This window comes from Streptococcus shenyangsis (assembly GCF_006385785.1).
In the GTDB taxonomy this organism is placed as follows: domain Bacteria; phylum Bacillota; class Bacilli; order Lactobacillales; family Streptococcaceae; genus Streptococcus; species Streptococcus shenyangsis.
Window position 1 is genome coordinate 1 of sequence record NZ_VFSH01000001.1, and the last position, 57,671, is coordinate 57,671.

A 57,671-nucleotide genomic window follows, 5' to 3' on the forward strand; every position below is an offset into this window, starting at 1 on the left:
TTGGCTTGAACACCTTTATTGTATCGCGTTTGGAGTTTTTTGGGTATAACCTTCGACGCGCACCCGCATAGCGGGTGGTTTTTTTGTCTCGCACCTAACGGAGCGAGACGGACTAATAGTCACATAAGAAAAATCCACCTCAAAGGATGGATTGATGAGTTAACGTACTTCTGCATTGACTTTTTCTTCGAGAGACGCTTGGATTTTTTCCATGTAGCGTGCGACTTCCTCGTCCGTTAAGCTATCTTCCGGATTTTGGAAAGTCAAGCTATAAGCCATTGACTTCATACCAAGTCCCAATTTTTCGCCTGAGAAGACGTCAAAGAGTTTGATATCTGTCAAGCGTTTCACACCGGCAGCTTGGATAGCGTCCACAACTTCTTGATGAGTCACTTCTGCCTTGAGGAGAAGGGCAACGTCACGGCTGACTGCTGGGAATTTAGTAATTTCTACAAATGGATTAGCAGGTTGAAGGGCAGCCTCGATGACTGAAAGGTTGAGCTCAGTCACATAAGTTTCTGGAATATCGTAGGCCTTAGCAGTGACTGGATGCACTTGCCCAAGGAAACCAAGAACTTGGTCACCGAGTGAAATCACTGCTGTACGACCTGGATGAAGGCTAGCGATTTCAGATGTTGCTGTATAGGTCACTTCTAGTCCCAAGCGAGTAAATAATGCTTCTAGGATTCCCTTAGCATAGAAGAAATCAACTGGAACTGCTGCTGTTTGGAAATCTTTTTCAGCAACCAAGCCTGTCAAGGCAAAGGCAAAACTGTTGATCTCATTTGGAAGTTCTTCTTTTGGATTACCTGTTTGTTCAAAGACTTTTCCAATCTCGTAAAGGGCCAAGTTTTTGTTCTTACGAGCCACGTTGTAAGCAACTGTATCTAGGATACCAGAAATCATATTTTGACGGAGGACAGAACGGTCCACTGTCATTGGCCACATGAGTTCAGTAAGGTTAGTTGGTTGAGCCGTAAACTCAACTGCTTTTTCAGGAGTTGTTAGAGCATAGGTGATGATTTCTGTCAAACCTGCTCCTTCAGCAATAGTACGAACTTGACGGCGGAGTTTTTGTGTCGCAGTCAATTCACCAGCTGTCCCATCGTCTTTTGGAAGGCTGGTTGGCAAGCGGTCATAACCATAGATACGAGCGATTTCTTCAAAGAGGTCTGCTTCAATAGTGATATCCCAACGACGACGTGGGACGCTGACTGTAAAGCTATCTGCATTTCCAGAAAGGCCAAATCCAAGACGACGGAAGACGTCTTCTACATCCGCGTAAGAAAGTTCAGTTCCGAGGACACGGTTAACATCAGCAAGAGTTGAAGAAACTTCCACATCAGAGGTATCAAGCTCACCCGCTGAAACGATACCTTTACGCACAGTCGCACCTGCAAGTTCTGCAATCATGCTAGCCGCCGCATCAAGGGCTTCGTTAACAGTTGCCACATTGATCCCTTTTTCAAAGCGAGAAGATGACTCAGAACGAAGGTTGAGGCGACCGCTAGTCTTGCGGATTGATTTTCCATTGAAGACTGCAGCTTCAAGGACGACACGACTAGACTTTTCAGAGATTTCTGTTGCTTGACCACCCATAACACCTGCAAGAGCTACTGGCTTGTCTGCGACAGTGATGACTAGGTCATTAACGTCCAAATCACGTTCTTCACCATCTAAAGTCACTAATTTTTCACCAGCACGCGCTTCACGCACACGAATGTCATTCCCTTCAAAAGTGTCCAAGTCAAAGGCATGCATTGGTTGACCAAAGTAGAGCAGAATGTAGTTTGTCACGTCCACTACGTTATTGATTGGACGGATTCCTTCATTCATAAGAAGGTTTTGCAACCATTGTGGACTTGGTGCGATAGTCACATTGTCCAAGATACGAGCGGCATAGTAAGGTGCCTTGTCTGTCTCAATGCCTACAGAAAGAGCATCTGCTGCAGCTTGGTCAGTTTCTGAAAGAGTAAATTCTTTAAAGTTGACTGCCTTATCATAGATAGCTGCTACTTCGTGAGCCACCCCACGCATAGAAAGGGCATCCGCACGGTTGGGTGTAATAGAAAGTTCGATGATTTCATCATCCAAGTCTAGATATGAGAAGACTTCCTCACCTGGTACTGCATTTTCTGGCAAGATTTGAATGCCATCTGCGAATTCCTTTGGTACAACTGAGTCAGAAATTCCCAATTCACCAAGTGAACAGATCATCCCAAGTGACTCCAAACCACGGATTTTCCCTTTTTTAATCTTGTAGTTGTCCGCAATGCGAGCTCCCGGAAGAGCCACCATAACCTTGATACCAGCACGCACATTCGGTGCACCACAGACGATTTGACGGGTTTCTTCTTCGCCAACGTTAACCTGACAAACATGGAGGTGAGTTTCTGGCACATCTTCACAAGACAAGACCTCACCGACGACAATTTTTGAGAGACCGGCAGCTGGTGATTCCACACCTTCTACCTCGATCCCTGTAGTTGACATTTTTTCAGCTAACTCTTGTGATGGCACATCAATGTCCACCAATTCTTTTAACCATTTATAAGATACAAGCATAATTTAGTTCTCCAGAATGACAGTTGCCACTCTAGTTCTTTTCCTTTCCTATCATTTCAATAGAAGAATCATCTTCTTACCTTAATTTCTTTTTCAGTAACCAATCTGTATCTACTTTTTGACCAACCATAAAATGATGTTGGCTAAATTTTTCAAAACCATATCGATTATAAAACACTTGAGCTTTTGTATTATGCTCCCAAACACCTAACCAAGCCCAGAAAAAACTATTTTTTGTAGCAAGTTCAAGAGCAAATTCAAACAGTTGCTTACCAAGTCCAAATCCTTGGAATTTTTGTAGCACATAGAGACGTTGAATTTCAAAAGCATCTTCTAATTCTCTCTCAGTCTGAGCACTTCCCCAGTTGACTTTGAGAAAACCAGCTATCTCCTTCTCATGCATAATGAAATAGGTTTCGGATTCTGGATTTCCCAACTCAGTTGACAAAGTTTTCAGACTATAAGCCTCTTCAAAGTATTCCTGTAACTGCTCTTCCGTATTATCATGCGCAAATGTTTCACGAAAGGTTTGTTTGGCTATTTTAGCCAACACCTCAACATCTGCCATTTCTACTTTTCTAATCATTATTTAAACTGTTCTGAGAAGCGGATATCTCCTTGGTAGAATCCACGAATATCGTTAATTCCGTAACGGAGCATAGCTACACGCTCTTGTCCAAGACCAAAGGCAAATCCAGAGTAAACAGTCGCATCGATACCACTCATTTCAAGGACACGTGGGTGAACCATACCGGCCCCCATAATTTCGATCCAACCAGTTTTCTTACATACGTTACAGCCTTCTCCACCACACTTGAAGCAAGAAACATCCACCTCAACAGATGGCTCTGTGAATGGGAAGTAAGAGGGGCGCAGACGAATCTGACGCTCTTCACCAAACATTTTTTGCACAATCAACTGAAGGGTTCCTTGAAGATCAGCCATAGAGATATTTTTCCCAACAACCAAGCCTTCGATTTGGTGGAACTGGTGACTGTGGGTCGCATCGTCTGTATCACGACGGAACACGCGTCCTGGTGAGATCATTTTCAAAGGACCTTTAGAAAAATCATGGGCATCCATAGCACGCGCCTGAACTGGAGACGTGTGGGTACGGAGCAAGATTTCTTCAGTGATATAGAAAGTATCTTGCATATCACGGGCTGGGTGGTCTTTAGGAAGGTTCATACGCTCAAAGTTGTAGTAGTCTTGCTCCACTTCAAAACCATCCACGACTTGGTAACCCATACCAATGAAAATATCTTCGATTTCCTCACTGGTTTGTGTCAAAACGTGACGGTGACCAGTCGCAACTGGACGACCTGGAAGTGTCACATCGATACTCTCGCTAGCTAATTGTGCAGCAACTTTCTTTTCTTCCAAGAGCTTAGCAGTTTCTTCAAAGGCTGCTGTCAAGACATCACGAGCTTCATTGACGTGTTTCCCGATAATTGGACGCATTTCAGCAGAGACATCTTTCATCCCTTTGAGGATTTCCGTAAGCGACCCTTTTTTCCCAAGGACTGCGACACGCAATTCTTGCATCTCTTTTTCATTTTCAGCAGTAATCTGCTTCAAGCTAGCCAGCGTTTCTTCTCGAAGCGCTTTTAATTGTTCTTCAATAGTTGACATAATTCCTCCATCAGTCTCTCATAAGATAAAAAGAAAACCACATGCCAAAAACTCCACTCGGAGCGTTGACACGCGGTACCATCCGTTTTCATCTGACAAGTCAGACCTTCATTTCTAAATCCATGCGCAAGTGAATTCACCCAGCTTTCATATAGAGAGCTTGCAGTCACGGCTCTCCTCCCTGATATACTTCCCTTGAGTTACTAGTCTTGCGGATTCCTATTCAATTACTACATAGTTTATCAGATTTTTAGTTAAAAAACAAGTTAGACTAGATTAATTTCAATATAAAACTCATTCCTTTTTCTGTTGCTCCATTTTCCACAAATCCAAGCGACTTGAAACACCTCCTAGAAGCATGATTGTAGGTGTAGATTTCCTTGACTCTCAATTCTTTCCATCCTTTTACTCGAGCCAATTCAATCAAAGTACTTAGAACCTTTTTCCCAAGTCCTCGATGTTGGTAAGCGGGATTCCCAATCACAATGGGGAGATTATCCTGAGATAGTGTAACATCCCCAATTGGAAACCATTCTCCCTTCTCCTTGACTTCAATCCAAAAAAGCTCTCCATGCTGATCCAAATAAGAATACATAGCTTCCAGGGTCGCTGGACTATAAGGTCTCTTCACACCATCTACGAGGTAAACCAGGTTCACATCCTGATACCAAGCAAAAGCTTCCTCACAATGATTGACCTGATAATAAGGAACAAGACGCAGTGTATTATCTATTTGTAGGGTCTGTTTCATCTGCTTTCCTTTTCAATAAGAGAGTTGCTGCTTGATTAAAACCCTCACACCAGTTATACCATTTTGCTTTATACTCATCTTGAGGTAAGATATGATTTTTTAAATCCAGAACAGAGTAAATTTTTCTTTCTTCGCAGACTTGCGCATAGAGATGATATAGTTCATCACCACCATCTCTATCCCACTCAGCAGAAATCGTATCTTGACCCGCCAATAAAGCCTGATAAGCCCTGTGATGCCCATCTGTAATCAACAAGTAATCTCCAAAGGCAAGAATACTGATTGGAGCAACATTGATTATTTCTGCTGACTTATAAAGTGTCTGGATGCCTTCTAGTTTCTTTTCTGATAAGTATAGTTGAGTAGGATGAAGAGCTTTTATATTGACTTTCATTTCTTTCTCCTCAAGGGAATTTGATGCTCACTTCTGCTTACCTTTAAATCGCCATTGGAAGCGGAGCTTATCATAGAAGGGAAACTCGATAAACAGGACTCCCAAGCCCACACAGAGACTGGCAAGAACATCTGATGGATAGTGAACTCCCAGATAGACCCTTGATACCAGTACACTGACTAGGTAGAGGCCAAGGACGATTTGCACGATTTTTCTCCAAACTGGATTTTTAATCCGTTGACTGAGAATGATAATCAAAGTACCTACCATCAGCGTCACTGCCAAAGAATGCCCACTTGGAAAGGAAAATCCCTTCTCCTCCACCAGATGTAAAATAGCTGGTCGTGGGCGCTGGTAGATATTTTTAAAGGTCACGATTAAAAGACCTGCCAAAGCCAGATTTCCCAGCATAAAGAAACTTTCTATCTTCCACCGCTTACGATAAAAGATAAAGGCTGCGATGACAACCCAAGTGATAATCACTGGGATATCAATCAGATGTGTGATGGCTAGGAAAAGAATAGTCAAGTAATTTGGCAAGTCTCCTCGAACTGCCGTCTGAATCGGTTGGTCAAAACCTACCAGCGTGTCAGGATAAAATTTGACCATATAGCCAAGAATAACGAAAAGTAAAAGGGCAAAACTGCCCTTCATTAAAAATGTTTGTTTATCTTTCATAATGTTTTAAGGTTGGTTTCAAAAGGACGTACAACAACCAGAATGAAACGGAAAAGATTACACCCTCAATCAAGTTAAAAGGTAATACCATGGTCATTAGGTAGTTGGAAAGTCCCAAAATTTTTCCAATATCAAAGTTAGCAAACTTAGCGTACAAAGGAACAGCGTAAACATAGTTGAGAACCAACATAGCCACGGTTAAACCAATAGTTCCAGCTAGAGAGCCTAGTAGGAAACGAAGGGTTGTCCGTTCCTTTTTCCAAATCAAAGCAAATACGATGACAAAAACTCCCAAAGCTATGATATTCATTGGCAAACCAATGTAAGTATTCACTCCCTGGCTGTTAAGAAGCAATTTCAAGAGTGAGCGAAGCAAGAGAACTCCTAGAGCAGCAGGCAAATCCATGACCACCAGAGCCACAAGGACTGGCAAGATACTAAATTCGATCTTGAGGAAGGACGCCGCTGGTAAAAGCGGAAAGTCAAAGTACATCAGCACAAATGAAATGGCTGATAAAATCGCAATGGTCGAAAGTCGACGTGTGTTTGTCATAACAGGTTCCTCCAATTTTCTATAAAATCAGAAGAAGTTAGAAAGGATTCCTCTATCTATTCTCACTTTTTATATCCCAAAAGTTCCCTCTCACTCTATTAAAGAAAACAAAAGCAAGCGATTACAATCTAGCTATAAATCTATCAGAACAGACAAAGCTATTCTTTCGTCTTCTCCCATCCAGACTATACTGTCGGTTGTGGAATCTCACCACATCAGCTTGCGCTCGCGGACTTATTTGGCTAAGATATTTTAGATTTATCTAGGCGTCGCAGTCGAAGATAATACTTAAAGTATATCGAGACAAGACAACGACGAGAAAGCTAAAATAACTAGTCAAATTTACCGCCGGTCGGGAATCACACCCTGCCCTGAAGACTCTTTTATCATAACAAAAAACGCTTGCAAGCGCAAGCATTTTGTTCATTTTCATTTTTTATTTCAATTTATCTGCTTCATAGGTATGAACAAGCTCAAGACCTGCAAAGTTCTGCTGGCGGAGAGCCTCATAGACAATCATGCAAACGGTATTAGACACATTGAGACTGCGAACATGTTCATCATTCATGGGAATACGGAGAGCTTTCTCAGGATGTTCGCGCATAAAGTCCTCAGGCAAGCCCTTGTCTTCACGTCCAAAGAGAAAATAATGGTCTTCGTTAGTCGATAAATCCACATCAGAATACACTTTCTCAGCAAATTTTGAGATCAGATAGAGTTTGCCCTTCATCTGAGACATAAAATCTTCCAAACTCTCGTAAAAATAAATCTCTAGCTTATCCCAATAATCCAATCCAGCTCGCTTCATCTTGCGGTCATCGATAGGAAAACCCATTGGCTTGATGATGTGGAGGGGAGAATTGGTCGCAGCGCAAGTACGCGCGATATTACCTGTATTTTGTGGAATTTGTGGTTCAAATAATACAATGTGATTTGTCATGACTTGCTTCCTTTCACCATTGCAAAAAAATAGCCACACTGCCCGGAGTCAAGCTCAGCAAACAGCGTGGTTAAGGCATCGTTAACTTACCTCACAACAGGTTTGAAGTAAATCAGCGAAACTACTTTCTTAGTATAACACTTTCAGAATCATTGTCAATAGAAACGACTTGATTTTTTCAATTTTTTCAAGCTATTTCCAAGGGTTTCTAGGAGAAAATTCTTAAATATCTGCAAAAATTGCTTACTCTTTTATACCCATCTGTGGACTGGGAATAATGATATTATGACCTCGTTATCTCAAATACTGCTGTATGAACCCACTCATTATGAATTTGTAAGTCATTTTCTATAACCCTACTAAAGGTGAAGCCATTTTTTAAAAGCACCCTCTGAGAGGCTAGATTACCTGTTGCCGTTCCTGCAATGATTCTATTGAAACCATAAGTCGTGAAGGCTTTTTCTAAAACGAGTTTAACCGCTTCGCTGGCATAACCTAAATTGCTAACATTTTCCCCAATCCTATACCCAAGTTCTGCTGTTTTTCGATTATTCTCTAAAACACTTAAATTAATTCTTCCGACCATAACGCCTTGCGAATCTCTGATAAGATGCATGTAGACATCATGATTCTCTTGTTCCCTTAACAATTCTCTCGTAATTTCTTTAAAACCTTCTAAATCAAAATAGTTAGCTGGTCTAGGAGGTAAATTCCGCTCAAAATACTCTCGATTCTCTTTTTCAAAAAAATAGACGTCTAAACTATTTTCTTTAGACAACAGCTCTAAACTTATCATTGTAAATCATCTCCCGTCATTATCTACATTCAAATTTTCTCATGTTTACACAAAATGAAATTAACACGATTTAAATTAAGCACTTTTACTATTTTATATCGTCTCTACATTATGACACTGAACTTAGTTGAAAATGATTATATTTGAATAACTTTGATTTTGTAGTGTAAATTCTACTATAAAATATACAAGCTAATTCATGTTTTGTCAAAAAGTTTCAAGTATATAATTATTAACTTTATTTCTCATACAATCTATTAATAAAAAGTTATAGAATAATTTCTCTTTACTTATCTAATGAAAACTTTGACAATACTATTTCCAAGGGTTGTAAAATCGTCCCTGATTCTGCAAGATAAGTAGTAAACTAGCTACTAAAAACAAGGCTGCCAAAAGCAAGGTAAGATAGTCTCCTTTTTTCAAGGCCTGATAACTATACCAAGTGCGTTTTTTCTCTTTCCCAAAGCGTCGAAGCTCCATGGCGGTCGCGATGGTATCAATGCGTTCGAGCGAGCTAAAAATCAAGGGCGTAATAATGCGCAGATTGCCTTTGATTCGTTGCATAAGAGAAGCTTTCTTGGATAATTCCATCCCACGCGCTTCCTGAGACATCTTGATAGTAAAGAATTCTTCCTGCAAATCTGGAATATAGCGCAAAGTCAGGCTGACTGAATAGGCAATCTTGTAAGGCACACCAATTTGATTTAAACTGGAAGCAAACTGACTAGGGTGGGTTGTCATCAAAAAGATAATAGCCAGAGGAATGGTGCAAAGGTACTTAATAGCCAAATTTAGCAGATAAAAGAGCTCCTGGCTGGTTAGAGTGTAGGCACCGATTCCCTGCCAAATCACACTCCTCTCTCCGTAAAGTCCAACCCCATACTCGGGAGAAAAGAGATAGACCATCAAAACGTTTAAAACGGCAAATACCGTCGCAAAAACGGCTACAAAGGAAACATCTTTAAAACGGATTTCTGACAAATAGAGGAGAAAGACCGAAAAGATGGCAATCAGAACAAGCAGTCTGGTATCATAGCTAATCATGGCCGCCAATGACACGAGAATGAAAAAGAGGAGTTTCCCAGCTCCTGACAAGCGATGAATCATAGTATCTCTATGCTGGTAACCGATTAATTTTGCTTGCATCCTTCTCTCCTTTCTTTGTAAAATGCCGTTAAAGCAAGTGGATCCACGTCGAGTTTCTTAGCCAAGTTGAAGATAGAAGTCTCTTTTAGATTGGCTTTTACTAACAGCTCGGGATTACTCAATAGACTGGCTGGATCAGTATCAGCAATCAATTCTCCATCCGCCATGACAAGAGCACGATCAGAATAATCCAGCATCAATTGCATATCATGGGTAATCATGACAATGGTATGACCTTTTTGATGCAGTTCTTCGAGAAATTCCATAATCTCAGTATAATTCTTCTGGTCTTGACCTGCTGTCGGTTCATCTAAGAGGATAATTTCAGCTCCTAAAACCAAAATCGAGGCAATAGTGACACGTTTTTTCTGTCCAAACGAAAGGGCAGAAATGGGCCAATTACGGAATTCATAAAGACCACAGATTTTCAAGGTTTCATAGACTCTCGTTTCAATTTCCTTCTCATCCACACCTCGCAAACGTAGTCCCAGAGCCACCTCATCAAAAATCATATTGGTTGAAATCATTTGATTGGGATTTTGCAGCACATAGCCTACTCGTTCCGCCCGCTCTGCAACCGAATCTCCTTTGATATCCTGTCCTTCCCACAGATAGCGGCCTTCAGTCTGGATAAAGCTACTCAAGGCCTTGGCTAGAGTTGACTTCCCTGCTCCATTTTTTCCGACAATGGCAATTTTTTCACCCTTTTTAATATCTAAATGAAGAGATTTTAAAATCGGTCTATCATTATAAGAAAAAGACACATCATCTAGTCTAAAAAGTGACTGCAAATCTGGTGTCTCTTTTACCAATTCAGTCTGCAACTGAACCTGACCTTTTGAGATAGACATGTTAGCCAGATTCGCTAATTGTTCTTCCTTAACTAAATCCACACCCAATTGACGGAGAGTGGTTAGATAAAGGGGTTCGCGAATTCCATTTTGGGTCAATAAATCAGTCGCCAGTAGCTGGTCAGGGCCACCATTAAAGAGGATACGACCATCGTTTATCAAGACAATCCGATCCACAGGTCTATGCAGAACATCCTCCAAACGATGCTCGATAATAAGAGTCGTCGTCCCCTCCTCCTTATGAATCTGATCAATCAATTCGATAATATCCTGACCTGACTTGGGATCTAGATTGGCGAGTGGCTCATCAAACAAGAGAATCGGACTCTCATCAATCAAGACACCAGCTAGACTAACCCGCTGCTTTTGACCACCAGACAAATCCTGAGGACGCTGAGACAGTAAAGGAAGAAGGTCCAGCTTTTCAGCCCATTTATGAACACGACTTTTCATCTCATCTAGAGCTGTCACATCATTTTCCAGAGCAAAAGCCAAATCCTCTGCCACGGACAAGCCGATAAACTGCCCATCTGTATCCTGCAAAACCGTGCTAACAAGATGAGATTTATCGTAGATGCTCATATTAAAGGCTGCTTGCCCCTTGATCAAAAATTCTCCAGACGGCTGCCCCTTGTAAATATTTGGAATAATCCCATTCAAACACTGACCCAAGGTAGACTTACCTGACCCAGATGGCCCAACAATTAAGACTTTCTCTCCCTTATAAATAGTCAAGTCTATTCCTTGCAAGGTCGGTTCTTGTTGCGTTTCATACTGGAAAGAGAAATCCTTCCACTCAATTATAGCTTCTTTCATCTTACTCTCTTCATTCGCTTCTTAGACTTCTATTTTATCATAAATCGAACTCTTCTTGCAGTCTCTTCTCTTAAAATCTTAGCGTCAAAAAGAGTCCTAGCATAGCTTGCTTTCCTAACTAATCTATAAACATCGAAAAAGACTGGTTATCCAGCCTTTTCCCTTATGTTAATCCTTTTTCAAACTTCCTGAACGAGTTTGCGTACGTGAATAAGCTAGCAAGAGAAGGGTACCTGCGATAGCTATAGTTACAGCATTAGCAATTCCTGCAACAATCCCTTGGGCAAATACTTTTTCTGCCGCTTCTTGATAAATCACAACGTCTCCAAGTGGTGCCAAGACACCCCAAACAAGAGCATTTGCAACAATTTGAATGAGGTTAAAGAAGACAATATCCTTCAACCCAAAAACACCTTGTGTTACTCGAATGTATTTTCTAAAGAGTCCTACAGTTAGACCAAAGAGACCACTAGCAATAATCCAAGTCCACCACAGACCATAGCCTGCAAGAGAGTCCTTCACTGCATGCCCAATTAAACCAACAAGTAATCCCACTAGAGGGCCAAAAATGATAGACAAGAGGCTCTGTACCGCATACTGGAGCTGGATGCTTGTATTTGGAACAGGTGTCGGAATGCTAATCATCCCGATGACAACAAAGAGCGCAGCTCCAACACCGATAGCAACAACTTGTTTAATTGATTGATTTTTCATCTATATTCTCCTATTTTATGATTCTATTTTCTTTATTTCAATGGTCCAAGATGAACCGACACCCACATTATAGGCCTTAGCAAAGGAACCTTGATTGATAGCCAGACCTAAACGATAGAGAGAGTTAATGTAAAGGATTGGTTGCCCAATTCTCACATCTGCAAATGATTTGCCATAGACAACCTGATTTTGATAGACCAGCATATCAGCGTGATAGATAGTCACTTCAAAACGGTCACCAAATTCTGGTTCCAGTTTGTAAAACTCTTCTCGTGTGATAGAGGTCCAAAGCGAGCCGAAACGCACATCCAGAATATCAATAGCTCCCTTCACCAGATGATCTTCAATGATGGTCTCTACGACTTGAAGCTCCACAATCTGATCCACACTGAGCTCTGGTCCCACTTCCTCAAATGTAATGTGACCACTGGCCAGTTTAGCTCCAGTATAAGCATAAACATCACGACCGTGGAAGGTATAAGAATGCTCTGTGTTTTGACGTCTATTGGCTACCTCAGAAATTTCACGAATGGCTACAATACCAACGTGTTTCTTAATAAAAGAAAGAGTCCCATTGTCTGGCGTGACAATGTATTGATTTTTTGCAGTCTTGGCAACCACACTCTTACGTTTCGAGCCGACACCTGGATCGACAACCGATACAAAAGTCGTTCCCTCAGGCCAGTAATCCACCGTCTGAAAGAGACGATAGCTCCCCTCAAAAATATTATAAGGCGTGATATCGTGCGTCAAATGATGAATTTTTAAGGTTGGAGACTCTTCTAAAGCCACTCCAATCATAGCCGATACCGCACCATCAACCAGACCAAAGTCTGATTGTAATACCAGTAAATTATTATTCATTTTATCTCCTTGTATATCCTTTATCATACCATATTTCATAGAAAGGTGCTAATAGCTATTTTAATTGATTAGGGTATAGTTTTACCTTATAGCAAATTTCCTACTAAAAGCTCTGGTTATTAGCTAGTAGGTGCATTTTTTCTTGAAAAAAGGTATGATAGTTACATCATGAAAAAGTAGGTTTTATTATGAAAATTATCCTTGTCGGAGGGGGAAAAGTTGGTTTTGCCCTCTGTCGCTCCTTGGTTGCAGAAAAGCATGATGTTTTGCTGATTGAGCAAGACGAAGCCGTCCTCAATCATATTGTCAATCGCTTTGATATCATAGGTATCCTTGGTAACGGGGCTGATTTTACCATCCTTGAGCAAGCCAGTGTCCAAGATTGTGATATCTTTATCGCCTTGACTGAGTACGATGAAGTAAACATGATTGCAGCCGTTCTAGCCAAGAAAATGGGGGCTAAAGAGACTATCGTTCGGGTGCGGAATCCTGAATACTCTAACTCTTATTTCAAAGAAAAGAATATTCTCGGTTTTTCTCTTATCGTTAACCCTGAGCTCTTGGCTGCCCGCTCTATCGCTAATATCATTGACTTCCCCAACGCCCTATCTGTCGAACGCTTTGCTGGTGGACGTGTTAGCCTCATGGAATTTATCGTCAAATCAACCAGTGGTCTTTGCCAAATGCCCATTTCTGATTTTCGGAAAAAATTTGGCAATGTCATTGTCTGTGCGATAGAGAGGGATCATCAAATTATCATCCCAAGTGGTGACATGACCATACAGGATAAAGATAGAATCTTTGTCACTGGTAACCGTGTTGATATGATGCTATTCCATAATTATTTCAAATCACGTGCCGTGAAGAGCCTCCTCATCGTTGGGGCTGGAAGAATTGCCTATTATCTACTAGGTATTCTCAAAGACAGTCGTATCGATACCAAAGTCATCGAGATTAACTCTGAAAGGGCACGTTTCTTTAGTGAGAAATTCCCAAATCTCTACATCGTTCAAGGAGATGGTACTGCAAAAGACATTCTGCTAGAAGAAAGTGCTCAAAACTATGATGCAGTAGCAACACTGACAGGAGTCGACGAAGAGAATATTATTACTTCTATGTTCCTGGATAGTGTGGGGGTGCAAAAAAATATTAGCAAGGTTAACAGAACTAGTCTCCTTGAAATTATTCATGCGCCTGATTTCTCAAGCATTATCACTCCGAAAATCATCGCTGTAGATACAATCATGCACTTTATTCGTGGCCGTGTGAATGCCCAGTATTCAGACCTTCAAGCCATGCACCATCTAGCAAATGGCCAAATCGAAACCCTACAATTCCATATCAAGGAAGCCAATAAAATGACTGCCAAACCTCTTTCTCAACTAAAACTGAAAAAAGGGGTTCTTATTGCAGCCATCATTCGAAAGGGCAAGACTATTTTCCCTACTGGGGAGGATACGCTTGAAGTCGGAGACAAGCTCCTAGTAACAACCCTGTTGCCAAACATCACCAAGATTTATGACTTGATTGCGAGGTAAGAAATGAATAAAAGTATGATTCGTTACCTCCTTTCAAAATTACTTTTGATTGAAGCTGTTCTTCTTTTGGTTCCTGTGTCTGTCGCTGTCTATTACCGTGAATCGAGCCAAGTCTTTACAGCCCTCTTTACAACGATTGGGATTCTCTTATTACTAGGCGGTTCAGGAATTTTACAAAAGCCAAAAAATCAACGGATTTATGCCAAGGAAGGAATCTTAATTGTGGCCCTCTGTTGGATCCTTTGGTCTTTCTTTGGTGGTCTCCCCTTTGTTTTTGCTGGGCAAATTCCCAGCCTTATAGATGCCTTTTTTGAGATCAGTTCTGGCTTTACAACTACTGGAGCAACTATTCTGAATGACGTTTCAGTTCTCAGCCGTTCCCTCCTCTTCTGGCGAAGTTTTACCCACTTGATTGGAGGGATGGGGGTGCTTGTTTTTGCGCTTGCTATTATGGATAATGCCAAGAATAGTCACCTAGAGGTGATGAAGGCTGAGGTTCCTGGCCCTGTTTTTGGTAAAGTAGTATCCAAACTCAAAAATACTGCCCAGATTCTCTATCTCCTTTATCTAGCTCTCTTCTCCCTCTTTGTCATCATCTATTATCTAGCTGGCATGCCCCTATTTGATAGTTTTGTCATTGCTATGGGGACAGCAGGTACAGGAGGCTTCACCGTCTATAACGACGGAATTGCCCACTATGGTAGCTCACTGATTACCTATCTAGTTAGTATCGGAGTTCTGGTTTTTGGGGTAAATTTCAATCTCTACTACTACCTCATGCTCCGTCGCGTCAAGGCCTTTTTTGGAGATGAAGAACTTCGAGCTTACTTGGTCATTGTTCTGGTTTCTACAGGCTTGATCAGCCTCAATACCCTCTATCTCTACCCAGGATTTTCTAAGAGTTTTGAAATGGCCTTCTTCCAGGTTTCCAATATCATTACGACTACTGGTTTTGGATACGGAGACATTACTAACTGGCCCCTCTTCTCCCAGTTTATCCTCCTCTTTCTCATGGGAATCGGTGGTTCTGCTGGTTCAACCGCAGGTGGACTCAAAGTCATTCGAGGCCTCATCCTTTCAAAAATTGCTAAAAATCAGATTTTGTCAATCCTATCGCCCCACCGTGTTTTGACCCTCCATGTTAATAAAACGGTGATTGACAAAGATACCCAGCATAAAATTCTCAAGTACTTTGTCATCTATGCTATGATTTTGTTATCACTTATCTTTATTGTCAGTCTAGACAGCAATGATTTCCTGGTCGTTACTAGCGCTGTCTTTAGCTGTTTCAATAATATCGGGCCTATTCTAGGAACCACTTCTAGCTTCGCAATCTTTAGTCCTATCTCAAAAATTCTCCTCTCCTTTGCAATGATTGCAGGCCGCTTAGAGATTTACCCAATCCTACTTCTCTTTATGAAGAGAACTTGGTCTAAAAGATAAAATACAACCACACCTTGTATCTAACAAAGTGTGGTGTTTTTATACTCTCCGAAAATCTCTTCAAACCATGTCAACTCTATCTGCAACCTCAAAACAGTGTTTTGAGCAACCTGCTGCTAGCTTCCTAGTTTGCTCTTTGATTTTCATTGAGGATTATTTTCAAATCCCCCCAACTCAACAAGTTTCTTTGAATTCCGATCAGATATTTCAGTGTCTGACTTTAAGGAATTGAAGAACCCCAAAAACAACCCTCAGTCGACTGACCGAGGGTTCCTTATTTCATTATTCAAGAACTTGATTAGCTCAATGCATCCAAGGCATCATCCATTGAAAGAACTTCGTGGAAGACACGTTGTGTCAATTCAGTTTTTTGTTCTGGAGTGAGGTATTTAGTGTTTACACAGTATCCAGAGATACGTACGATAACATCTTCACCAGACATAATCTTTTCGTAAACATCGTTCAAGTCCATAACGTTCAAGTTAACGTGTTGTCCACCGTTTTCGAAGTAACCATCAAGAATTGTTACCAAGTTATCAACTTGTTCATCACGAGTCTTACCAAGAGCGCGAGGTGAAACTTGTGTAGTCAATGAGATACCATCAGCTGCATAACTAAAGTCAAGGCTAGAAAGTGAGTTCAAGTTTTGCAACCATCCACCTTTAGCTTTATTAGATGGGTTAGCACCTGGTGAGAAGAATTCAAGTTTAGACAAGTTCACAGAACCATCTTCGTTGAGGTATACACCTTTGTGGACTGGTGAGTTACCAGTTTGTTTAGAGTAAGCAACGTTAGATGTGATTGTCAAAAGTGATACTGTAGCTTCAGCGTCTTTGTAAAGTTTGTGGCTACGTAGACGAGTTGTGTAAGCTTCAATCAACCATTCTGCCAATTCGTTTGAACGTGGGTCATCTTCACCCCAACGTGGGTATTCACCGATTGTTTCGTAATCGTAGATATAGCCATTTTCATCACGGATTGGTTTAACTGTAGCATATTTGATAGCTGACAATGTATCAACAGTGTTAGCAAATCCACAAATACCGAATCCCATGTTAGCACGTTGTTTAGTTGGCAAGAAGGCCATTTGAACAGCTTCGTAGTTGTACTTATCAGTCATGTAGTGGATGATGTTCAAAGCATCTACGTAAGTGTCAGTCAACCAGTCAAGAGATTTTTCAAAGTTAGCTTTAACTGATTCAAATTCAAGAACTTCGTCACGGATTGGTTCGATGTCAAATACTTTGTAGTCTTTGTGAACATCGTCGTAACCACCATTCAAACCAGTAAGAAGGGCTTTCAATACGTTTACACGCGCACCGAAGTACTGGATGTTGTGGCGTTGTTCTTCATTTTCTGGGTCAAGTGGAGACACACAGCATGAGATACAGCTCATTTCACCATATCCATCTTTAGCCATTGTTGTTACACCTTCGTATTGGATAGAAGAGTGTTTGTGGCTCATGTGCATACAGTAGCGACGGAAGTTGTATGGCAATTTGTCAGTCCAAAGAACTGTCAAGTTTGGTTCTGGAGAGTTACCAATGTTGTCAAGAGTGTTCAAGAAACGGTAGTCCATCTTAGTAACACGGTGACGACCGTCGTTACCCATACCAGCCATAGAAGTTGTGATGAAAGTTGGGTCACCTGAGTACAATTGGTCATAAGCTTTAGTACGAGCAAATTTAACTGTACGAAGTTTCATAACGAAATCATCAACGAATTCTTGGATTTCTGACTCAGTAAATGTACCACGAGCAAGGTCACGTTCTGCAAAGATGTCCAATACGATTGGCACACGTCCTAGAGATGTAGCAGCACCGTTGATAACACGGCAGACAGCCATGAAGGCAATATTAACCCATTGGATTGCTTCTTTAACGTTCATCGCTGGTTTGCGAACGTCAACTCCGTAAAGGTCACCCAAGCGAACAACTTGTTGCAATGCTTGGTATTGAAGGTTGATTTCTTCACGAAGACGGATTGTTTCTTCATCGATTTCTTCGATTGCATTCCAGTCGTTTACTTTTTCTTGCATCAAGTAGTCTGCACCGTAAAGAGCAAGACGTGCATAAACACCGATGATACGTCCGCGTGAGTATGCATCTGGAAGACCAGTTACAGTGTGAGCGTGACGAGCGCGACGAATGTTTGAAGTGTAGGCACGGAAGATACCGTCGTTAACTGTTGTTACGTATTTAGTAAAGATTTCGTGAACAGCTGGATCTGGTTCGTATCCATTTTCTTTCAAAGTAGTTTCAGCCATACGGATACCACCTTTTGGCATGAAGTTCAATTTGAAGAGTTCATCATTTTGGATACCAAAGATAACTTCGTTTTCTTTATCGATAAATCCTGCTGGGATGTCAGCGATAGATGTTGGACGAGTGTCCATTGGGAAACGAGTTTCTTCGTAGTGAGCCTTAGTTTCTTCTACAATTTTTTTGATGTGAAGTGAACGTTCTGTTGGTCCAGCAAGGAAGCTTTCGTCTCCATCGTAAGGTGTGTAGTTAGCTTGTACGAAGCGTGATACACTTGCTTTTTCTTTCCAATCTACTCCTTTGAAGCCTTCCCAAGCTTTGTCAAAAATATCTTGTGCTTCAACAACTGTCTTAACAACCATGTTAATGTCCTCTTTTTTCTTTCTAGTAACAACCATCTGTTACATTCATGAGACAAGTATACCATACAGTAATCGTTTTCAACAAGTGATAAATCCCTATTTTTACACTTTCTTTTCTAAAACAGTCTATATTTTTCTCTAAACTGTATTATATTTTTGAAAAAATTATACCCTTTTTTCTTTTTTTCAGAAAAAAGGGTATAATAAAAGAAAATAAGCAGTAAAAGGAGCTATGCATGTTGATTTTTCCTTTGTTAAATGATTTGTCAAGAAAAATCATCCATATTGACATGGATGCCTTTTTTGCTGCGGTAGAAATCAGGGATAATCCTAAACTCAGAGGAAAACCTGTCATTATCGGAAGTGACCCTCGGCAAACAGGTGGGCGGGGAGTCGTTTCTACCTGTAGCTATGAGGCGCGAGCTTTTGGTGTCCATTCTGCTATGAGTTCCAAGGAAGCCTATGAGCGTTGTCCCCAGGCCGTCTTCATCTCAGGGAATTATGAGAAATATAAGTCTGTGGGCCTCCAGATTCGAGCTATTTTTAAGCGCTATACAGATTTGATTGAACCCATGAGCATTGACGAAGCCTATTTGGATGTAACAGAAAATAAACTCGGGATTAAGTCAGCGGTCAAAATCGCTCGCCTCATTCAAGAGGATATCTGGCAAGAACTTCATCTAACTGCTTCTGCCGGTGTTTCCTACAACAAATTCTTAGCTAAAATGGCGAGCGATTATCAAAAACCACATGGTCTGACAGTGATTCTACCTGACCAGGCTGAGGATTTTCTCAAACAAATGGATATTTCCAAGTTTCATGGAGTAGGAAAAAAGACAGTAGAACGTCTGCATCAAATGGGGGTTTTTACTGGCGCTGACCTACTTGAAGTTCCTGAAGTGACTCTAATAGACCGTTTTGGCAGACTGGGCTATGACCTTTATCGAAAGGCTCGTGGCATTCACAACTCCCCCGTCAAATCCAATCGCATCCGTAAATCAATCGGCAAAGAGAAAACCTATGGAAAGATTCTCCGTGCCGAGGAAGACATCAAAAAAGAGCTGACTCTCCTATCAGAACGAGTCGCTCTCAATCTCAATCAACAAGAGAAAACTGGAAAAATTGTCATTCTGAAAATCCGCTACGAGGACTTTTCAACTCTTACTAAACGAAAAAGTCTTTCTCAAAAAACACAGGATGCTAGTCAGATAGGCCAAATAGCCCTGCAACTCTATGAAGAATTAAGCGAGAAAGAAAGAGGTGTCCGCCTATTGGGGATTACCGTGACTGGATTTTAATACTCTTCGAAAATCTCTTCAAACCACGTCAGCGTCACCTTACCGTACTCAAGTACAGCCTGCGGCTAGCTTCCTAGTTTGCTCTTTGATTTTCATTGAGTATAAAACCTTGAAGAGTTGCCCCTTCAAGGTTTTTCTTATACAAATAAACGAACAAAGCTATAAAGTAGCAAGACACCACCAAGCACGATACGGTATTTACCAAAAAGAGTAAAGTCGTGTTTTTTCACATAGCTTGTCAAGAAACGAATAGCGACCATGCTGACTGCAAAGGCTACTCCCATCGCAACCAAGAGCAAGAACAATTGCCCAAAGCTCAAGAGCTGTCCTGCTTTCACAAATTTGAAAATCTTTAAGGCACTAGCTCCAAACATAACAGGAATTCCAAGATAGAAGGTAAATTCTGTCACAACAGAACGACTGGTTCCATTCAATAAACCACCGACGATTGTGGCTCCAGAACGGCTAGTTCCTGGTAAAAGGGCAAGAACTTGGAAGAGTCCGATATAGAAAGCTGTCGTATAAGGAAGCTTGTCCAACTCTGTTACACTTGGCTCGATAGCACGCGCTTTATTGCGCTTTTCCAAATAGATAAAGGCAATCCCATAAATAATCAACATGAGAGCAACTGAAACCATATTATGGAAGTGGGTATCAAACCAATCATCAAACTTAAAGACGGCAAGTAAAGGCAAAGTTGCAACCAAGACCTTCAACCACAGTCTCCAAGTCTTACGAATTTCCTGCTTGTCCTTAGTCGGTTTGAAAGGATTGAGCTTGTTAAAGTAAATCACCATAACCGCTAAAATCGCTCCAAGCTGAATTACAACATTAAACATGGACATAAAGGCTTCATTTTGATTTTGGTATTGGATAAATTCCTCTGCTAAAATCAAGTGACCTGTACTGGAAATCGGCAACCATTCCGTAATTCCTTCGACAATACCAAAGAAGATAGATTTTAAAATTTCAATAAGATACATAGATTACTCCTTTTTTCTATCTTCCATTATAGCATACTTTTTCAGTCTATGGCAGTTCTCTTTAAAAGGCTCCGATACTGCCGCCACCTCCGCCTCCAGAGAAGCCACCTCCAGAACTTCCACTTCCAGAAGATACGGAGTAGGTGCTTGCTGTATTTGCGACACTGGCATAATGGCTCATTTGCGCGCTTGAATGATAAAACATACTGTGCCAGCCATAAGCTACATAGAGGTTGATATCTGGATTTTCCACTTGAATCTGATAAACCTTCATCAAATGACTGACCTTGTCCGCATAGCCAAATAAGGTCGCATAGACCAAGAGGCGATTCCAGACCACAATACTTTCCAATTCAGCCTGATCCAATCGTGCAATCTCACGCAACATATTTTCAAAACTGGTCCAGAGATAGTAGATTTCTGCTCCTGCTTCATTTAGGACACCATCACGATTATCTAGTCGAAGCTTCCAATAATAGAAAACAGCCAAAACCAAACCTAGAAAACCAAGTATTGGCAAGAGGAGGTAAAGATAGCCATAAACATCCAAACTGTACAAGAACAAACCAAATCCGATAAATAGGGGCAGGATAGTCAAGGACCCCATACCCACTTGCAAGGCTTTTTCCCCACTAGTTAAAGGACGATAGTAATCCGGAAGCCCCCAGAAGGTAACCCGATTTCTCACTCCTTCTTGCATCTGGTTCAATACTTCTTCAAAAGAAGATTTGAGCTGACGCCCCTTTGCTTGAATCCGTTTTTCATCAGAGACTTTTGCTCTACGATAAAGACTATCAGATACCTTGTAATCCGCAAACAAATTGGAAAGAGTTTCTTCTTTTTTGCCTGAAAAAGCCAGATTTAGACAGTCTTTCTCAAAACTGGACAAACCATCTTCTTTTACTAGCCTCAAACCAACTGCATCTCCTTCTGAAATAATAGAGACATTCCCACGATCTATCACATCTAGCAAGGTAGCTTGAATAAGTTGGTCAAAGGTGAATTTACCTGCTCCTTTTGTTAGAGGACTCACTTCCTCTAAAGAGGTCGAGTAGACAGCCTCTGATAAAACCATAGGCTCTAATTCCATTGGTGGTTCATAGAGACGATGATTTTTGGCATATTTGACTGAAGGAGTGGTCTTTCTTCTATAGATAAAATAAAAGCAGACACTCAATAACAAGGAAATGGAAAGTAGCAAAGGAAATACCCAAGTAACGAGTTGTTTACTCTGATCTTTTTCTCTAACAATCGAGTCTTCTATCTTATTAAACTCTTCTAAACGATTCCCTTTCAATCCCTGATCCCTAGCGCTAGCAAAATCGGTCCGAGGCCAGTAGGCATGCAATTCAACTCCACGCTTAGCCGGAAGATCGTCCAAACGAATAGTATAATCAAGGCTACTCTTTTCAACCGTTCCCTCTCTAAAGAGTTTCCCTGTGTGGAAAAAGAGTTTTTCAGCCCCCTTGTCTCCCCTTACATGAAATTCAAACTTTCCAATAGTCCCTGAACTATCTGTCAGAGGCTGCCAATTTAATTCAGCGATATCATCATAAAGGAAAAGCAAATTCTTTAAGTTCCAGATAAGGTCAACTTCAACTGTATCGCCATCTTGACCTGGATTATAAACTTTAACAGTATAACCATCTGCTCCTTCTGTCACTTCGCTCGTAACATCTGTCAGTTCAGCACCATTTTTCGAGACCTGAACCTTTGGATGGGAATCAATGTCAAATCCGCTAGGCATCTTGCCAGCACGTCCAAGTCCCACGATTTGGCCCTTAAAGTCCTCCTCAAACTGGTAAACTATCTTCTGTCTAAATTCTGCTGTATTGTCTGCATGAATATACAAATCCCCTTGATAAGAGTTTATCTTGAAATCAATGGCAAAAACAGAGAATGGCAGAAGGAAAAACAAGCCTAAAACAAATAAGAAAAAAGTTTTTTTCATCAACTAAGCCCCCTTTTTATCTTTGCTATCATTATATCATTTTTTCATAAGTAAGGGCTTACCTATATTGAAAAATAGAGTTTTTTTCGATAAAATAGGAGACAGTTATTTTTTAATAGATTAGAAATAGGAGAAATCATGAGAAAAATATACTTATCTATTTTCACAAGTCTCTTGCTGATGCTGGGATTTGTTAATGTTGCCCAAGCCGATGAATATTTACGCATCGGAATGGAAGCAGCATATGCTCCCTTTAACTGGACCCAGGACGATGATAGCAATGGAGCTGTCAAAATCGATGGAACTAACCAGTATGCCAATGGATACGATGTCCAAATTGCCAAGAAAATCGCTAAGGACTTAGGTAAAGAACCTTTGGTTGTTAAAACCAAGTGGGAAGGTCTAGTCCCTGCCCTTACTTCTGGTAAGATTGACATGATTATTGCAGGTATGAGTCCTACTGCAGAACGCAAACAAGAAATTGCCTTTTCAAGCAGTTACTACACTAGCGAACCAGTTCTACTAGTCAAAAAAGATTCTGCCTACGCAAATGCTAAATCTTTAGATGACTTTAATGGTGCGAAAATCACTTCTCAACAAGGTGTCTACCTCTACGACTTGATTGCACAAATCCCAGGTGCTAAAAAAGAAACAGCCATGGGAGACTTCGCTCAAATGCGCCAAGCTCTTGAGGCTGGTGTCATCGATGCCTATGTTTCTGAACGCCCAGAAGCTCTGACTGCTGAAGCTGCTAACTCTAAGTTCAAGATGGTCCAAGTGGAACCAGGTTTCAAAACTGGGGAAGAAGATACAGCTATCGCCATTGGACTTCGTAAAGATGACAATCGTATTAGCCAAATCAATGCCAGCATTGAAACCATTTCAAAAGATGACCAAGTTGCCTTGATGGATCGTATGATCAAGGAACAACCTGCCGAATCTACAACAACTGAAGAGACTAGCAGTAATTTCTTCAGCCAAGTCGCTAAAATTCTTTCTGAAAACTGGCAACAACTCTTGCGTGGTGCTGGTATCACTCTTTTAATCTCTATCGTCGGAACCATCACAGGTCTCATTATCGGTCTTGCCATTGGTGTCTTCCGTACTGCTCCTCTCTCTGAAAACAAAGCCATTTATGGCCTACAAAAACTAGTCAGCTGGATCCTCAATGTCTACATTGAAATTTTCCGTGGTACTCCAATGATCGTTCAATCAATGGTTATCTACTATGGAACTGCCCAAGCTTTCGGTATCAACCTTGACCGTACACTGGCCGCTATCTTCATCGTTTCAATTAACACTGGTGCCTACATGACTGAAATCGTCCGTGGTGGTATCCTAGCGGTTGACAAGGGACAATTTGAAGCCGCTACTGCTCTTGGTATGACTCATAACCAAACCATGCGTAAGATTGTCCTACCTCAGGTAGTCCGTAACATCCTACCCGCAACTGGTAATGAGTTTATCATCAATATCAAAGATACATCTGTATTGAACGTTATCTCTGTTGTCGAACTTTATTTCTCAGGAAATACCGTGGCAACACAAACCTATCAATACTTCCAGACATTTACAATCATCGCCGTGATTTACTTTGTCCTCACCTTCACCGTAACACGTATCCTACGCTTCATCGAGCGCCGAATGGACATGGATACCTATACTACAGGTGCTAACCAAATGCAAACGGAGGATTTGAAATAATGACCCAAGCAATCCTTGAAATTAAACACCTCAAAAAATCCTACGGACAAAACGAAGTGCTAAAAGACATTTCTCTCACTGTCCACAAGGGAGAGGTCATCTCTATCATCGGAAGCTCTGGAAGCGGAAAATCAACCTTCCTACGCTCCATTAACCTACTTGAAACACCAACTGATGGACAAATCCTTTATCATGGACAAAACGTCCTCGAAAAAGGCTATGACCTCACGCAATACCGTGAAAAGTTGGGAATGGTTTTCCAATCCTTTAACCTCTTTGAAAATCTCAACGTTCTTGAAAACACAATCGTCGCTCAGACAACAGTCCTTAAACGTGAACGCACAGAAGCTGAAAAGATTGCCAAAGAAAACCTTGAAAAAGTCGGCATGGGGGAACGCTACTGGCAAGCCAAGCCAAAACAACTCTCAGGTGGTCAAAAACAACGTGTGGCTATCGCTCGTGCCCTCTCCATGAATCCAGACGCTATTCTCTTTGATGAACCAACATCAGCTCTCGATCCAGAAATGGTTGGAGAAGTCCTTAAAATCATGCAGGAACTGGCCCAAGAAGGCTTGACTATGATTGTAGTGACTCACGAGATGGAATTCGCTCGCGATGTCTCTCACCGTGTTATCTTTATGGATAAGGGTGTTATTGCTGAAGAAGGTAAACCAGAAGACCTCTTCACCAATCCTAAAGAAGACCGAACAAAAGAATTCCTTCAACGTTATCTCAAATAAAAAGAAAAGGCTGCATCAACCGTGCAGTCTTTTTGCTGGCCAAAAAATGAAAAGGCAGACCCAATTCAAGAATCCGCCATTATCCAAAGATTAATCTTCAAATTTTTCATGATTTTTTTCATAGAAATCAATTAAACCTAGAGCTGTTTCAAATGAAATATTTTTTACTTTTGCACGACCCTGCGCTAGAGCAATGATAGACATTTCACGCGCATTCGTTTCTTTAGAGATACGGTAGCCTGTGATTTTCTTATCACGAACCCAGCCAACAACTGATTCTACTTTTTCAAAGTTTGACTTAGCCATGTCCTTCTCCTATTTTCTTCTTTACGATATATTATTCTATACGTTTTTATGTCTTTTGTCAATAAAAAAACATATATTCAATAAAATAAAAGATTTTTATTTTTCTTACTTCTTTTTTAAAGCCGATAATATATAGGTTTTTACTTGCTATAAACCATTAGCAAGCACCTAAAAAATAATTGAATTATTAAACTTTAAATTCGCAAAAATATTCACCGAGAAAAAATACCAGTTTCTCAATAAGATAAACAGGAGTCATATCTATATCTTCATTTTAATCTATAAGTTTGTCAAAGAGAATCTTCCTTTTCGGACTATCTCATATCTATTTTATCCTTTCTATTTCCTTTGTTTCCCTTCCTATTATAACTTTTTTAACCGGTACAATTGACTTATCTCATCAAATTTTGCATATTCTTATAACACACCGCTATTACAATCAGCATTTAGAATAGAACTTCCTAGTATTCCAAATGTTCTACTCGCCTCATATTACTGCTATCATATACTATATTCAATCAACTCACCAAATCTACTTTATAAGCATTGATTATTTTTTCTAATTCCTATTATATTTAATCAAACTTAAAATTAGATATATATAAAATATGGTATTCTAAAAAATAACCCTATATATAACAAGTCATTCTTCTTTATTATCATAAGCTGAAATAAAAAATAATAGGTGCTATAGTGAGTTGTAGTAGAAATAGCACGATAGATTTCCTAAATCCATAGGAATCGCCCCCTTTCTTCACCCTCATTATAACACCTATACATCGATTGTGCAAATAATATGATATTTTTTTATTAGTCCTCAGACAAGCATATTATAGAGCGTTTCATTACCATTTAAGTTAATATAAGCTGGATCAAAACCTTCCATTCTACGGATTAAACCTGCATAATCATGCTTATCTGCTAAGGCAATCCCAATCAATACAGGCCCTGTACCCTTGCTAGCTCGTTTGATATACTCAAAACGTGTGATATCATCATTCGGCCCCAAGATATCATTTACAAACTCACGCAAAGCTCCTGGACGCTGTGGAAAATTGACCACAAAGTAATGCTTGATGCCATCATAAATCAAGGCACGCTCTTCCATTTCTGGCATACGGTTGATATCATTATTTCCTCCAGAAATGATACAACAAATGGTTTTCCCCTTGATATATTCAGCTAAAACCTCTAAAGAGGCGATACTAGCCGCTCCAGCAGGTTCTGCGACAATCCCTTGCTTAGAGTAGAGGTCAATCAAGGTTTCAGAAATCAGACCCTCGTCAACACCTACCAAGGTTTGAACATGTTGACGAGTTGCCTCATAGGTCAACTGACCTACCTTTTGCACAGCAATCCCATCCGCAAATTTATCAATTTCTTTGAGTTTAACAGGCCCACCAGCTTCAAAGGCAGCCTTCATGGAACGTGCCCCATTAGCCTCTACTCCTATGACTTCAATCTCTGGATTTGTTTCTTTGATATAGGTAGAAACCCCAGCAATCAGACCGCCACCTCCAACAGGAACCAAGACAGCATCAAAATCAATCGATTCTTTTCGAGCTTCTTCTAAAATCTCATAAGCAACGGTCCCTTGACCAGCTTGAACATGTGCATCATCAAAAGGATCAATAAAGGTACGATTTTCAGAGACTGTAAATTCTTGAGCTGCTTTAGCTGAGGCATCAAAGGTATCTCCAACTAGTTTAATGGTTACGAAGTCCCCACCAAAAAAGCGAACTTGACCAATCTTTTGTTGCGGCGTAGTAATGGGCATAAAGATAGTAGCAGGAATTTTCATCTCATTACAAGTATAGGCAACTCCCTGCGCATGATTTCCTGCAGAAGCACAGACTACCCCACGTTCACGCTCTTCCTTGCTGAGCTGGGAAATGGCATAATAAGCACCACGGATCTTAAAAGAACGAACACGCTGGGCATTTTCTTTTTTCAAATAAATCTTAGCACCATACTTCTCCGATAAATAATGGTCGTAATCCAGTGGGGTATTCACAACCACACCGTTCAAGACTTTATGAGCCTTGATGATATCTTTTGAACTTAACATCATTTTCTCCTAGACTATTTCATACTATCACAATCCATCCTCTTAAAAGAGAGATGAATTGATTATAAAAGCGAGTTAGTCCCCCAACTCGCCTTCACCTTAATTTCTATAAATTAGTTATAGATTTTGAATGCATCATCGTCGTTTTTACCAACGAAAGGCATTGCCTTACGCAATTCTGCACCAACTTTTTCAATTTCAAGGTTAGCTGCTTGTTCACGGTAAGCAGTCAATTTTGGACGTCCAGCTTTGTAGTCATTTACGAAGTCATTTGCAAATTTACCATTTTGGATGTCTGCCAAGACAGCTTTCATGTTTTCTTTAACTTGTTCAGTAATCACACGTGGACCTGATACATAGTCACCGTACTCAGCAGTGTTTGAAATAGATTGACGCATTTTCTTGAATCCACCTTCGTAGATCAAGTCAACGATCAATTTCATTTCGTGAAGAACTTCAAAGTAAGCCAATTCTGGAGCATATCCTGCTTCTGTCAAGACTTCGAAACCTGCTTCGATAAGGGCAGTCAAACCACCACAAAGTACAGCCTGTTCACCAAACAAATCTTCTTCAGTTTCTTCTTTGTATGTTGTTTCAAGAAGACCTACACGGGCAGCTCCAACACCTTTACACCAGTCCATAGCAATGTTTTTCGCATTTCCTGTTGCATCTTGGTATACTGCGTAAAGAGCTGGAACACCAAATCCTTCTTCATAAGTACGACGTACCAAGTGTCCTGGTCCTTTAGGTGCACACATGAAAACATCTACATCCGCAGGAACTTTGATAAACTCAAAGTGGATATTGAAACCATGAGCAAATCCAACTGCGTTTCCAGCTTCCAAGTTTGGAGCGATTTCTGCTTCGTACAATTCTTGTTGGATTTCGTCTGGTGCCAAAATCATGATAACGTCAGCCAATTTAGTTGCTTCTGCTACTGTGTAAGTGTCAAATCCATCTTCTTTTGCTTTGTCAAAAGATTTACCTGGACGTACACCGATGATGACATCGCGACCTGAATCACGCAAGTTTTGAGCATGCGCATGTCCTTGCGAACCATAACCAATAACGGCGATTTTTTTACCGTCAAGTGCTGCTACTTTAACATCTTTTTCGTATTCCATTTGAACTGCCATAGTTTTTTCTCTCTTTTCTATTATTTATTACCTTTTAGGCTGGTTTAACAAATTTAAGTTTTTTTATACTCAATGAAAATCAAAGAGCAAACTAGGAAGCTAGCCGCAGGCTGTACTTGAGTACGGCAAGGGGCAGCTGACGTGGTTTGAATTTGATTTTCGAAGAGTATTAGTCGCGGGTAAATCCAGTTGCACCCGTTCGAGCAATATTACGAATACCATATGGTCGAATAACTCTCAATAGAGCTTCACTCTTTTCAGCATTTCCTGTCATCTGAATGGTAATCGAACTTGGTGCTACGTCTACAACTGTTGCACGGAAAGGTTGAATAATAGCTAGAATCTCAGCTCGCTTCTCAGCTGGCGCTGACATCTTAACCAAAATCACCTCGCGCTCCAAATGAGGCTTGTCTGTAATATCTCGAATGCGAATCACATCAATCTGACGATTGAGTTGCTTGATGATTTGCTCCACTTCATCATGTGAAGCTACATCAATAATAATGGTGATGCGTGATACATTCGGATCTTCTGTTGCTCCAACAGAGATGCTTTCAATATTAACCTGACGACGAGACAGAACGCCAGTAAAGCGATTGAGGACTCCTGAACGATTTTGTAGTTTTGCTGTTAACATTCTACGCATGGAACTTCACCCCCAACATCTCATGATTACTCTTACCAGCTGGTACCATTGGTAACACCTGTTCCTTACGAGAAATATCTACCTCGATTAGCATAGGTACATCCTCCGTAATGACTTCAAGGTCTTGATCCAAGGTCTCAGGATTGTCAAATTTATAGTTTTTAATACCGTAAGCTTGTGCCATCAATTGGAAATCAGGAAGGGTATCAAAGACTGACTCAGACGTTCTACCTTCATAGAAGGATTCCTGCCATTGGCGAACCATTCCAAGTGAGTGGTTGTTCAGCATAACCACCTTGATTGGCACCTTGTAAATGTTCAAAATAGCCAATTCCTGGTTAGTCATTTGGAAACCACCATCTCCAACAAACAAGACAACTTCCTTATCTGGGTTAGCAATTTTAGCTCCAATTGCTGCTGGAATTCCAAATCCCATTGTTCCCAAACCACCTGAAGTCACTAACTGACGTTCATTTTGGTAGGGATAATACTGGGCTGTCCACATTTGGTGTTGACCAACATCTGTTACCACAATGGCATCTCCATTCGTCAATTCACCAATTCGTTCAATAACAGCTTGCGGTTGAACCACACGTTCTTTCTTATCATAAGAACGAACGCGGTTCTTGTCTTTAGTAACTTTCTCAATCCATTTCTCAGTATTGTTATGAACTGTTGGTTCAGCAAGCAACATTTGCAAGGCTTTCTTAGCATCTCCAACCACAGGAATATCTGCACTGATAATCTTGCCAATCTCGGCTGGGTCAATATCAATATGAGCAACCTTAGCATTCTTAGCAAAAGTCTTAGGATTACCCGTCAAGCGGTCATCAAAACGGCAACCAATACTAATCATAAAGTCAGCTTCTGTCATGGCAATATTAGCTGCGAATGACCCGTGCATGCCTCCCATTCCAAGGAAGAGTGGGTGACTCGTTGCAATCGTTCCTTGTCCCAAAAGACTGGTTACCACTGGAATTTGATAACGTTCTGCAAATTCATTTAATTCTGCAGCTGCTTCAGCATAACTAATCCCACCACCAGCTAGCAAGACTGGCTTTTTAGCCTTGGATAATTGCTTCAAGATTTTCTTGATTTGCATATCATTTGGCTCAAGAGTCGGTTGATAGCTTGGTAGGTTCACTTCTGGTGAATAGATGAAGTCCGTTTCTAAAGCAGATACATCTTTAGGTAGGTCAATGACGACTGGCCCTGGTCGACCTGTAGTTGCGATATGAACAGCTTCCGTAATGATACGAGGAATATCAGCTGTCTCACGAACTTGGTAATTGTACTTAGTGATTGGCATGGTAATTCCCACAATGTCTGCCTCCTGAAAGGCATCCTTCCCAATCCCAGCTCGCGCCACCTGACCTGTAAAGACCAAAAGGGGAACGCTATCGCTCATGGCATCTGCAATCCCTGTAATGGCATTTGTTGCTCCCGGTCCGCTAGTGACGACGGCAACACCCAACTTTCCAGTTGATTTGGCATATCCTTCAGCTTCATGCAAACAACCTTGCTCATGGCGTCCTAGAATGTGGCGAATTCCTTTAAAATTATATATCGCATCATAAAAAGGCAAGACTGCACCACCAGGATAACCAAAGATGGTATCAATTCCTAAATCACGAAGTGTTTCCAAAACTAGGTCCGACCCCGTCTTAGGAGATTCTAAACTGATTTTCTCCATTGTTCCCCTTTCTTTCCTCTTAAAAATAACTTGTTACTATCATACCATTTTTTCAAGATTTTTCAAGAGAAAAGAAGAAATTTTCTGAATTTTCTATTTTAACGTTTATTTATGAATGTTATTTTTGTTTTTATTAAAAAAGATACCGATTTCATTTACTATCAAATAAAAAAGAACTGATTTCTCAGTCCTTCATTAATCTTATTCCACACTAAATAGGTATGGGTAAACTGGTTGTTGACCTTGGTGAATCTCAACTTCAACGTCTTCGAATTCTTCTGCGATTTCTTGAGCAATTTCATTGGCAAGTTCTTCGCTCCCGTCTTCACCGACATAGAAGGTTACGATTTCACTATCTTCATCCAACATATGTTTCAAGGTTTCTGTCAAGGTTTGGTGCATATCAGGGTTTGACACGAGGATTTTCCCATCCACCATACCAAGATTATCATTTTCATGGATTTCTAAACCATCAATGGTTGTATCACGAACGGCTGTTGTGACGCTTCCGCTAACGACATCGCTAAGAGCAGCAGTCATACGCTCTTGGTTTTCTTCGATAGACTTGCTTGGATCAAAGGCAAGAAGACTTGTCAAACCTTGAGGAAGAGTACGAGCCTCTACCACTACTGCTGGTTGCTCCAAAACTTCTGCTGCAGATTGAGCTGCCATGAAGATGTTCTTGTTGTTTGGCAAGAAGATGATGTTACGAGCGTTGACCTGTTCAACAGCCTTGATAAAGTCTTCTGTTGAAGGGTTCATAGTTTGACCGCCTTCGATAACATAATCCACACCTTGAGAACGGAAGATATCTGCTAGACCTTTACCAGCCACCACAGCAATCAAAGCATATTCTTTTTCTTCAGCAGGCTTGCTAACTTGAGCAGCTTCTTTCTCAACCTGTGCTTCGTGTTGGTTACGCATGTTGTCAACTTTTACCTTGACCAAGCTACCATATTTGAGACCTTCTTGCATAACAAGTCCTGGATCTTCTGTATGGACATGGACTTTGACAATTTCATCATCGTTAACAACGAGGAGAGAATCTCCAAGTTCATTCAAGTAGTTACGGAATTCGTCGTAGTCAAAATCTTTAGCATAGGTTGGACCTTGTTTAAGGGCTACCATGATTTCAGTACAGTAACCAAACGTAATGTCCTCAGTCGCTACGTGACCAGCTACAGACTTATGATGCTCCGCATTGATCATTTCACTCATGTTGGCAGGAGTCGCTACAAAGTCCTCAGATGCAATATATTCACCAGTAAGGGCTGAAAGGAACCCTTCGTAGATGAAGACCAGTCCTTGACCACCTGAGTCCACAACTCCAACTTCCTTCAAGACTGGAAGCATATCTGGCGTTTTAGCTAGAGCGGTTTTAGCACCTTCCAAGGCTGCACGCATTACTTCAACAGCATCATCTGTTTGCTCAGCCTTTTTCTTAGCACCGATAGCAGCTCCACGCGAAACTGTCAAAATCGTTCCTTCAACAGGTTTCATCACTGCCTTATAGGCAACTTCCACACCTGATTGGAAGGCAAGGGCCAAGTCTTGACCTGTTAACTCGTCTTTATCCTTGATGGCTTGTGAAAATCCACGGAAAAGCTGAGACGTAATAACTCCTGAGTTCCCACGCGCGCCCATCAAAAGACCTTTAGCAAGAATGCTCGCTACTTCTCCAACTGTAGAAGCTGGCTTGTCGGCAACTTCTTTGGCACCATTTTCAATGGTCATTCCCATATTTGTCCCAGTATCTCCATCTGGAACTGGAAAAACGTTTAATGAATTGACATATTCAGCTTGCTTATTCAAGCGAGTTGATGCAGCCTGCACCATTTCTTGAAATAAGCTAGTAGTAATTTTTGACACGGTTATTCTCCTACAACTTTGATATTTTGAATGTAGACATTTACAGTCTGAGCAGTAATTCCAAGTTGGTTTTCCAAACTAAAACGAACACGCTCTTGAATGTTTTTTGACACTTCGCTAATCTTTGTTCCGTAGCTCAACACGGTATATACATCAACTGCAATACTGCCATCTTCGGTCGCTTTTACGACGACACCTTTGGAATAATTTTCCTTACCTAGAAGGGCTTGGAAATTATCTTTGAGGGCATTTTTACTAGCCATACCGACCACACCAAAAATCTCAGTTGCTGCTCCACCTACGACGGTTGCAATCACTTCATCTGTTAGTTCGATTTGACCATCTTTTGTATTAATTTTTACAGTCATCCTTTTTACCTCAACTAGTTGATACTCTATTTTATCATATTTCAGCCCAAGTGTAAAAGCAGAATACTGTCTCAGCGGATATTTACTCTATTATTCAAATGATGTTATACCCGTAATAAAAGAAAAAAGACCCTAAGGTCTCCTTTACTTTTATTATTAAACGCGTTCAACTTTACCTGATTTCAAAGCACGAGCTGAAGCCCAAACTTTTTTAGGTTTACCATCGATAAGAACAGTAACTTTTTGAAGGTTTGGTTTTACGGCACGTTTTGTTTGGTTCATCGCGTGTGAACGGTTGTTTCCTGATACAGTCTTACGACCTGTAAAGTAACATACTTTAGCCATTGTGTTTTCCTCCTATTAGATCTAATATAGCGGATGTGCTAGCACCACATACCGTACTATGTTATCACACTTTTTCCATTTTTGCAAGGGAATTGGAAGATTTTTTTATTTAACGTAAACAATTCCCAATTTCCCAAAAGCCACATCTCCACGGATAATCAAGGTTTTGCTGGTTGGGGCTAGAGAAGTATCTGACTTGGCTACACCACAGAAAGTTTCCACCTTCAAATCAACTCTCCAATGTTGGGGAACATAGATAACTGCATTGCCAAAACCAACTTCCACTTTCAGGGTTGCGCTATCTCCTAAAATCTCTGCATTGTCATAATATATCTTGGCATTGCCAAAACCAACTTCAACTTGGTCTTCTACCAATTCTTGGTCTTGCTTGTAGAAAGTCCCTGTACCAAAAGCGACTTCCTTATCTGTAAGAATGGTCTTTTCACCATCATACCACCATTTTTTTCCATTCCAAGTTCTGTTAGAATGAGTGAGTGCGCTGACACCCATTACGATTAAAATACTAGCCCAAAATAAAGACTGATTTGGAATCGGTAAAATATCATAAAAGTGGTTAGCAATCATGAGGGCTACTAGAGCTGTAAAAGAGGCTGAGGTTAAGTGGCGACGCAACAAAGCTCCGACTGATTGGTAGGCAAAAAAAGCAATACCAATCAAGGGCCAAATGTCCCCTCCCAGAGAAGGGATTCCAAAATTCCCCTGTAATAATACTAAAGCCGCCAAAATAAGCAACACAATACCAAATGCTTTCTTTTTCATGTTCTTACCTCATGTTTCTTAGATTTTCTTTTAGGAGGGATTGGTAATGTCGTGAGACATGAACCTCCTTGTGGGTCTGATAAAAGGAAATAGTGCCCGTTCCTGAAAAGGACTTGTCCACCGAGTAAACCTGACGGATATTAGCAATAGTTGACTTGGATACCCGACTAAAATAGCGAGGAAGGATAGCCTCTAACTCATAGAGTTTAAGCCGAACCTCGTAGGCATCTTTCTGGGTATGGGCATAAATCTTGCTACCTTCCGTCTCAAAGAAGAGAATTTCCGACAAGTCCAGATAATATTCACCCGTCCCCTTGTAAAAAATCAACCTAGGAGACTTGGATTCTTGCAAGAGCCGCTGTAAATCCGCAATCTCATCTGTCAAAGCCGCTGCCTTGATGACAATTTCAGTTTCCTCTAAATTGCTGTCAATTTCGATTCGTAACTTCATTCCATCTCCTTTCTGACTCTACTATATCAAAGCTAAAATAAGAAAACAAGAGCAAAAAGGCAAGTGGTTACTTTAACCCCGTAAGTGGTTCTAGGATCACCTTAACTTGCAGGTCAAAATAGAAAGAAAATCACACCCCATACAAGACCACAAATATATCCAACCAAGACATCCTTAGGATAATGGACGCCACCTAGTACTCTTACTAGGCCCAGGAAGACTGACAAGATCAACAAGATAACCCCTACAGATAGACTAGCATGTAAGCAAGCCATGGAGATAATGCTTGCTGAAAAGACATGACGACTGGGCATAGACTGACCAGGACTATCTCTGTCAAGCAAGGGTTTAATATCCCATTCCTCATAAGGCCTAGGGGCATTGATTTTCTTACGAAGAAGGGATAAAATCACAAAACCTGTAGCAGAGATAAACACATAGATCAATACCTGCTTTCCAAATCCTTCTTGGAAATAGGTAGTTACTAACAAGGTCAGATAAACTATAGGCATAACTACGGTCATGAACCGATTGAAAGTTCTTAACAGTCTCAGAAGAAAGGGCTTATTTTCAATCTTACCAGCGATGTGGTTATACCATTCTTGATAATTTTTCATATATTTTCTCATCACTTACTCAAATTTTACTTGCAGGGAAGCACTTGTCTTCTAGTATAGTGCAGAAAAAGAAGGCCGTCAAGCCTTCTTTGGGTTTATTCTTCTGCTTCGTCTTCTGTAAACTGACTGTTATAAAGGTCAGCGTAGAAGCCTCCTTGTGCCATCAGCTCATCATGATTGCCTTGCTCGATGATATTGCCATCTTTCATGACAAGAATCAGATCAGCATTTCGGATAGTAGACAAGCGGTGGGCAATGACAAAGGAAGTTCTGCCATCCATCAAACGGTCCATGGCTTTCTGAATCAATTCCTCCGTCCGTGTATCAACAGAAGAGGTCGCCTCATCCAAAATCAAGAGTGGCGCATCTTTCAGCAAAGCACGAGCAATGGTCAAGAGTTGTTTTTGTCCGACAGACAAGGTCACTGTGTCGTCCAAGACGGTATCGTAACCATCTGGTAGGGTCATGATAAAGTGGTGAATCCCTACAGCCTTGCTGGCTTCAATCACGCGCTCATCACTAATACCCTCTTGGTTATAGATAAGATTGTCGCGAATAGTACCTTCAAAGAGCCAGGTGTCCTGCAAGACCATTGAAAAGGCATCGTGTACTTCCGAACGCTTCATAGTCTTGGTATCCACGCCATCGATGCGGATACTTCCCTTATCAATCTCATAGAACTTCATCAAAAGATTGACAATGGTTGTCTTACCAGCCCCAGTCGGTCCGACAATGGCAACCTTTTGACCTGCATGAGCTGTCGCAGAAAAGTCATGGATAATGGTTCGCTCTGGTGTGTAACCAAAGGAAACTCGATCAAAGACCACTTGCCCTTTCATATCGCTCAATTGTCTTTCTTTATGAGATTCGTCTTCCATTTCCTCTTCAGCTAGGAATTCGAAGACACGCCCCATGGCTGCGCTAGCCTGCTGAAGACTAGTAATCCCTTGGGCAATTTGTGAAAGAGGCTGAGAAAAGATACGAACGTAGGCCATAAAGGCAACGATAATCCCGATACTAATCTGCCCATTCAGAGCCAAGGCTGCACCAACGATAATCACTAAAGCATAGCTAAAGTTCCCAATGAACATCATGATTGGCATCATAATCCCTGAAATAAATTGAGATTTCCAGATACTGTCATATAGACGATGGTTTAATTTCGCAAACTCTTCTTTGGTGCTTTCAATAGCATTGTAACTGGTCACCACATTATGGCCAGAGTACATTTCCTCCACATAGCCATTGACAGCCGCCAAATCCTGTTGCTGACTCTTAAAGAAGCCCTGCGATTTGCCCATAAAGACGGATACGAAAGCAAAACCAATAAGAGTTGAAACAACCGTCACCGAGGCTAAAATCCAGTTCATCCCAAACATGGTTACCAAGACTGCCACGACCAGTAAAATTGATGAAAGAACTGTTCCCAGACTTTGATTGAGGGATTGGGCTGCAGTATCAACGTCATTGGTCACACGAGACAAGGTATCCCCCTGAGAATGTCCATCAAAATACCCCAATGGAAGGCGATTAATTTTCTCTGCAATCGCTCTTCTCAAACGCTCTGAAAAACGTTGAATGGCTGTTGTAAACAGAAAGGCCTGCAAATAATTTGATAGGAGTCCAATCACATAGATGACGGCTAAAAAACCACCAATAGCTGCAACCGCAGCGACATCCACACTTGTTTCTAGCCCACTGGCAATGATATTGGTCATTTCCTTGATACGAGTCGGCCCATATACAGTAATGATATTGGATAAGATTGTTGCTAGAAAGGCGATCAGAAGGGCAAACTGGAGACCTGCAAGGTAGGGTTTACTCTGTTTCCAGAGCGACAGTTTTTTATATTCCATGTTCCAATTCCTCCTTCGATAATTGTGAATAGGCAATTTCTTGGTAAACTTCGTTGGTAGCTAGAAGTTCCTTGTGGGTGCCTTGCCCCACGACTTTTCCTTGATCCAAGACCAAAATCAAATCTGCATCCATAATCGTTGAAATACGCTGTGCGACGATAAGCTTGGTCATAGATTTTGTTTTCTCTGCTAGCTCTTGGCGTAGGACACGGTCTGTCTTGTAGTCCAAGGCTGAAAAGGAGTCATCAAAGATGAGGATTTCTGGCTTCCGAGCCAAGGCACGCGCAATGGCCAGACGCTGTCTTTGACCACCTGAGAAGTTGGTTCCTCCTTGGGCTACTTCTGACTCCAAGCCAGCTTCCTTATCCTCGATAAAGTTCTTAGACTGGGCCAATTCTAAGGCTTGCCACATAGCTTGTTCACTAAGCGGTGTTTCTTGACTCTGTCCAAAGTCTAGATTGCCCTTGACATCACCTGAAAAGAGTACAGCTTTTTGTGGTATATAACCGACCTTATTGCGCAAATCTTCCAAACCGTAGTCTTGAACATTAACTCCGTTCACTAGAATTTCTCCTGCTGATACGTCATAGAAACGTGGAATCAGATTGACCAGAGTTGATTTACCAGAACCTGTTGACCCAATAAAGGCCACTGTTTGACCAGCGTCTGCTCTAAAACTAACATTCTCAATAACCGCCTCCGAATTTGCAGCATAGCGGAAGGTCACATCCTTAAACTCGACCTGACCTTTGAGATTTTCATCAGCCAGCTGCGCTTGAGCAGGATTTTGGATAGAGGAATGCAAATCTAAAACTTGATTGATCCGCTTGGCAGAAACCATGGTTCGAGGAAGAACGATGAAGAGTGCTCCCATGAGAAGGAAGCCCATGACAACCTGCATGGCATAAGACATGAAAACAATCATGTCACTAAAGAGAGGCAGACGCACTATCGGAGCAGCGTCGTTAATCACATAGGCCCCAATCCAGTAAATCGCCACACTCAAACCACTTGAAATCCCCATCATGATAGGGTTCAAAATAGCCATAAGACGGTTGACAAACAAATTCAAGCGTGTCAATTCATCATTTGCTGCTGCAAATTTTTCATTTTGGTAATCCTCTGCATTGTAGGCACGAACAACACGAATACCTGTTAAACTTTCACGAGTAATACTGTTCAATTTATCAGTCAGACTTTGAATCAAGGACTGTTTTGGAAAGGCTAGCGTCATCAAAACAGTCGTCATCAAGACATTGACAATCACTGCCACAAGTACGGCCCAGAGCCAGTATTCTGAATGACCTAAAATCTTCCCAATAGCCCAGATAGCCATAATCGGACCACGCGTAACCACTTGCAAGCCCATGGTAATCAACATCTGAACCTGAGTAATATCATTGGTGGTACGAGTTAGGAGACTGGGAATAGAGAATTTCTTAATCTCTGTCTGTGAGTAGTCTAAAACTCGGTTAAAAATATCACTTCTCAGCCTACTAGTATAAGAGGCAGCCACTCTGGACGCAAAAAATCCAACTGCAACTGCGGACAAGAAGGTCAGAAAGGACATTCCCACCATCATACCTGCTGGCTGCCATAACTCATCCAAGTTGGTTCCCTGAGTTCCAAGCAAATCCGTGATTTTAGAGATATAAGTTGGCACTTCTATCTCTAGATAGACCGAAAAGCAAGTAAAGAGAATGGCTAGTAAAATCATCCCCCATTCTTTTCCACTAATTCGTTTGGCTAATTTCTTCATTCTCTCCTCCTATTCCCTTGATATTTTCCTGTAGTTGACCGAGAACTTTCTCAAAAATCAGTAATTCATCTTCATCAATGTCTTCCATCAACTGCTTGTCTATTCGTTCAAAAAAAGCCTTAACCTCTTGCATCTGAGAACGTGATTTATCCGTCAAACGAACAAATTTTGCCCGCTTATCGCTAGGACTCGCCTCCAATTCCACCAAACCATTTTGCACCATACGTTTGACCAGATTACTAGCAACAGACTTGGTAATATTGAGTTCCTGCTCGATATCTTTAATCAAGACCAAGTCTTGGTTTTTCTCACGATTATCCAAAAAACGCACAACCTGACCTTGAGGCCCACCCATAAATTCAATACCACAACGTTTGGCTTCCTTTTGCACCATCAGGTGAATCTGATGACCAAAACGCTTAAAGACTAACATCGGTTTATCCATACTAACTCCTTTCTAACTATCACATTTAGTTCTCCTAGGAACTAAACAAGTTTCCATGAGAACTATTTTACCATTTTGAAAAGAGATGTCAAGAAAAAGTTTCCTAGAGAACTATTTTCTTGATTCAAAAAATCCCAAGTGATTTTTTCACTTAGGATCATATTCTCTAGGTTAAATTAGAAGCCGTCTACGTTTGTGTAGATTTTTTGTACGTCTTCGTCGTCTTCAAGGACACTGTAAAGTTTTTCAAAGGTTTCAAGGTCATCGCCTGACAATTCCACTTCTGACTGAGGAATCATTTCCAATTCAGTAACTTGGAATTCTTCGACACCTGACTCACGGAGGGCAACGATAGCCTTATGAAGGTCAGTTGGCGCTGTGTAAACCGTGATTGTGCCTTCTTCTGCTTCTACATCGTCCACATCCACATCTGCTTCGAGCAATTGCTCAAAGACTGCATCTGCATCTTCGCCAGCAAATACGATAACACCCTTGTTGTCGAAGAGGTAAGAAACCGAACCTGAAGCGCCCATGTTTCCGCCATTTTTACCAAAAGCTGCACGGACATTGGCCGCTGTACGGTTAACGTTTGAAGTCAAAGTATCAACAATCAGCATAGAACCATTTGGTCCAAAACCTTCGTAACGTCCTTCTGTAAAGGTTTCGTCTGTGTTTCCTTTTGCTTTATCAATTGCTTTATCGATAACGTGTTTTGGCACTTGGGCTTGTTTAGCACGGTCGATAACGAATTTCAAAGCTGAGTTTGATTCTGGATCTGGATCACCTTTTTTAGCTGCTACATAGATTTCTACACCAAATTTTGCATATACTTTAGAGTTAGCTCCATCTTTAGCCGTTTTCTTGGCTACGATATTGGCCCATTTACGTCCCATTAGGAATCTCCTTTTTTCACATTTTAATCCTTCTTATTATAACACAAGTTTTTTCGATTTTCACTAGAGGAAATAGATTTTATTCAGTAAATCCAACTAGGATTGCACTTTGGTTACCAAGATTGCCTTGCCTTCTTTTATCAAGGGGTGACGAAACAGTGAGAAGTACAGCTGAATGGTCATGGCAACCCAGATTAGGGGTTCGCAAAGGATAACTCCCTTATAGCCCGCCCAAGGAATAATCAAGACCACAAAAGCGATTTTTCCGATTAGTTCAATAAAGCTAGAAACCAGAGGAAGGACTTTTTGCCCCAAGCCCTGCAAGCAGTTGCGATAAATCAACAAGAGACTCAAAATAGGATAAAAAGCTGAGCTGATTTGCAGGTAGAGACTTCCATTTTCTATCAAGTAACCATCCGTCGAACTAGCCAAGAAGGAAACCAAGGCTGGACTGGCAAAAAAGAGGAAGATACAAACAAAAACTGCCCAGGACATACTTAGACGACTGCCGATTCGAAGACCTTGAACAATGCGGTCTGGTCGCTTAGCCCCAAGATTCTGAGAAGCAAAGGTCGTCATAGAAGCAGAGATAGCGGTCATAGGAAGAAGGGCGAAGGCCATAATGCGTCGCGCAGCTGTTTGAGCACTAATAATCACTGCACCAAAGGTATTAACAGAAGACTGTAAAATCACACTGCCGATAGATACAATCGAACTCATCAAGCCCATAGCCAAACCTTGCTCCAAGAGATCCGCGTACAAGGCCTTGTCCCATTTAAAATGTTTCAGCTGAGGTAGAAGTTCTGGAACACTCTTGCGAATATAGTAAAAACAGAGAACCGCTGATAAGCCTTGCGAAATAATGGTAGCAAGTCCCGCGGATTGAACTCCCAGATGCAATTGCGTAATAAAATACAAATCCAAAACCACATTGACCAAGGCAGAAAAAATCAAAAATCCAAGGGCAGCTAGACTGTCCCCAATAGACCGCAACAAGCCTGCAAAAAGATTATAAGCAAAGCTGACACCAACACAAGTCACAATCATAGAAATATATTGATAAGATTGAGGAAGGATTTCTGTAGGGGTATCCAAGTACTGTAAAAGAGGATACAAACCAAGAAAGCCCAGCAGCATAACTACAATACTCAAAAGAGCACCTAAAATCCAGGTGGCTGCTACTGCTTCCTTTATTTTAGTGAAATTTCGAGCCCCATAATAACGGGCAATGACAATCCCCATCCCATTGCCAACACCAAGAGTAAAACCTACAATCAGGTCAAAGATTGCTGTTGTCGCCCCTACTGCAGCCAAGGAATCTTGACCAAGAAAACGCCCAACAATCAAGACATCAGCAGTATTATAGAGCTGTTGAAAAATATTTGACAGTAAGATTGGGAAGGCAAAACTCACAAGCGAGGGAAGAATAGGACCATGTATCAGGTCCACTGTTCGTTTTTTATTCATAAGGCTATTATATCAGCTTTCTAGAGGAGCGACAAGAAACAGCAAACTATAGGCAATCTGAAATATTGAACAAAGAATCGAAAAAGCAGTGGATTCCTCCACTACTTTGACAGCTTATACTCAATGAAAATCAAAAAGCAAACTAGGAAGCTAGCCACAGACAGTACTTGAGTACGGCAAGGCGAAGCTGACGTGGTTTGGATTTGATTTTCGAAGAGTATTATTCTTCAATTTCGATTTCAAGCTCATCTCCTAGGTCAAGGGTTACTTCTTCATTCACTGAATCTGCTTGAACTACTTCATCTTTTTTGCTTTCAGTAGCTTCTTCTCCATCAATCAAACCAAATTGAACACGGACTTGATGGTCGATTTCATCAAAGACTTCTGGGTGATCTGCCAAGTATTTCTTAGCATTTTCAGAACCTTGCCCGATTTTCTCATCCTTGTAAGAGTACCAAGCTCCTGCTTTTTTGATGATATCCAAATCGCTTGCGATTTTCAAGAGCTCACCAGTCTTAGAAATCCCTTCTCCGTACATGATTTCAACGAAGGCTTCCTTAAATGGTGGAGCCACCTTGTTTTTCACGACCTTAATCTTGGTTTCTTTACCGACATTGGTATCTTTTTGGTCACCAGTTCCCTTGATTTGTGTGCTTCCACGAACATCCAGACGCACTGATGCGTAGAATTTCAGAGCACGTCCACCAGGAGTTGTTTCTGGATTTCCAAACATGACCCCAACTTTTTCACGCAATTGGTTGATAAAGATGGCAATTGTTTTAGTTTTATTAATAGAAGCACCAAGTTTACGCATGGCCTGGCTCATCATACGAGCCTGCAAACCAACGTGGCTATCACCGATATCTCCATCAATTTCCGCACGAGGTACAAGGGCAGCAACTGAGTCGACTACGACAAGATCTACAGCACCTGAGTCAATCAATTTTCCTGCAATCTCAAGACCTTGCTCTCCTGAGTCTGGTTGTGACAAGAGCAATTCGTCAATATTGACACCAAGGGCCGCAGCATAAGCTGGATCGAGGGCATGTTCCGCATCGATAAAGGCTGCAATACCACCTTCTTTTTGCGCTTGTGCAACTGCATGAAGGGCAACTGTTGTCTTACCAGATGACTCTGGCCCATAGATTTCAATGATACGTCCCTTAGGATAACCACCTGAACCAAGGGCAATGTCAAGAGCCAAAGAACCTGAGCTCATCACTTGCACCTTTTGCTCCGCACGTTCACCCAAACGCATGATTGAACCTTTACCAAAGTCTTTCTCAATCAATTTGAGAGCGTCATTCAAGGCCTTTTCACGTTCTGCCCCAAATTTTTTTGAAATTTCTTCTAATTTTTTTGGTTTTTTCGCCATTCTATTCTCCTACATTCTAATGGTCCTCAGACCTATCTACTATTATATCAAAAGTTAGTGACTTAATAAAGCCTTGCGAACTAGGTTAAAGGCATGCATAACCGCAATGTGACGTACATCTGCTCGACTTCTGCCTCCAATATTCACCTTGATGACCTTAGTTCCATGCTCCTGTGCCAAGCCTACGAAGACTGTTCCAGCTGGGTTTCCTTCGAGGCTATCTGGTCCTGCCACTCCAGTCAAACTAATGCCAAAATCTGACTGGGTCTTGATTCGCGCCTGCTCAGCCATCTTCTGAGCTGTAAATTCAGACACTACACCATGTTCTTCCAAATCCTTGACAGGAATATCCAACATTTTTGATTTTTCCTCCAGGCTATAGGTTACAAAACCACCCTTAAATATACTTGAAGCACCCGAAAAATCAGCTACGCTGGCTTGGAAAAGCCCTGCCGTCAAACTCTCTGCAGCCGTGATGGTTTTCCCTTGCCTTTTCAGTTCTTCTACCACAATGCTGGCTAAACTAGTTTCTTCCCCATAACCATAGCAAAGTTCTCGTAAACAAATTCCTTCAAAGGTCTGATAATCCAAGATTTGGTTTTCTAAGATATCCAGCGCTTGATTCGCCTCTTCTTGACTGCTAACCTTTGTTGACAAGCGCAGTGTTACCTCTCCTGTCTTGGCATAGGGTGCCAAGGTCGGATCGGTTTGATTATCAATTAAATCAGCCAAAATGGTCACCAACTGACTTTCGCCAATTCCAAAAAAACGAAGAACTCGGGAATACAACTTACTCCCTGTCATCAACTTAGGTAGAAGTTGGTTTAAGACCATGGGTTTCAATTCACTTGGTGGACCTGGAAGGACGACGTAAGTCACTCCTTCGGCCTCTAACATCCCCCCCACAGCCAGTCCTGTTTCGTTGGGCATCGGAGTCGCTCCTTCTACAAGTTGAGCTTGTCTTTCGTTATTCGATGTTCGGGCATAGTCTGGTCTCTGAGCAAAAAAGACATCCAACTTCTCCTGCGCCTGAGGGTCAAAGACTAATTCTTTCCCTAAAAATTTAGCCAGAGTTTGTTTGGTCAAATCGTCCTCAGTTGGCCCTAAACCACCTGTCAAAATCACCAGACTGCTACGTTGACTGGCAATCTCAAGCAGGGATAAGAGACGGGCTTCATTGTCTCCTACAGCCGTCTGAAAATATACATCTACCCCAATCTCTGCTAATTTCTCCGATAAAAACTGGGCATTAGTGTTGACAATCTGTCCTGTCAAAATCTCTGTTCCAACAGCAATGATTTCTGCTTTCATGTTTCCTCCTACCTATCTATTCGTATTTTTTGAAAAAATCGCAGGAAATTTCCCACGATTGATTTTTTTATTTTATTTATAGTAAGAAAGTTAATTGTCTTCGTCACCAACGGGTGTTCGTCCAAATAAATCTTCAAATAAGACAACATTTGTTTCAAGCTGAGTGACTTCTTCTTGTCCCAAAGAACGTCTCAAAAGATTCTGCATTTCCAACATGTGGTTTCTCGTAACAATTTGATAAGAAACGCCTTGTAGCATCTCCCCTTCACCCTTCAACTGTTGTGTTTCAATGATTTTAAATGAATCTTTGTAGCCCAACAAGCTTGGAATACTTTTTGCAGATAAATCGATATTAGTCTGCATATTAGTACTTAGGGCTTTTAAGATAGACTGATAGTGACTGATACTATTTAAACTAAGAACTTTTTCAACAACTTTTTGAATGACTTCACGCTGACGCTTCTGACGTCCGTAGTCTCCTTCTGGGTCTTGATAACGCATGCGTGAATAAACAAGCGCTTCTTCTCCATTTATTGTCTGCTCTCCAACACCGATAGAAATGGTGTTAAATTCTTCTTGGTCACTGATAGAGATTGGGAAACCTAGTGTATTATTGACCGTAATACCTCCCACTGCATCGACTAATTGTTGCAATCCTTGCATATTAACCATAATGTAGCGATCGATATGGATATTCATCATCTTTTGAATTGTTTCTATCGCAAGTTCTGCACCACCACCAGCATAGGCAGCGTTTAGCTTCGCTTCTTCAATACTACCATCTTTATGTTGAATTTTAGTCAGGATATCACGTTCCAAACTCATCATCGTCGTTTTCTTTGTGTGAGGATTGACGGTCAGCAAAATCATACTGTCACTATTTCCAGCCCATTGATCTGTACGCTCTACGTTCCCAGTATCAACCCCCATTAACAGAATGGTCAAAGGTTCAGTTGCTTCGATAACCTTAGTTTCTTCTCCGATTTTTTTATAGGTTTTTGTCAAAGTCTCTGTACCTTGCTGATAAATAGTATAAGCAAAAACACCGACACCCAAAACTGTCACAGCTAGAAAAGCTAGCACCATTCCAATAATTTTTTTAACCATATTTCTACTAATCTATCAGTTTACCCATCAAGTAAACATCGATAAATTTCCCTTCTTCTATATATGCTCCACGCTCTTGGCGACCTTCAATTACAAAGCCATGCTTTTGATAAAGATGAACTGCTGCTTGATTACGAGTTTGGACAGTCAGTTGGAGACGACACAGAATGCCACTTGCTTGTGCCCACTCTATCGCTTCTTCTAGCAACAAACTTCCCAAACCATTATTCCAATATTTCTTACCAATCACAATAAAAAGGTCTCCAATATGACGAACTCTCTTACGTTGATCAGCTGTGATATTTACAAGGCCAGCAATTTTATCATTCAGTAAGGCAAGTAAAGTGATTTGATTTTCTGAGTGAGCCTGTTTATCCAAAAACAACTCCATCTCAGTGTCTGTCAATAGAATACCTTCCCCGTCCAGACTGGTAAAATCTGTCTCCAAACTTACACGATTTAAAAAGGCCACTAATTCAGCCGCATCATTAGGCTCTGCTTCCCTAATGAGCAATTCATACTCCATGTTGAAGCTCCTCTAAGAGTTTTTCTGCGCGCAAACCCTTTGCTTGGAAATGTAATCTGCGACCGTCTTCTTCTTTTAGAATTTCCAATTCTAAATAAGTATCTGGTAAGGCATCACCTAAAAGATGGCCCCACTCAATGACAGTCACTCCACCACCAAAGAGAAACTCATCCAAGTCGATAGAATCAGCATCCCCCTCAATACGATAAACATCTAGGTGATAAAGTGGAAGACGACCTTCATACTCTCTTACGATAGTGTAGGTTGGACTCTTAATCATCTGAGTAATCTGTAACCCTTTAGCAAGACCTTTTGTGAAAGTCGTTTTACCTGCGCCCAGTTCTCCAGTCAGAATTAAAACATCATTCTTTTCTAATAGATGACCCAAACGCTCCCCTAAGGCTTGCAGCTCTTCTTCATTTTTTGTGTACATATTCTTATTATACCAAAAACTTTTCTTTTGTGTCTATTTTCCTGCTAAACTTATACTCAATGAAAATCAAAGAGCAAACTAGGAAGCTAGCCGCAGGCTGCTCAAAACACTATTTTGAGGTTGTGGATAGAACTGACAGAGTCAATATCATATACCTACGGCAAGGCGACGCTGACGTAGTTTGAAGAGATTTTCGAAGAGCATTACCATCATAACACCCATAAAAACAAGCTTTCTCTAAAAGAAAATGAGCGTAGCAATGACCAATACAAGATCTCGGAAAATATGACCATAAAAGGAAACTTCCTTCTTAACCGAATTTGGGACAAGATAGGCTGCAAAAAACAAACCCAGTCCAATATAAATCAGAAGAGAGACAATGGTCATTGGATTTCTTAAGAAGAGAAGTGTTGCTAAAATAGTCACCAACACTGTCTTTTTTCTATCTAGCATAACAAGCAAATCGCGCATGTATTTTTTCAAGGGTAAAAAAATCAACAAATCTAGCCCAAATAGAAAGAAAAAGGATGGCAATAAAAAGTCAACTAATTCTTGCTGCAGCGTATTTTTGATGAACAAGTTATCTGACAGGACAAGAACAGCTCCTAACAAATTAATTAAGAGTAACATACTGTAAAAAAGCTTCACTGACTGCTTACTGGCTAGGACACTATGGACTTCTTGCTTACGGGTATAAAGATAATTTACTCCAGCACAGATTCCTGAAACGAAGACCATACTTCCGATGAAAAAAGCTGTACTTTGTTTAAAGAACAAGATACATTCCTTCCATAGGAAACAGCTACTCAAACTGATTTGAATTAAAGCTAACAAAAATAAGATTCTCATTGATTTCATCTTTTCTCTCCCCTCCTACCAATCATTATACTCGGAGAAAAGAGAGAACTGTTTCCAATCTTCTCAAATGTCTCTTTTAGACGCCAAACAAACACGAAAGGCTAAACTTGAAATCAAAAAAACGCACAATATCAAAGACTAAAAATTTGATATTATACGTCATATCTTAAAATAATTGACTATACTTTCTATTCAAATGAGCTTTTAACCAATCTCTTTGGTCAATCAACTCTTAAAACCAAAGAGCAATTTCTCGCTTAGCTGACTCTTCTGAATCTGAACCATGTACAACATTTTGAATAGCTTGGTTTTCACCAGCCGCTTTTGCAAAATCACCTCGAATCGTTCCTGGTAAAGCTTCTTCTGGACGAGTCGCACCCATCATAGTCCGCCAAGTTTCGATTACTTTGGGACCTGAAATGACACCCACAAGAACTGGGCCTGAAGTCATGAATTCACGAATCGGTGGGTAAAAATTTTGACCAACCAAGTCCTGATAGTGCTGGTCAATCAGCTCTTCTGAAATCTTTGTACGCAACTCCAATTTTTCGATTGTCAATCCACGTTGTTCAATGCGTTTCAACACTTCACCCACTAACCCTCTTTTTACACCGTCTGGTTTAATGATAAAAAATGTTTGTTCCATACCCGTCTCCTTTGTCAGCTTCTTTCTTTTATTTTACCACATTTCATGGAAAAATGGAGAAAGTTTTCAGAAAAGAGAAAGAGAACCCTAAGGCTCTCTCATCTCTTTTATTCTACTGTTTCTTCCACAGTTTCAACGGCAGTATCCACAACTACTTCTGTTGTTTCTTCGTTTCCTTCTTCCTCTACTGGAGGGTTAAGGTATTCTTCTTCGTTGATAGCATGTGGTTCAAGGTTACGATAACGGGCCATACCAGTACCTGCTGGGATGATCTTACCGATGATAACATTTTCTTTAAGTCCAAGGAGATGGTCTTTCTTACCGCGGATAGCTGCGTCAGTAAGGACACGAGTTGTTTCCTGGAAGGAAGCCGCTGACAAGAAACTGTTGGTTTCAAGTGAGGCTTTGGTAATTCCCATAAGAACTGGGCGACCTGTCGCTGGAACTCCACCTGCGATAAGGACATCTTTGTTGGCATCTGTAAAGTCATTGATATCCATGAGGGTACCCATGAGAAGATCTGTGTCACCTGGATCCATGACACGGACTTTACGGATCATTTGACGAACCATTACCTCGATGTGTTTGTCACCGATTTCTACCCCTTGGCTACGGTAAACTTTTTGTACTTCACCAAGAAGATAAGTTTCAACTGACAAGACATCGCGAACTGCAAGGAGACGTTTCGGTTGGATAGAACCTTCTGTCAGAGCAGCACCACGCGCTACTTGGTCCCCAACTTCGACACGCATACGAGCTGTAAATGGAACGACGTATTCACCTTCGCCAGTTTCACCCTTAACAAAGACTTTCTTAGTACGAGTTGAAGCGTCTTCTTCGATAGCGGTAACTTGTCCTTTAACCTCTGTGATAACCGCTTCCCCTTTAGGATTGCGGGCTTCAAAGATTTCTTGGACACGAGGAAGACCCTGAGTGATATCGGTATTTGAGGCAACCCCACCCGTGTGGAAGGTACGCATTGTAAGCTGTGTACCAGGTTCCCCGATAGATTGGGCAGCGATTGTACCAACTGCTTCACCAACTTCAACCGCATCACCAGTCGCCAAGTTGATACCATAACAGTGACGGCAGACTCCGTGACGAGTGTTACATGTAAATACAGAGCGGATAGTCACTTCTTCCACACCAGCATTAACAATTTCACGCGCCTTGTCTTCTGTAATCAACTCATTTGGACCGATAATAACTGCACCAGTTTCTGGATGTTTAACAGTTTTCTTAGTGTAACGACCATTGAGACGCTCTTCGAGAGACTCAATCATCTCTTTTCCTTCTGCGATAGAACGGATCAAGAGACCACGGTCTGTTCCACAGTCATCCTCACGGATGATAACGTCTTGGGCAACGTCAACCAAACGACGAGTCAAGTAACCTGAGTCGGCTGTCTTAAGGGCCGTATCAGTCATACCTTTACGGGCACCGTGAGTTGAGAAGAACATTTCCAATACCGACAAACCTTCGCGGAAGTTTGAAAGGATTGGCAATTCCATGATACGTCCGTTCGGAGCCGCCATCAGACCACGCATACCGGCAAGCTGTGAGAAGTTTGAGATGTTACCACGGGCTCCAGAGTCCATCATCATAACGATTGGGTTCTTCGGATCTTGGTTGGCAATCAAGCGTTTCTCTAATTTTTCACGGGCAGCACGCCATTCAGCTGTAACGGCATTGTAACGCTCGTCGTCTGTGATCATACCACGACGGAATTGTTTAGTAATTTGTTCTACACGTTTATGTGATTCTTCAATGATTTCAGCCTTGTCATCAACGACTGGGATATCGGCAATACCCACTGTCAATCCTGCAAGAGTTGAGTGGTGGTAACCGAGGTTCTTCATACGGTCAAGTAGGGCAGAAGTTTCTGTCGTACGGAAACGTTTGAAGATTTCAGCGATGATATTTCCAAGGTTTTTCTTCTTGAATGGAGGGTTGAGTTCAAGATTGCTGATTGCTTCCTTGATATCTCCACCAAGTGGCAAGAAGTATTTAGCTGGAACGCCTTCTGTCAAGTTGGCATTGTTTGGTTCTTGCAAGTATGGTAGACCCTCTGGCATGATATCGTTGAAGAGGATTTTACCAACTGTTGTAAGCAAGACCTTATGTTTTTGCTCTTCTGTCCAAGGCTTGTTGAGGCTGTCTGTTGCGATACCAACACGTGAGTGAAGGTGAACATAACCATTACGGTAAGCCATAACCGCTTCGTCACGGTCTTTGAAGACCATTCCTTCACCTTCACGACCAGCTTCTTCCATAGTCAAGTAGTAGTTACCCAAAACCATGTCCTGAGATGGAGTAACAACTGGTTTACCATCTTTCGGGTTCAAAATGTGCTCAGCAGCGAGCATCAAGATACGAGCTTCTGCTTGGGCTTCTTCTGAAAGCGGTACGTGGATGGCCATTTGGTCCCCGTCAAAGTCGGCATTATAGGCTTCACAGACAAGCGGGTGCAAGCGAAGGGCCTTACCATCAATCAAGACTGGCTCGAAGGCTTGGATACCCAAACGGTGAAGGGTCGGTGCGCGGTTCAAAAGTACTGGATGTTCTTTAATCACTTCTTCAAGGATATCCCAGATACGCTCATCTCCACGTTCCACCAAGCGTTTAGCTGCTTTGACGTTTTGTACGATATCACGGGCAACGATTTCACGCATAACGAATGGTTTAAAGAGCTCAATCGCCATTTCACGTGGCACACCACATTGGTACATCTTAAGCGTTGGACCAACGGCGATAACGGAACGTCCTGAGAAGTCAACACGTTTACCGAGCAAGTTTTGACGGAAGCGTCCTTGTTTACCTTTAAGCATGTGGCTCAAAGATTTCAGTGGACGGCTACCTGGTCCTGTGATCGGACGACCACGACGACCATTGTCAATCAAAGCGTCAACCGCTTCTTGAAGCATACGCTTCTCATTTTGAACGATGATACCTGGTGCATTCAACTCAAGCAAACGAGCCAAACGGTTGTTACGGTTGATAACACGGCGGTAAAGGTCATTCAAGTCAGATGAGGCAAAACGGCCACCATCCAACTGCAACATTGGACGAAGATCTGGTGGAATAACCGGAAGGATGTTGAGAATCATCCATTCAGGTTTGTTTCCAGACTTGTAAAAGGCATCCAAAACATCCAAACGACGGATTGCTTTGACACGTTTTTGTCCAGTCGCTGTTTTCAACTCTTCTTTGAGTTCAGCAATTTCTTTTTCAAGATCTACTTGTTTTAAAAGGTCTTGGATAGCTTCGGCACCCATCTTGGCAACGAATGATCCATAACCATATTCACGCAAGCGCTCACGGTATTCGCGCTCTGTCATGATAGACTTGTGCTCAAGTGGTGTATCCTTAGGATCAATCACCACATAAGCCGCAAAGTAGATCACTTCCTCAAGGGCACGAGGGCTCATATCAAGGGTCAAGCCCATACGGCTTGGAATCCCCTTGAAGTACCAGATGTGAGATACAGGAGCTTTCAACTCGATATGCCCCATACGCTCACGACGAACTTTCGTACGCGTTACTTCAACCCCACAGCGGTCACAAACAATCCCTCTGTAACGAATGCGTTTGTACTTACCACAAGCACATTCCCAGTCTTTTGTAGGACCAAAGATAACTTCATCAAAGAGACCTTCACGTTCTGGTTTCAAGGTACGGTAATTGATTGTTTCAGGTTTTTTGACTTCTCCATAAGACCATGAACGGACTTTACTTGGAGAAGCTAGGGTGATTTGCATACTTTTAAAACGATTTACATCAACCACTATTTCTTCCCTTTCTATTCTAAGTGAACTGCTTATTCTTATTCAGCAGCTTCTTCTGTTGCTTCCGCTTTTGTTGCTTTCTCAGCTTCTTCAGCTTCAAAGGCTGCTTTAGCCTCTTGTGCTGCTTTTTCGCGGGCTTTTTCAAGGTCATCTACGTGGATGACATCTTCGTCCATTCCTTCATCCAAGTCGCGAAGTTCCACTTCTTGGTCATCTTCGTCTAGGACACGCATGTCAAGACCAAGAGATTGCAATTCTTTGACAAGAACTCGGAAGGATTCTGGAACACCTGGTTTTGGAATTGGTTTTCCTTTTGTAATGGCTTCATAAGCTTTCAAACGTCCGTTGATATCGTCAGACTTGTAAGTCAAGATTTCTTGAAGGACATTTGAGGCACCGTAGGCTTCAAGAGCCCAAACCTCCATCTCACCGAAACGTTGTCCACCAAACTGAGCTTTACCTCCGAGTGGTTGTTGGGTAACGGTTGAGTATGGTCCGACTGAACGCGCGTGCAATTTATCGTCAACCATGTGGTGGAGTTTGATCATGTACATGACACCGACAGAAACACGGTTATCAAACGGTTCCCCAGTACGTCCATCGTAAAGGATTGTTTTGGCATCGCTATCCATACCAGCTTCTTTAACAGTTGACCAAAGGTCTTCAGAACTTGCTCCGTCAAAGACTGGTGTTGCGATGTGAATACCAAGAGTACGAGCAGCCATACCAAGGTGAAGCTCCATAACCTGACCGATATTCATACGTGATGGCACCCCAAGTGGGTTCAACATGATATCGACTGGAGTTCCATCTGGGAGGTAAGGCATGTCTTCTACAGGAACGATACGAGAGACAACCCCTTTGTTTCCGTGACGTCCGGCCATCTTATCTCCGACCTTAATCTTACGTTTTTGAGCGATGTAAACGCGAACCAACATGTTAACACCTGATTGCAACTCATCTCCATTTGCACGTGTAAAGATCTTAACATCACGAACGACACCATCGGCACCGTGTGGTACACGAAGAGAAGTGTCACGTACTTCACGAGATTTATCTCCGAAGATAGCGTGCAAGAGTCGTTCTTCAGCTGAAAGGTCTTTCTCACCCTTAGGCGTTACTTTACCTACAAGGATATCGCCTTCTTTAACTTCAGCACCGATACGGATAATACCCATTTCGTCAAGGTCTTTAAGGGCATCTTCACCAACGTTTGGAATTTCACGAGTGATTTCTTCAGGCCCAAGCTTTGTATCGCGTGTTTCTGATTCGTATTCTTCAAGGTGGACAGATGTGTAGACATCGTCTTTCACCAAGCGTTCGCTCATGATAACGGCATCCTCGAAGTTGTAACCTTCCCAAGTCATGTAGGCAACGATTGGGTTTTGTCCAAGCGCCATTTCTCCATTTTCCATAGAAGGTCCGTCAGCAATGAAATCGCCTTTTTCAACGACATCGCCAACTTTAACAAGCGTGCGTTGGTTGTAAGCAGTACCTGAGTTTGAACGACGGAATTTTTGGATGTGGTAAACGTCCAATGAACCATCTTCACGACGAACTTCTACCTTGTCAGCATCTGCATAGGTAACCTTACCGTCATACTGAGCAATCACAGCAGCTCCAGAGTCGTGGGCCGCTTGGTATTCCATACCAGTACCAACGTAAGGTGCTTGAGGATTGATCAATGGCACAGCCTGACGTTGCATATTGGCTCCCATGAGGGCACGGTTGGAGTCATCGTTTTCCAAGAAAGGAATACATGCTGTCGCAACGGCAACTACCTGTTTTGGGGATACGTCCATATAGTCAACAACATTAGCTGGATACTCTTGGTTGACCCCTTGGTGACGTCCCATGACAACTTTTTCAGCAAATGTTCCATCTTCATTCAGACGAGAATTAGCCTGAGCTACAGTATATTCATCTTCTTCATCGGCTGTCAACCAAACAATTTCGTTCGTAACAACACCTGTTTCACGGTCAACTTTACGGTATGGTGTTTGAACAAAACCATACTTATTCAGGTGTCCATAAGATGACAAGTTATTGATCAAACCGATGTTAGGTCCTTCAGGTGTCTCGATTGGACACATACGGCCGTAGTGAGTGTAGTGCACGTCACGGACTTCATATCCAGCACGGTCACGAGTCAAACCACCAGGTCCTAAGGCTGACAAACGGCGTTTGTGAGACAACTCAGAAAGTGGATTGTGTTGGTCCATGAACTGTGACAACTGTGATGAACCAAAGAATTCTTTCACCGCAGCTGTTACAGGACGGATATTGATAATTTGTTGTGGTGTCAAGACTTCGTTGTCCTGAACAGACATACGTTCACGGACATTACGTTCCATACGAGAAAGTCCAAGGCGTACTTGGTTGGCAAGCAATTCACCAACCGCACGGATACGACGGTTTCCAAGATGGTCGATATCATCTACACGGCCAAGTCCTTCAGCCAAGTTGAGGAAGTAGCTCATCTCAGCAAGGATATCTGCAGGAGTGACGATACGAACCTTGTCATCTGGATTAGCATTACCGATGATAGTTACGACGCGGTCTGGATCAGTTGGTGCAACAACCTTGAATTTTTGAAGAACAACTGGCTCAGTCACAACGGCTGCATCATTTGGAATGTAAACAATCTTGTTCAAGTCGCCATCCAAATGACTTTCAATGCTTTCAATCACACTACGAGTCATGATTGTACCAGCTTCTACCAAGATTTCTCCTGTTTCAGGATCTACCAATGGCTCAGCAATGGTTTGGTTAAGCAAGCGTGTTTTTACATTGAGTTTTTTATTAATTTTGTAACGACCAACTGCTGCTAGGTCGTAACGACGTGGGTCAAAGAAACGAGCCACAAGCAAGCTACGTGAGCTTTCAGCAGTCTTAGGCTCACCTGGACGAAGGCGTTCGTAAATTTCTTTCAAAGCTTCGTCTGTACGAGAGTCCATTGGGTTCTTGTGGATATCTTTTTCAACAGTGTTGCGAACCAATTCGCTGTCACCAAAGATATCAAAGATTTCATCATCTCCTGAAAAACCAAGCGCACGAACCAAGGTTGTAAATGGAATCTTACGAGTACGGTCGATACGAGTGTAGGCGATGTCTTTTGAGTCGCTTTCAAGTTCCAACCAAGCTCCACGGTTAGGGATAACAGTTGAACCGTAACCCACTTTACCGTTTTTATCAACTTTATCGTTAAAGTAAACACCTGGTGAGCGGACCAACTGAGATACAATGATACGTTCACCACCATTAATGATGAAGGTCCCCATTTCTGTCATAATTGGGAAATCACCAAAGAAAACTTCTTGGGTCTTGATTTCGCCTGTTTCTTTATTAATCAAGCGGAAGGTTACAAAAATTGGTGCTGAGTAGCTAGCATCGTGGATACGAGCTTCTTCTAGCGTGTATTTTGGTTCCTTGATTTCATATCCAACAAATTCCAACTCCATTGTGTCTGTGAAGTTTGAAATTGGCAATACATCTTCAAACACTTCCTTCAGACCATGGTCTAGGAAAGCTTTGAATGAGTCAGTTTGAATTTCAATCAAATTTGGTAAGTCAAGAACTTCTTTGATTCTTGAAAAACTACGACGGGTACGATGTTTCCCGTATTGAACGTCATGTCCTGCCAAGATGATTCTCCTTTATAAATAAGTTCCAAGCCTATCAATCAGACTTTTCTAATCGTCATATGGTTGTAAAACCCCTATCACCGTGTCCCTTTGATAATTTTTCAGAATCTTTAAGTCTTTGTTACAAATGCTCGAAATCCTGAAAAAAAGCACAAAAAGAGCAGCTAAATCTGACTTTTTCAGAAGATTTAACTGCTGTGAGCCTTGTCTGGACAATATTTCAGACAAAACCTACGACAAATGATTACTCACATTATACCCTATTTAGCTAGATTTTTCAAGGGGATTGACGATTTTTTGACAAAATCTTTTCCTATACCTATTTTATAAAAAATATAATAAATCTCTGTTTTGCTATTTTATAATAGGTTGTTTTTCTTGACTTTACCAAGCTTTTCTTTTAATATATATGTATAAATATATATGGAGGCCCATTATGAATATTTTGCTTTCTGAAACAGAACAAAATCTGCTAGTGTTACTGGAAGAATTAACCAAACACCATGATTGGATAGAGCTCCCAGTCTTGGCTGAAAAGCTAAATTTTTCAACAGAAGAATTGCAAGAACACATTTTTAAGCTTGAGCAATTATTTCCAAACCTCCTTATTCAATCAACAAAAGAAGGTATTCAGTTGCAGTTTGAAGCCCGAAACTCCTTAGACCCTAGGATTGCTATCTTTGAACAATCTGAAGCCTACTCTTTTTTGAACCGTCTCTTTTTCAAAGAGGGACAATCACTTGACCAAATAAGTCAGGAACTTATGATTGGCTGCGAACAAGTTCAGGAAATCATCCAGCATCTAAATACTAAACTCCCGCAACATTATGGCATCAGCATACAACTTTCCCCTTTAGTCATGAAGGGAATAGAAGAGAACATTCGCGCCTTTTATCTAGACTATTTTAGCCAAAGTTACAGTTTTCTTGATTGGCCCTTTCCGTCTATTTCTGAAGAATCACTCACTCACTTGATTCAGCTATTTCTGAATGCCCAACAAGTTTCACTCACCCTCAGCAGTCTACGGCAAATCAAATATATCCTAGCTATCAATCTAGAGCGGTTTAATATGAATCATTTGATTGAAAATCCTACTCCCCTTTTAACCAGTCACTACAGCTCTCTCATGCAAATTCCGCAGTTTGAACAGGATATCAAAAAGCTGGCTAAAAAACTCCATTTTGAACCTACAAAGAAAACACTGGAACAGCTATTTTCAAACCCAATCAAATCTTTTCAAAGCACAAACAATCCTAACAATGGAGCACTGGGTGATATTCAACATATCCAAAAATCCTACCGTTTATTAAGCCAAATCCTAGAAGAACTGGCCAAAGAATTTCACCTACAGATTGAAAATCGCGAGGAATTGATTTGGCTCCTCCACTACACTGCCCAATCTGATTTCTTCCATTTACTCAGTAACCAGTCTCTCGACAGACAGAAATCCCAAATTTTAAGCAGTTATCAAGTAGAATTTCCAAAACTATTTGAAGTAAGTCAACACAAATTCCAATCTTACCTGACTGAAATGGGGCTAGAAAATCACCCAAGTAAGCTACAAGAACTAGTTTATGCCTTTTCTATCCAAGGGCAACGAATTTTAGTCCAATTACTTCAAAAACTTCCCAAAATACGTGTTTTAGTCATTAGTCATCTGGATAGTCATCACGCACAAAACCTTATCGACACCCTTGCTCACTACGGCAATAATCTCTATCTCTTTGATTCTTGGGAAGAATCTACGATTTCTTTCTCAATTCTCAATCAAATTCCGCACGATATTGTTATCACCACCTTCCCTGTTTCCAATTGTCCGAAACCTATTATTTGTAGTCGAAATCTTTCTACTGCAGAACTATTTCACCACCTCCACCTTTTGGGTTCACAAATTCACAAAGAAAGACTAGCTTAGTCGTAACAGAAAACCTGTTGCGATTTTTCTTTTGTTTTAATTTTAAGAAAACGCTTGCATATTGTTTTACTACATGCTATACTGATATAGAAATTTATTGATTGGAGAATCATTATGAGAAAAACACCATCTCACACTGAGAAAAAAATGGTCTACAGCATCCGTTCCCTCAAAAATGGAACTGGCTCTGTCCTTATCGGCGCAAGCTTTGTCTTACTTGCCATGGCTACACCAACTATCTCAGCCAACGAAACCACAACAGCTAGTGCTGAAGCGACCAACACTATTACTCAACCTCTTACTGATACAGCAGACATCGCTGGAAAGAACGAAAGCGATTTTTCTTCATCTAACAGTGCAAACGCTTCCCTAGAGAAAAAAGAAGAAAAACC

At 41.3% G+C, this 57,671-nt stretch carries 48 protein-coding genes and 1 riboswitch (1 of these 49 running past the window's edge); of the genes, 7 read left to right on the top strand and 41 right to left on the bottom strand.

The annotated features are described in order from the left end of the window. Positions 1–159: 159 nt before the first annotated feature. The 13 genes from pheT to FJR77_RS00065 all read right to left on the bottom strand — a co-directional run bounded on the left by pheT (position 160) and on the right by FJR77_RS00065 (position 12,700). On the bottom strand, positions 160–2,565 hold the full coding sequence (gene pheT, locus FJR77_RS00005; protein WP_140833045.1) for a phenylalanine--tRNA ligase subunit beta: 2,406 nt from the start codon (positions 2,563–2,565) through the stop codon (positions 160–162). 76 nt (positions 2,566–2,641) lie between these two features. After that, positions 2,642–3,151, bottom strand: coding sequence for a GNAT family N-acetyltransferase (locus FJR77_RS00010; RefSeq protein ID WP_140833043.1), 510 nt, complete (start codon positions 3,149–3,151; stop codon positions 2,642–2,644). Beyond that, positions 3,151–4,197, bottom strand: a complete 1,047-nt coding sequence (gene pheS / locus FJR77_RS00015; protein WP_140833041.1) for a phenylalanine--tRNA ligase subunit alpha — start codon at positions 4,195–4,197, stop codon at positions 3,151–3,153. Before pheS ends, FJR77_RS00010 begins: the two co-directional genes overlap by 1 nt. A gap of 271 nt (positions 4,198–4,468) precedes the next feature. Beyond that, complete coding sequence (locus FJR77_RS00020) at positions 4,469–4,918, bottom strand: GNAT family N-acetyltransferase (RefSeq protein ID WP_181146581.1); 450 nt, start codon at positions 4,916–4,918, stop codon at positions 4,469–4,471. A gap of 4 nt (positions 4,919–4,922) precedes the next feature. Beyond that, positions 4,923–5,342 carry a chromosome partitioning protein ParB gene (locus tag FJR77_RS00025; RefSeq protein WP_140833037.1) on the bottom strand — a complete coding sequence of 140 codons (420 nt, stop codon included), beginning with the start codon at positions 5,340–5,342 and terminating at the stop codon, positions 4,923–4,925. Between the two features lie 27 nt (positions 5,343–5,369). Continuing rightward, complete coding sequence (locus tag FJR77_RS00030; protein WP_140833035.1) at positions 5,370–6,020, bottom strand: phosphatase PAP2 family protein; 651 nt, start codon at positions 6,018–6,020, stop codon at positions 5,370–5,372. After that, complete coding sequence (locus tag FJR77_RS00035) at positions 6,010–6,573, bottom strand: ECF transporter S component (protein WP_125416912.1); 564 nt, start codon at positions 6,571–6,573, stop codon at positions 6,010–6,012. The genes FJR77_RS00030 and FJR77_RS00035 overlap by 11 nt, the downstream gene beginning before the upstream one ends. A gap of 164 nt (positions 6,574–6,737) precedes the next feature. Further along, positions 6,738–6,956: riboswitch (FMN riboswitch) on the bottom strand. A 53-nt stretch (positions 6,957–7,009) separates the two neighbouring features. After that, the gene (locus FJR77_RS00040) at positions 7,010–7,513 is read right to left on the bottom strand and encodes a tRNA (cytidine(34)-2'-O)-methyltransferase (RefSeq protein WP_140833033.1); all 504 of its coding nucleotides are present in this window, start codon (positions 7,511–7,513) and stop codon (positions 7,010–7,012) included. A 283-nt stretch (positions 7,514–7,796) separates the two neighbouring features. Next, entirely contained in the window at positions 7,797–8,309 is a 513-nt protein-coding gene (locus FJR77_RS00045; RefSeq protein WP_140833031.1) for a GNAT family N-acetyltransferase, read from the bottom strand. Between the two features lie 315 nt (positions 8,310–8,624). After that, positions 8,625–9,455: an energy-coupling factor transporter transmembrane component T family protein gene (locus FJR77_RS00050; RefSeq protein ID WP_140833029.1), complete on the bottom strand. Its 831-nt coding sequence runs from the start codon at positions 9,453–9,455 to the stop codon at positions 8,625–8,627. After that, on the bottom strand, positions 9,440–11,122 hold the full coding sequence (locus FJR77_RS00055; RefSeq protein ID WP_140833027.1) for an ABC transporter ATP-binding protein: 1,683 nt from the start codon (positions 11,120–11,122) through the stop codon (positions 9,440–9,442). Before FJR77_RS00055 ends, FJR77_RS00050 begins: the two co-directional genes overlap by 16 nt. Before the next feature lie 168 nt (positions 11,123–11,290). Beyond that, entirely contained in the window at positions 11,291–11,836 is a 546-nt protein-coding gene (locus tag FJR77_RS00060) for an ECF-type riboflavin transporter substrate-binding protein (RefSeq protein WP_140833024.1), read from the bottom strand. A 15-nt stretch (positions 11,837–11,851) separates the two neighbouring features. Next, a complete protein-coding gene (locus FJR77_RS00065; RefSeq protein WP_140833022.1) occupies positions 11,852–12,700 on the bottom strand; it encodes an SAM hydrolase/SAM-dependent halogenase family protein in 849 nt (282 codons plus the stop codon). A gap of 188 nt (positions 12,701–12,888) precedes the next feature. Here FJR77_RS00065 and trkA point away from each other — a divergent pair, with 188 nt between their 5' ends. After that, complete coding sequence (gene trkA / locus FJR77_RS00070; protein WP_140833020.1) at positions 12,889–14,238, top strand: Trk system potassium transporter TrkA; 1,350 nt, start codon at positions 12,889–12,891, stop codon at positions 14,236–14,238. Positions 14,239–14,241: 3 nt separating this feature from the next. Continuing rightward, positions 14,242–15,681, top strand: coding sequence for a TrkH family potassium uptake protein (locus tag FJR77_RS00075; RefSeq protein ID WP_140833018.1), 1,440 nt, complete (start codon positions 14,242–14,244; stop codon positions 15,679–15,681). A gap of 298 nt (positions 15,682–15,979) precedes the next feature. Here FJR77_RS00075 and pflB read toward each other — a convergent pair whose 3' ends face one another. After that, positions 15,980–18,304 carry a formate C-acetyltransferase gene (pflB, locus tag FJR77_RS00080; RefSeq protein WP_000260628.1) on the bottom strand — a complete coding sequence of 775 codons (2,325 nt, stop codon included), beginning with the start codon at positions 18,302–18,304 and terminating at the stop codon, positions 15,980–15,982. A gap of 236 nt (positions 18,305–18,540) precedes the next feature. Here pflB and dinB point away from each other — a divergent pair, with 236 nt between their 5' ends. Further along, positions 18,541–19,602 carry a DNA polymerase IV gene (dinB, locus tag FJR77_RS00085; protein ID WP_140833016.1) on the top strand — a complete coding sequence of 354 codons (1,062 nt, stop codon included), beginning with the start codon at positions 18,541–18,543 and terminating at the stop codon, positions 19,600–19,602. Positions 19,603–19,739: 137 nt separating this feature from the next. Here the strand turns inward: dinB and FJR77_RS00090 are convergent, their stop codons facing one another. Then, positions 19,740–20,585, bottom strand: a complete 846-nt coding sequence (locus FJR77_RS00090) for an undecaprenyl-diphosphate phosphatase (protein WP_140833014.1) — start codon at positions 20,583–20,585, stop codon at positions 19,740–19,742. Between the two features lie 61 nt (positions 20,586–20,646). Beyond that, on the bottom strand, positions 20,647–22,536 hold the full coding sequence (locus tag FJR77_RS00095) for a DUF2207 domain-containing protein (protein ID WP_140833012.1): 1,890 nt from the start codon (positions 22,534–22,536) through the stop codon (positions 20,647–20,649). Positions 22,537–22,674: 138 nt separating this feature from the next. On the opposite strand from FJR77_RS00095, the gene FJR77_RS00100 reads away from it, so the two are divergent. After that, positions 22,675–24,240 (top strand): ABC transporter substrate-binding protein/permease, encoded by a 1,566-nt coding sequence (locus tag FJR77_RS00100; RefSeq protein WP_140833010.1) that lies wholly within the window; start codon positions 22,675–22,677, stop codon positions 24,238–24,240. Beyond that, positions 24,240–24,980 (top strand): amino acid ABC transporter ATP-binding protein, encoded by a 741-nt coding sequence (locus FJR77_RS00105; RefSeq protein WP_033680755.1) that lies wholly within the window; start codon positions 24,240–24,242, stop codon positions 24,978–24,980. The genes FJR77_RS00100 and FJR77_RS00105 overlap by 1 nt, the downstream gene beginning before the upstream one ends. Positions 24,981–25,070: 90 nt before the next feature. On the opposite strand, the gene FJR77_RS00110 is transcribed toward FJR77_RS00105, so the two are convergent. The 25 genes from FJR77_RS00110 to rpoB all read right to left on the bottom strand — a co-directional run bounded on the left by FJR77_RS00110 (position 25,071) and on the right by rpoB (position 55,364). Then, positions 25,071–25,286 carry a capsule biosynthesis transcriptional regulator gene (locus tag FJR77_RS00110; protein ID WP_001130036.1) on the bottom strand — a complete coding sequence of 72 codons (216 nt, stop codon included), beginning with the start codon at positions 25,284–25,286 and terminating at the stop codon, positions 25,071–25,073. A gap of 817 nt (positions 25,287–26,103) precedes the next feature. Then, a complete protein-coding gene (gene ilvA, locus FJR77_RS00115) occupies positions 26,104–27,354 on the bottom strand; it encodes a threonine ammonia-lyase IlvA (protein WP_050242204.1) in 1,251 nt (416 codons plus the stop codon). 113 nt (positions 27,355–27,467) lie between these two features. Next, on the bottom strand, positions 27,468–28,490 hold the full coding sequence (gene ilvC / locus FJR77_RS00120) for a ketol-acid reductoisomerase (protein WP_000290683.1): 1,023 nt from the start codon (positions 28,488–28,490) through the stop codon (positions 27,468–27,470). 169 nt (positions 28,491–28,659) lie between these two features. Continuing rightward, positions 28,660–29,136: an acetolactate synthase small subunit gene (ilvN, locus tag FJR77_RS00130; protein WP_001253803.1), complete on the bottom strand. Its 477-nt coding sequence runs from the start codon at positions 29,134–29,136 to the stop codon at positions 28,660–28,662. Next, the gene (locus FJR77_RS00135) at positions 29,129–30,829 is read right to left on the bottom strand and encodes an acetolactate synthase large subunit (protein WP_000411736.1); all 1,701 of its coding nucleotides are present in this window, start codon (positions 30,827–30,829) and stop codon (positions 29,129–29,131) included. Before FJR77_RS00135 ends, ilvN begins: the two co-directional genes overlap by 8 nt. 201 nt (positions 30,830–31,030) lie before the next feature. Continuing rightward, complete coding sequence (locus tag FJR77_RS00140) at positions 31,031–32,698, bottom strand: DAK2 domain-containing protein (RefSeq protein WP_000036655.1); 1,668 nt, start codon at positions 32,696–32,698, stop codon at positions 31,031–31,033. 2 nt (positions 32,699–32,700) lie between these two features. After that, a complete protein-coding gene (locus FJR77_RS00145; protein ID WP_042901664.1) occupies positions 32,701–33,066 on the bottom strand; it encodes an Asp23/Gls24 family envelope stress response protein in 366 nt (121 codons plus the stop codon). A 156-nt stretch (positions 33,067–33,222) separates the two neighbouring features. Beyond that, entirely contained in the window at positions 33,223–33,411 is a 189-nt protein-coding gene (gene rpmB / locus FJR77_RS00150) for a 50S ribosomal protein L28 (RefSeq protein ID WP_001140948.1), read from the bottom strand. Between the two features lie 105 nt (positions 33,412–33,516). After that, positions 33,517–34,191 carry a LiaF transmembrane domain-containing protein gene (locus tag FJR77_RS00155; protein WP_140833008.1) on the bottom strand — a complete coding sequence of 225 codons (675 nt, stop codon included), beginning with the start codon at positions 34,189–34,191 and terminating at the stop codon, positions 33,517–33,519. A 4-nt stretch (positions 34,192–34,195) separates the two neighbouring features. Continuing rightward, a complete protein-coding gene (locus tag FJR77_RS00160; RefSeq protein ID WP_000776606.1) occupies positions 34,196–34,642 on the bottom strand; it encodes a LytTR family DNA-binding domain-containing protein in 447 nt (148 codons plus the stop codon). A 113-nt stretch (positions 34,643–34,755) separates the two neighbouring features. Further along, the gene (locus tag FJR77_RS00165; protein WP_181146576.1) at positions 34,756–35,259 is read right to left on the bottom strand and encodes a phosphatase PAP2 family protein; all 504 of its coding nucleotides are present in this window, start codon (positions 35,257–35,259) and stop codon (positions 34,756–34,758) included. Between the two features lie 95 nt (positions 35,260–35,354). Further along, entirely contained in the window at positions 35,355–37,115 is a 1,761-nt protein-coding gene (locus FJR77_RS00170; RefSeq protein WP_140833004.1) for an ABC transporter ATP-binding protein, read from the bottom strand. Beyond that, entirely contained in the window at positions 37,105–38,874 is a 1,770-nt protein-coding gene (locus tag FJR77_RS00175) for an ABC transporter ATP-binding protein (protein WP_140833002.1), read from the bottom strand. Before FJR77_RS00175 ends, FJR77_RS00170 begins: the two co-directional genes overlap by 11 nt. Then, positions 38,849–39,319, bottom strand: coding sequence for a MarR family winged helix-turn-helix transcriptional regulator (locus FJR77_RS00180; RefSeq protein ID WP_140833000.1), 471 nt, complete (start codon positions 39,317–39,319; stop codon positions 38,849–38,851). The genes FJR77_RS00175 and FJR77_RS00180 overlap by 26 nt, the downstream gene beginning before the upstream one ends. Before the next feature lie 176 nt (positions 39,320–39,495). Beyond that, complete coding sequence (locus tag FJR77_RS00190; protein WP_000532879.1) at positions 39,496–40,212, bottom strand: YebC/PmpR family DNA-binding transcriptional regulator; 717 nt, start codon at positions 40,210–40,212, stop codon at positions 39,496–39,498. A gap of 96 nt (positions 40,213–40,308) precedes the next feature. Further along, complete coding sequence (locus FJR77_RS00195) at positions 40,309–41,679, bottom strand: MATE family efflux transporter (protein ID WP_140832998.1); 1,371 nt, start codon at positions 41,677–41,679, stop codon at positions 40,309–40,311. Between the two features lie 220 nt (positions 41,680–41,899). Beyond that, positions 41,900–43,054 carry a recombinase RecA gene (recA, locus tag FJR77_RS00205; protein ID WP_140832996.1) on the bottom strand — a complete coding sequence of 385 codons (1,155 nt, stop codon included), beginning with the start codon at positions 43,052–43,054 and terminating at the stop codon, positions 41,900–41,902. Between the two features lie 54 nt (positions 43,055–43,108). Further along, on the bottom strand, positions 43,109–44,365 hold the full coding sequence (locus tag FJR77_RS00210; RefSeq protein WP_140832994.1) for a competence/damage-inducible protein A: 1,257 nt from the start codon (positions 44,363–44,365) through the stop codon (positions 43,109–43,111). A 90-nt stretch (positions 44,366–44,455) separates the two neighbouring features. After that, positions 44,456–45,472 carry a glycopolymer--peptidoglycan transferase LytR gene (lytR, locus tag FJR77_RS00215; RefSeq protein WP_140832992.1) on the bottom strand — a complete coding sequence of 339 codons (1,017 nt, stop codon included), beginning with the start codon at positions 45,470–45,472 and terminating at the stop codon, positions 44,456–44,458. Between the two features lie 7 nt (positions 45,473–45,479). Further along, positions 45,480–45,998 carry a GNAT family N-acetyltransferase gene (locus FJR77_RS00220; RefSeq protein WP_140832990.1) on the bottom strand — a complete coding sequence of 173 codons (519 nt, stop codon included), beginning with the start codon at positions 45,996–45,998 and terminating at the stop codon, positions 45,480–45,482. Continuing rightward, on the bottom strand, positions 45,988–46,431 hold the full coding sequence (tsaE, locus tag FJR77_RS00225; protein WP_140832987.1) for a tRNA (adenosine(37)-N6)-threonylcarbamoyltransferase complex ATPase subunit type 1 TsaE: 444 nt from the start codon (positions 46,429–46,431) through the stop codon (positions 45,988–45,990). The genes FJR77_RS00220 and tsaE overlap by 11 nt, the downstream gene beginning before the upstream one ends. Positions 46,432–46,668: 237 nt before the next feature. Then, entirely contained in the window at positions 46,669–47,289 is a 621-nt protein-coding gene (locus tag FJR77_RS00235; RefSeq protein ID WP_140832983.1) for a hypothetical protein, read from the bottom strand. Between the two features lie 232 nt (positions 47,290–47,521). Next, entirely contained in the window at positions 47,522–47,935 is a 414-nt protein-coding gene (gene ndk / locus FJR77_RS00240) for a nucleoside-diphosphate kinase (protein ID WP_140832981.1), read from the bottom strand. A gap of 107 nt (positions 47,936–48,042) precedes the next feature. Then, on the bottom strand, positions 48,043–51,720 hold the full coding sequence (gene rpoC / locus FJR77_RS00245) for a DNA-directed RNA polymerase subunit beta' (RefSeq protein ID WP_000228746.1): 3,678 nt from the start codon (positions 51,718–51,720) through the stop codon (positions 48,043–48,045). Between the two features lie 38 nt (positions 51,721–51,758). After that, positions 51,759–55,364, bottom strand: a complete 3,606-nt coding sequence (rpoB, locus tag FJR77_RS00250; protein ID WP_140832979.1) for a DNA-directed RNA polymerase subunit beta — start codon at positions 55,362–55,364, stop codon at positions 51,759–51,761. Between the two features lie 436 nt (positions 55,365–55,800). Between rpoB and FJR77_RS00255 the strand changes: the two genes are divergently transcribed. Together FJR77_RS00255 and FJR77_RS00260 are read left to right on the top strand one after the other, a co-directional pair. Then, positions 55,801–57,279 carry a M protein trans-acting positive regulator PRD domain-containing protein gene (locus tag FJR77_RS00255; RefSeq protein ID WP_140832977.1) on the top strand — a complete coding sequence of 493 codons (1,479 nt, stop codon included), beginning with the start codon at positions 55,801–55,803 and terminating at the stop codon, positions 57,277–57,279. A gap of 114 nt (positions 57,280–57,393) precedes the next feature. Continuing rightward, on the top strand, positions 57,394–57,671 hold the 5' end (the start) of the coding sequence (locus FJR77_RS00260; RefSeq protein ID WP_140832975.1) for a pullulanase. It continues 3,598 nt past the right edge of the window; 278 of the gene's 3,876 nt are visible here — the first part of the coding sequence; its start codon is at positions 57,394–57,396; the stop codon falls past the right edge of the window.

Bases quoted from the DNA above. Each gene is read 5' to 3' on its own strand.
- pheT (WP_140833045.1), bottom strand. From the start codon at position 2,565: ATGCTTGTATCTTATAAATGGTTAAAAGAATTGGTGGACATTGATGTG.
- FJR77_RS00010 (WP_140833043.1), bottom strand. From the start codon at position 3,151: ATGATTAGAAAAGTAGAAATGGCAGATGTTGAGGTGTTGGCTAAAATA.
- pheS (WP_140833041.1), bottom strand. From the start codon at position 4,197: ATGTCAACTATTGAAGAACAATTAAAAGCGCTTCGAGAAGAAACGCTG.
- FJR77_RS00025 (WP_140833037.1), bottom strand. From the start codon at position 5,342: ATGAAAGTCAATATAAAAGCTCTTCATCCTACTCAACTATACTTATCA.
- FJR77_RS00030 (WP_140833035.1), bottom strand. From the start codon at position 6,020: ATGAAAGATAAACAAACATTTTTAATGAAGGGCAGTTTTGCCCTTTTA.
- FJR77_RS00035 (WP_125416912.1), bottom strand. From the start codon at position 6,573: ATGACAAACACACGTCGACTTTCGACCATTGCGATTTTATCAGCCATT.
- FJR77_RS00040 (WP_140833033.1), bottom strand. From the start codon at position 7,513: ATGACAAATCACATTGTATTATTTGAACCACAAATTCCACAAAATACA.
- FJR77_RS00045 (WP_140833031.1), bottom strand. From the start codon at position 8,309: ATGATAAGTTTAGAGCTGTTGTCTAAAGAAAATAGTTTAGACGTCTAT.
- FJR77_RS00050 (WP_140833029.1), bottom strand. From the start codon at position 9,455: ATGCAAGCAAAATTAATCGGTTACCAGCATAGAGATACTATGATTCAT.
- FJR77_RS00055 (WP_140833027.1), bottom strand. From the start codon at position 11,122: ATGAAAGAAGCTATAATTGAGTGGAAGGATTTCTCTTTCCAGTATGAA.
- FJR77_RS00060 (WP_140833024.1), bottom strand. From the start codon at position 11,836: ATGAAAAATCAATCAATTAAACAAGTTGTTGCTATCGGTGTTGGAGCT.
- FJR77_RS00065 (WP_140833022.1), bottom strand. From the start codon at position 12,700: ATGAATAATAATTTACTGGTATTACAATCAGACTTTGGTCTGGTTGAT.
- trkA (WP_140833020.1), top strand. From the start codon at position 12,889: ATGAAAATTATCCTTGTCGGAGGGGGAAAAGTTGGTTTTGCCCTCTGT.
- FJR77_RS00075 (WP_140833018.1), top strand. From the start codon at position 14,242: ATGAATAAAAGTATGATTCGTTACCTCCTTTCAAAATTACTTTTGATT.
- pflB (WP_000260628.1), bottom strand. From the start codon at position 18,304: ATGGTTGTTAAGACAGTTGTTGAAGCACAAGATATTTTTGACAAAGCT.
- dinB (WP_140833016.1), top strand. From the start codon at position 18,541: ATGTTGATTTTTCCTTTGTTAAATGATTTGTCAAGAAAAATCATCCAT.
- FJR77_RS00090 (WP_140833014.1), bottom strand. From the start codon at position 20,585: ATGTATCTTATTGAAATTTTAAAATCTATCTTCTTTGGTATTGTCGAA.
- FJR77_RS00095 (WP_140833012.1), bottom strand. From the start codon at position 22,536: ATGAAAAAAACTTTTTTCTTATTTGTTTTAGGCTTGTTTTTCCTTCTG.
- FJR77_RS00100 (WP_140833010.1), top strand. From the start codon at position 22,675: ATGAGAAAAATATACTTATCTATTTTCACAAGTCTCTTGCTGATGCTG.
- FJR77_RS00105 (WP_033680755.1), top strand. From the start codon at position 24,240: ATGACCCAAGCAATCCTTGAAATTAAACACCTCAAAAAATCCTACGGA.
- FJR77_RS00110 (WP_001130036.1), bottom strand. From the start codon at position 25,286: ATGGCTAAGTCAAACTTTGAAAAAGTAGAATCAGTTGTTGGCTGGGTT.
- ilvA (WP_050242204.1), bottom strand. From the start codon at position 27,354: ATGTTAAGTTCAAAAGATATCATCAAGGCTCATAAAGTCTTGAACGGT.
- ilvC (WP_000290683.1), bottom strand. From the start codon at position 28,490: ATGGCAGTTCAAATGGAATACGAAAAAGATGTTAAAGTAGCAGCACTT.
- ilvN (WP_001253803.1), bottom strand. From the start codon at position 29,136: ATGCGTAGAATGTTAACAGCAAAACTACAAAATCGTTCAGGAGTCCTC.
- FJR77_RS00135 (WP_000411736.1), bottom strand. From the start codon at position 30,829: ATGGAGAAAATCAGTTTAGAATCTCCTAAGACGGGGTCGGACCTAGTT.
- FJR77_RS00145 (WP_042901664.1), bottom strand. From the start codon at position 33,066: ATGACTGTAAAAATTAATACAAAAGATGGTCAAATCGAACTAACAGAT.
- rpmB (WP_001140948.1), bottom strand. From the start codon at position 33,411: ATGGCTAAAGTATGTTACTTTACAGGTCGTAAGACTGTATCAGGAAAC.
- FJR77_RS00155 (WP_140833008.1), bottom strand. From the start codon at position 34,191: ATGAAAAAGAAAGCATTTGGTATTGTGTTGCTTATTTTGGCGGCTTTA.
- FJR77_RS00160 (WP_000776606.1), bottom strand. From the start codon at position 34,642: ATGAAGTTACGAATCGAAATTGACAGCAATTTAGAGGAAACTGAAATT.
- FJR77_RS00165 (WP_181146576.1), bottom strand. From the start codon at position 35,259: ATGAAAAATTATCAAGAATGGTATAACCACATCGCTGGTAAGATTGAA.
- FJR77_RS00170 (WP_140833004.1), bottom strand. From the start codon at position 37,115: ATGGAATATAAAAAACTGTCGCTCTGGAAACAGAGTAAACCCTACCTT.
- FJR77_RS00175 (WP_140833002.1), bottom strand. From the start codon at position 38,874: ATGAAGAAATTAGCCAAACGAATTAGTGGAAAAGAATGGGGGATGATT.
- FJR77_RS00180 (WP_140833000.1), bottom strand. From the start codon at position 39,319: ATGGATAAACCGATGTTAGTCTTTAAGCGTTTTGGTCATCAGATTCAC.
- FJR77_RS00190 (WP_000532879.1), bottom strand. From the start codon at position 40,212: ATGGGACGTAAATGGGCCAATATCGTAGCCAAGAAAACGGCTAAAGAT.
- FJR77_RS00195 (WP_140832998.1), bottom strand. From the start codon at position 41,679: ATGAATAAAAAACGAACAGTGGACCTGATACATGGTCCTATTCTTCCC.
- recA (WP_140832996.1), bottom strand. From the start codon at position 43,054: ATGGCGAAAAAACCAAAAAAATTAGAAGAAATTTCAAAAAAATTTGGG.
- FJR77_RS00210 (WP_140832994.1), bottom strand. From the start codon at position 44,365: ATGAAAGCAGAAATCATTGCTGTTGGAACAGAGATTTTGACAGGACAG.
- lytR (WP_140832992.1), bottom strand. From the start codon at position 45,472: ATGGTTAAAAAAATTATTGGAATGGTGCTAGCTTTTCTAGCTGTGACA.
- FJR77_RS00220 (WP_140832990.1), bottom strand. From the start codon at position 45,998: ATGGAGTATGAATTGCTCATTAGGGAAGCAGAGCCTAATGATGCGGCT.
- tsaE (WP_140832987.1), bottom strand. From the start codon at position 46,431: ATGTACACAAAAAATGAAGAAGAGCTGCAAGCCTTAGGGGAGCGTTTG.
- FJR77_RS00235 (WP_140832983.1), bottom strand. From the start codon at position 47,289: ATGAAATCAATGAGAATCTTATTTTTGTTAGCTTTAATTCAAATCAGT.
- ndk (WP_140832981.1), bottom strand. From the start codon at position 47,935: ATGGAACAAACATTTTTTATCATTAAACCAGACGGTGTAAAAAGAGGG.
- FJR77_RS00255 (WP_140832977.1), top strand. From the start codon at position 55,801: ATGAATATTTTGCTTTCTGAAACAGAACAAAATCTGCTAGTGTTACTG.